The organism is Lacihabitans soyangensis, from assembly GCF_024343775.1.
GTDB classification, from domain to species: domain Bacteria; phylum Bacteroidota; class Bacteroidia; order Cytophagales; family Spirosomataceae; genus Leadbetterella; species Leadbetterella soyangensis.
The window spans coordinates 57,672-104,127 of the sequence record NZ_RJUF01000008.1; the positions used below are offsets into that span (position 1 = coordinate 57,672).

Annotated in this window: 37 protein-coding genes (1 of these 37 running past the window's edge); 22 read left to right on the forward strand and 15 right to left on the reverse strand. The window is 35.8% G+C overall.

Going from position 1 to position 46,456, the window contains the following annotated elements:
• From pglX to EGI31_RS04970, 12 genes are all read left to right on the forward strand, one after another.
• Positions 1–1,098, forward strand: partial view of a BREX-1 system adenine-specific DNA-methyltransferase PglX gene (pglX, locus tag EGI31_RS04915; protein ID WP_255036055.1) — the final stretch only. The gene continues 2,598 nt to the left of window position 1, outside the view; the window shows 1,098 of its 3,696 coding nt (coding positions 2,599–3,696); the start codon falls outside the window, past its left edge; the stop codon is at positions 1,096–1,098.
• Entirely contained in the window at positions 1,098–1,679 is a 582-nt protein-coding gene (locus EGI31_RS04920; protein WP_255036056.1) for a M48 family metalloprotease, read from the forward strand. The genes pglX and EGI31_RS04920 overlap by 1 nt, the downstream gene beginning before the upstream one ends.
• Complete coding sequence (locus EGI31_RS04925; RefSeq protein ID WP_255036057.1) at positions 1,676–3,916, forward strand: PglZ domain-containing protein; 2,241 nt, start codon at positions 1,676–1,678, stop codon at positions 3,914–3,916. Before EGI31_RS04920 ends, EGI31_RS04925 begins: the two co-directional genes overlap by 4 nt.
• A gap of 11 nt (positions 3,917–3,927) precedes the next feature.
• Entirely contained in the window at positions 3,928–5,976 is a 2,049-nt protein-coding gene (gene brxL / locus EGI31_RS04930) for a protease Lon-related BREX system protein BrxL (RefSeq protein WP_255036058.1), read from the forward strand.
• 15 nt (positions 5,977–5,991) lie between these two features.
• Complete coding sequence (locus tag EGI31_RS04935; RefSeq protein WP_255036059.1) at positions 5,992–6,897, forward strand: DUF5655 domain-containing protein; 906 nt, start codon at positions 5,992–5,994, stop codon at positions 6,895–6,897.
• Between the two features lie 709 nt (positions 6,898–7,606).
• Positions 7,607–8,242, forward strand: a complete 636-nt coding sequence (locus EGI31_RS04940) for an alpha-ketoglutarate-dependent dioxygenase AlkB family protein (RefSeq protein ID WP_255036060.1) — start codon at positions 7,607–7,609, stop codon at positions 8,240–8,242.
• On the forward strand, positions 8,239–9,258 hold the full coding sequence (locus EGI31_RS04945; RefSeq protein WP_255036061.1) for a DUF1848 domain-containing protein: 1,020 nt from the start codon (positions 8,239–8,241) through the stop codon (positions 9,256–9,258). Before EGI31_RS04940 ends, EGI31_RS04945 begins: the two co-directional genes overlap by 4 nt.
• Positions 9,259–9,260: 2 nt before the next feature.
• Entirely contained in the window at positions 9,261–10,295 is a 1,035-nt protein-coding gene (locus EGI31_RS04950; RefSeq protein WP_255036062.1) for a 3'-5' exonuclease, read from the forward strand.
• Positions 10,295–12,070: a THO complex subunit 7 family protein gene (locus EGI31_RS04955; RefSeq protein ID WP_255036064.1), complete on the forward strand. Its 1,776-nt coding sequence runs from the start codon at positions 10,295–10,297 to the stop codon at positions 12,068–12,070. Before EGI31_RS04950 ends, EGI31_RS04955 begins: the two co-directional genes overlap by 1 nt.
• Entirely contained in the window at positions 12,067–13,533 is a 1,467-nt protein-coding gene (locus EGI31_RS04960; RefSeq protein WP_255036065.1) for a hypothetical protein, read from the forward strand. The genes EGI31_RS04955 and EGI31_RS04960 overlap by 4 nt, the downstream gene beginning before the upstream one ends.
• A gap of 52 nt (positions 13,534–13,585) precedes the next feature.
• Positions 13,586–14,026, forward strand: a complete 441-nt coding sequence (locus EGI31_RS04965) for a hypothetical protein (RefSeq protein ID WP_255036066.1) — start codon at positions 13,586–13,588, stop codon at positions 14,024–14,026.
• 78 nt (positions 14,027–14,104) lie between these two features.
• Entirely contained in the window at positions 14,105–14,551 is a 447-nt protein-coding gene (locus EGI31_RS04970; protein WP_255036067.1) for a hypothetical protein, read from the forward strand.
• 399 nt (positions 14,552–14,950) lie between these two features.
• Here the strand turns inward: EGI31_RS04970 and EGI31_RS04975 are convergent, their stop codons facing one another.
• From EGI31_RS04975 to EGI31_RS04985, 3 genes are read right to left on the reverse strand one after another with little or no spacing between them, the layout of a single operon-like run.
• Positions 14,951–15,313 (reverse strand): hypothetical protein, encoded by a 363-nt coding sequence (locus EGI31_RS04975; RefSeq protein ID WP_255036068.1) that lies wholly within the window; start codon positions 15,311–15,313, stop codon positions 14,951–14,953.
• Positions 15,314–15,316: 3 nt separating this feature from the next.
• On the reverse strand, positions 15,317–16,513 hold the full coding sequence (locus tag EGI31_RS04980; RefSeq protein WP_255036069.1) for a DUF4407 domain-containing protein: 1,197 nt from the start codon (positions 16,511–16,513) through the stop codon (positions 15,317–15,319).
• Positions 16,514–16,562: 49 nt separating this feature from the next.
• Entirely contained in the window at positions 16,563–17,225 is a 663-nt protein-coding gene (locus tag EGI31_RS04985) for a hypothetical protein (protein WP_255036070.1), read from the reverse strand.
• Positions 17,226–17,949: 724 nt separating this feature from the next.
• Here EGI31_RS04985 and EGI31_RS04990 point away from each other — a divergent pair.
• The 4 genes from EGI31_RS04990 to EGI31_RS05005 are packed head-to-tail and all read left to right on the forward strand — an operon-like array spanning position 17,950 to position 21,523.
• Positions 17,950–19,020, forward strand: coding sequence for a hypothetical protein (locus tag EGI31_RS04990; RefSeq protein ID WP_255036072.1), 1,071 nt, complete (start codon positions 17,950–17,952; stop codon positions 19,018–19,020).
• Positions 19,007–19,792 (forward strand): ABC transporter ATP-binding protein, encoded by a 786-nt coding sequence (locus EGI31_RS04995; RefSeq protein WP_255036073.1) that lies wholly within the window; start codon positions 19,007–19,009, stop codon positions 19,790–19,792. Before EGI31_RS04990 ends, EGI31_RS04995 begins: the two co-directional genes overlap by 14 nt.
• The gene (locus EGI31_RS05000; RefSeq protein WP_255036074.1) at positions 19,779–20,531 is read left to right on the forward strand and encodes an ABC transporter permease; all 753 of its coding nucleotides are present in this window, start codon (positions 19,779–19,781) and stop codon (positions 20,529–20,531) included. Before EGI31_RS04995 ends, EGI31_RS05000 begins: the two co-directional genes overlap by 14 nt.
• On the forward strand, positions 20,528–21,523 hold the full coding sequence (locus tag EGI31_RS05005; RefSeq protein ID WP_255036075.1) for an ABC transporter substrate-binding protein: 996 nt from the start codon (positions 20,528–20,530) through the stop codon (positions 21,521–21,523). Before EGI31_RS05000 ends, EGI31_RS05005 begins: the two co-directional genes overlap by 4 nt.
• A gap of 218 nt (positions 21,524–21,741) precedes the next feature.
• Here the strand turns inward: EGI31_RS05005 and EGI31_RS05010 are convergent, their stop codons facing one another.
• Positions 21,742–22,455: an AAA family ATPase gene (locus tag EGI31_RS05010; RefSeq protein ID WP_255036076.1), complete on the reverse strand. Its 714-nt coding sequence runs from the start codon at positions 22,453–22,455 to the stop codon at positions 21,742–21,744.
• A 733-nt stretch (positions 22,456–23,188) separates the two neighbouring features.
• Between EGI31_RS05010 and EGI31_RS05015 the strand changes: the two genes are divergently transcribed.
• Complete coding sequence (locus EGI31_RS05015) at positions 23,189–24,172, forward strand: hypothetical protein (RefSeq protein WP_255036077.1); 984 nt, start codon at positions 23,189–23,191, stop codon at positions 24,170–24,172.
• A gap of 153 nt (positions 24,173–24,325) precedes the next feature.
• Here the strand turns inward: EGI31_RS05015 and EGI31_RS05020 are convergent, their stop codons facing one another.
• Both EGI31_RS05020 and EGI31_RS05025 read right to left on the reverse strand, forming a co-directional pair.
• Entirely contained in the window at positions 24,326–24,739 is a 414-nt protein-coding gene (locus tag EGI31_RS05020) for a hypothetical protein (protein ID WP_255036078.1), read from the reverse strand.
• Between the two features lie 477 nt (positions 24,740–25,216).
• Positions 25,217–26,749 carry a DUF1593 domain-containing protein gene (locus tag EGI31_RS05025; protein ID WP_255036079.1) on the reverse strand — a complete coding sequence of 511 codons (1,533 nt, stop codon included), beginning with the start codon at positions 26,747–26,749 and terminating at the stop codon, positions 25,217–25,219.
• 415 nt (positions 26,750–27,164) lie between these two features.
• On the opposite strand from EGI31_RS05025, the gene EGI31_RS05030 reads away from it, so the two are divergent.
• Positions 27,165–28,790 carry a sulfatase family protein gene (locus EGI31_RS05030; protein WP_255036080.1) on the forward strand — a complete coding sequence of 542 codons (1,626 nt, stop codon included), beginning with the start codon at positions 27,165–27,167 and terminating at the stop codon, positions 28,788–28,790.
• 52 nt (positions 28,791–28,842) lie between these two features.
• Here EGI31_RS05030 and EGI31_RS05035 read toward each other — a convergent pair whose 3' ends face one another.
• The 6 genes from EGI31_RS05035 to EGI31_RS05060 all read right to left on the reverse strand — a co-directional run bounded on the left by EGI31_RS05035 (position 28,843) and on the right by EGI31_RS05060 (position 35,851).
• Positions 28,843–30,207 carry a glycoside hydrolase family 140 protein gene (locus EGI31_RS05035; RefSeq protein WP_255036081.1) on the reverse strand — a complete coding sequence of 455 codons (1,365 nt, stop codon included), beginning with the start codon at positions 30,205–30,207 and terminating at the stop codon, positions 28,843–28,845.
• A gap of 35 nt (positions 30,208–30,242) precedes the next feature.
• Positions 30,243–30,683: a DUF4488 domain-containing protein gene (locus EGI31_RS05040; protein WP_255036082.1), complete on the reverse strand. Its 441-nt coding sequence runs from the start codon at positions 30,681–30,683 to the stop codon at positions 30,243–30,245.
• A gap of 186 nt (positions 30,684–30,869) precedes the next feature.
• Positions 30,870–31,430: a DUF2911 domain-containing protein gene (locus EGI31_RS05045; RefSeq protein WP_255036083.1), complete on the reverse strand. Its 561-nt coding sequence runs from the start codon at positions 31,428–31,430 to the stop codon at positions 30,870–30,872.
• Positions 31,431–31,448: 18 nt separating this feature from the next.
• Positions 31,449–32,180 carry a hypothetical protein gene (locus EGI31_RS05050; protein ID WP_255036084.1) on the reverse strand — a complete coding sequence of 244 codons (732 nt, stop codon included), beginning with the start codon at positions 32,178–32,180 and terminating at the stop codon, positions 31,449–31,451.
• Between the two features lie 140 nt (positions 32,181–32,320).
• The gene (locus tag EGI31_RS05055; RefSeq protein WP_255036085.1) at positions 32,321–33,772 is read right to left on the reverse strand and encodes a multicopper oxidase family protein; all 1,452 of its coding nucleotides are present in this window, start codon (positions 33,770–33,772) and stop codon (positions 32,321–32,323) included.
• 528 nt (positions 33,773–34,300) lie between these two features.
• Entirely contained in the window at positions 34,301–35,851 is a 1,551-nt protein-coding gene (locus tag EGI31_RS05060; protein WP_255036093.1) for a GH3 family acyl-acid amido synthetase, read from the reverse strand.
• 195 nt (positions 35,852–36,046) lie between these two features.
• Between EGI31_RS05060 and EGI31_RS05065 the strand changes: the two genes are divergently transcribed.
• On the forward strand, positions 36,047–36,856 hold the full coding sequence (locus EGI31_RS05065) for a UDP-2,3-diacylglucosamine diphosphatase (protein WP_255036086.1): 810 nt from the start codon (positions 36,047–36,049) through the stop codon (positions 36,854–36,856).
• 97 nt (positions 36,857–36,953) lie between these two features.
• Positions 36,954–38,030, forward strand: a complete 1,077-nt coding sequence (locus EGI31_RS05070) for a glycosyltransferase family protein (RefSeq protein ID WP_255036087.1) — start codon at positions 36,954–36,956, stop codon at positions 38,028–38,030.
• Positions 38,031–38,174: 144 nt separating this feature from the next.
• On the opposite strand, the gene EGI31_RS05075 is transcribed toward EGI31_RS05070, so the two are convergent.
• From EGI31_RS05075 to EGI31_RS05085, 3 genes are all read right to left on the reverse strand, one after another.
• Positions 38,175–38,753 carry an HD domain-containing protein gene (locus EGI31_RS05075; RefSeq protein ID WP_255036088.1) on the reverse strand — a complete coding sequence of 193 codons (579 nt, stop codon included), beginning with the start codon at positions 38,751–38,753 and terminating at the stop codon, positions 38,175–38,177.
• Positions 38,754–39,054: 301 nt separating this feature from the next.
• On the reverse strand, positions 39,055–40,650 hold the full coding sequence (locus EGI31_RS05080) for a SusD/RagB family nutrient-binding outer membrane lipoprotein (protein ID WP_255036089.1): 1,596 nt from the start codon (positions 40,648–40,650) through the stop codon (positions 39,055–39,057).
• 100 nt (positions 40,651–40,750) lie between these two features.
• Positions 40,751–43,969: a SusC/RagA family TonB-linked outer membrane protein gene (locus EGI31_RS05085; protein ID WP_255036090.1), complete on the reverse strand. Its 3,219-nt coding sequence runs from the start codon at positions 43,967–43,969 to the stop codon at positions 40,751–40,753.
• Between the two features lie 695 nt (positions 43,970–44,664).
• On the opposite strand from EGI31_RS05085, the gene EGI31_RS05090 reads away from it, so the two are divergent.
• Both EGI31_RS05090 and EGI31_RS05095 read left to right on the forward strand, forming a co-directional pair.
• Positions 44,665–45,333, forward strand: a complete 669-nt coding sequence (locus EGI31_RS05090; protein ID WP_255036091.1) for a hypothetical protein — start codon at positions 44,665–44,667, stop codon at positions 45,331–45,333.
• 143 nt (positions 45,334–45,476) lie between these two features.
• On the forward strand, positions 45,477–46,004 hold the full coding sequence (locus EGI31_RS05095) for a hypothetical protein (RefSeq protein ID WP_255036092.1): 528 nt from the start codon (positions 45,477–45,479) through the stop codon (positions 46,002–46,004).
• The last annotated feature ends 452 nt before the right edge of the window (positions 46,005–46,456 follow it).

The window sequence follows — 46,456 nt, forward strand, 5'->3', positions numbered from 1 at the left end:
GCTTTTCAAGGAGCATCTTTAAAAGAGCGAATATTGGCATATCTCACTTATGAGAATGCCCTGCACACGCAGGTGCTTATCAATGAAGCTATTATCAACGAAATTATTTTTGAAGTATATGAACTCAGCGATGCAGATCGTGGGCAGGTAGAAGCTAAAATGGGTCTTTCTATTGGTTCTTTAGCTGTGTTTAAAGAAGCAAAAGATGCATTTTTAGGACAATTGCAAAACCCAATGGCAGAAGTAACAAAGCATATCCAAAACTTACCCATTGCTACTTTTGATGAGCAACAAATTAGTGAAATAAGAGACGCTTTTGGTACACTTTATCAAAGTAACAATGACTTGGAAGAGTTTTGCATTCGCCATCAAGTTAACCCCATAAATGTGTGGTATTGGTTTAAAGAAAGCCGTGTGCTGCCCCAAGCCCGTGTGGCCGAAATAGCCCTCGAGTTTCTAGCAGATGCCTTCCGCACCATTTTGATGGAAGACGTAGACGGTATAGTGCCATTGGTAAGCCTACCCGGTGAACCAAGACTGTATGATAGATTTGAAAAATATTGCTACGACCAAGGCTTTACCGATGCCCAAATCATGCAGCTAGACGGTCTGCTGGGTCGCCCGCTTAATGACTATATTGAGCAGCATTTTTTCAAAAACCTGTCTGACCACCTCAACCTGTTCATGTATTTGCCCAAAACACCGTTTATCTGGCACCTCAGCAGCGGTGAGCAACAAGGTTTTGAGGCCTTCATTATCATCTACAAATGGACTTCTGACAGCCTCTACAAACTCAAAAGCACCTATCTAAGCCAACGCACCGAGCGGCTCAACAACCGCAAAGCCGAAATAGCAGATACAAACACCGGCCAAGCCCAAACAGAGCGTGAAACCATAGAAAAACAGCTAAGAGAAATAGAGATTTTCGAGCAAAAAATAGACGACCTCATAGCCAGTGGCTACAACCCCAAGCTAGACGACGGTGTAGGCAAAAACATTGCCCCACTCCAAGCCCGAGGCATGCTAAAAGCCGAAGTCCTAAAAACCACAGGAGGAGCAAAATCACAATTGAACAAATACCTAAATGCAGATTGGTGATGGAATTGAAAACTAAAGAAATAAAATTTAAGAGCTTATTTAGACAAAAGAGCTTTACTGATTATTATGACCTTAGTGGAATCTTAGGAAATTTATTAATTGATCTTTCCGAAGAAGAAATTGATTTCTTAGTGAATAAAAATGTAGTATTTATTAGAACTTGCAATCCTGCATCAACAATAAATATCAAGAATATCGAAATAAATGGAGAGTTAAATTTAATAAATTTTGATCATTATATGTTCAAAAAATTAATGCCAGAAGAATTTTTGGCTGTGCTCCTACATGAAATTGGTCATATAAAAAATCCCGAACTAAAAGGAATGGAAGCTGAATATGCCGCTGATAAACTCGCAGCCGAAAAAGGGTATAAAAAATGGATAATCAGTAGCTTAAAGAAGGGTATTCAGAATGAATGGATGGGATTTGAAAAAGATTCATGCAAGCTTAGAATTGAGAAGCTTAATGAAAGTGACTATCCAAAATATTCTGAGGCAAAATATAGAGATGATTATGATGACAAGGATGATGACGACGATGATGACGATACCAAAGATATTGTTCAAACGATTATAAAATGACAGAAAAGTGGTTTATAGAGGATATTAAAAAGTTGATGCAACATCGCCAAAAAGTGGTATTGTTGGATCCGCATGGACTGTGTGAGTTTTTGTTACCTATTCTGGAGAAAAACCACATAACAGTATTAAGAACTGATGCCTCCATTTCAAAAAAATGGGAACAAGAAAAAGAGGAACTCTTTTTGAGACATGAAGCCGAAACTACTTTCAAAGGGAAGGATTTGGTATTTTATATTACACGACCTCAGGAAAAACTGAGTTTTTTGTTTGATTATTGCTTTACCAATGGCTGTTTAGATTTAAGCCATCCTCAAGAATGGCTCAAGAAAAAAATATTTACTAATACTGGTCTGCAAGTTCAGCTAGACAACCCTATGCTACTCACAGCTGCCAAAATGGGCATTGGCAAGGATATCTCTTGGTGGAAAAAGATTGTCCAAGACCTAGAAGAGGTGATCAACCTAAATGAGGAATTATTACCTTTTGTACATCGTCCAGATGAATATTTAAAATCCAAAGATGAAACAATAAAAAGGCTCTTTGAGGAAAAGCTTCACGAATTATTAGAACAACCTTATCTCAAAAAGTCAGCTCAGACCTTAGCAGATGAAGTAGTGAAAAAGATGTTAGACGGCCTAGCTTATAACGAAATATCTGAAACACTATTGGAATTATACTACAAATGGACGGATAGTGCGACATATAAACCATCACTCGAAACCTACATTCGTAATTACAAAATTTCTAATGAGGTCAATCCTTGGAATGCTCATCCAGACCATTGTTTCGAAAAACTCGATCAAAAAGCAATAAGGCAAATTGCGGATTATATCAGAGACAAATCATTTGTGGCAGAAAGGCTCGAAAAGCTATATTCAAGGATATTTTCAACAAAAAATAAAAATAATGTCCCAGTCTGGTGGCATGACGTTTGGGCCTTATCTCATTTAGATACTAGGGCTATTTCAAAGCTAGGAAGTTTAAATGGGGTAATTGATTATTATACAGAAACATTCTCAAAAATCGATAGAGCCATTCGAAACCTCTATGAAGTATTTTTGAACGATGAAAACATCATAAGGCCACTTCAAGAGTATTATGAAGACCACAACCATTTAATGTTGCAGGCTTGGTTTGGCTTTTTTAATGACTATAAATCTGACCAGCAAGGCTATATACCTGAATTATTGTCAAAGGCCAATGCCAAAACTGCCATAATTGTAGGCGATGGACTTAGATATGAAATTGCTGATTTTGTAGCCACCGAATTACAGAAGTATTTTAAGGTGGATAAACAGGTAATGTTGGCCGATATGCCTTCTGAAACAGAGCACAATATGAGTGCATTGTATGTTGGAGGCAACCAGGTGTTAGCACTTCAAAAAGACAGAGAAGCAAGCCTTTCAAAAGTTTCTAGCAAAAATATTAGCTATTTACAACTAGAACAGCTCAATTATGGCACTGAAGCTGACTTTTTGGTATTAACCTACAAAGACATAGACAATGCAGGTGAAAAGCTGCAACAAGCAGCCATTAAGCTATTTTCAGAGTTTGAAAAGGTACTTATCGAAAACATTACGCTTTTAATCAACATGGGTTATCAAGAAGTATATCTTGTTACTGATCATGGTTTTGTTTTAACAGGCTTATTAGATGAAGCCGGCAAAATAGAACCTAGTGCTACGGGTAAAAAAGATGTCCATGAGCGGTTTATTAGAACTGTTGAAAAGCAATCCAATCCTGAATGGCTCTCATTTGAAAGACCATACGGAGAATTTAAATATGTTTATGCTGCCAAAAACCATCGCCCATTTAAATCCAAGGGGGTTTATGGATTTTCACATGGCGGTTATACCCCACAGGAAATTATCATACCTAAGTTTAAGTTTTCTAAAAAAAATGATGGAATTTCAGTGCTGGAAGTGTTAATTTCGAATAAGCCTGATTTGAAAGAGGTGCCTAGTGAACTATTTATTATTAAATTAGATGCACCAAAAGGAGCCGCCGAACTTTTTGGAACCTCAAGGAAAATTCAGATAAAGCTGTTTGCAGGTAAAACACAATATCAAAGCAGTGATATTTTCAATATTGAGTCAGACTCGGTGATAGACAAAGAATTTTCGTTTAACGGCAATAGTGAAGTGCAGGCCGTACTGTTAGATGCCGTTACACAAGAGCAACTCGACACAGCAATTATAAAAAAATCAAACCTTCGTGACCTTGGAGGTTTACTTTAACTTTTTTGAATATGATAATATTAGACGACTTAGATAAAAAAGCATTAGACCATTTCAGAGGTTTTGTTGTAAAAAAAGACCTTGTCGGTATTATCAAGGGTGGGGCTAATGTCCCAGCATTTGTGTTAGAATATTTATTGGCCAATACTTGTAGCACGGAAGACGAAGAAAAACTGAAAGAGGGCATGGAGAATGTAAAAAAGATTCTTCGTGACCACTATATCAATCCTGAAGAAAGTTCTCTTATTCAGTCAAAGTTAAGAGAAAAAGGTCGTTATAAAATTATAGACAAAATCTCGGTAGAGCTTGACCCACAAAAAGACCGTTATTGGGCTAATATAAGTAACTCCAATATCCGAAAAGCCAACATTAGCGATGAACTGGTTAAGAACCATGAGAAGCTGTTATTGGGCGGAATTTGGGCTATAATAGAGATGGAGTATGACCCAATGATCACAATAGGCAATACAGTTTTCCCATTTGTGGTAAGAGACATCAAACCTATCCAACTATCTAGCTTTGACAATACAAAGATTTCAGATAAAAGGGGGCTGTTCAGCAAACAAGAATGGAAAACCCTATTGCTAAGAAGTGCTGGATATGAACCATTAAGCGAGGGTTTAGACGACAGGAAACTCAACTTGCTCCTTTGTCGATTAGTTCCTCTCGTTGAAGCCAATTTTAACATGGTAGAACTTGGCCCAAGAGCATCAGGCAAGTCATATATTTATAAAGAAATTACCCCATATGCCATCCTGATTTCTGGTGGACAAGGTTCAGTAGCACAACTATTTGTCAACAACACCACAGGCAGAGTAGGTGCAGTAGGCCTTTGGGATGCCATCTGTTTTGACGAAAGTACCGATAAACTTTTTAAAGACAGAGACGCTATACCATTGATGAAAGACTACATGGAGTCTGGTTCATTTTCAAGAGCAAAAGGCGGAGAGATTTCAGGGTCTGCTTCGATAATATTAAATGGAAACATTAACCAACCTGTTGAGACCGTTTTACAAACCTCACATTTATTCAGCCCTTTGTCTGAAGAAGTCAATTATGATACAGCATTTTTAGATAGAATAAATTTGTTTTTGCCAGGTTGGGAAATAACAAAATTTAGCCCGCAAAACTTTACTAACCATTTTGGCTTTAGTACTGATTTTTTCTCTGAAATACTCAAATCACAGCGTAAAACAACGTTTTACGACGCAATTGACAAGTATTACACGCTTGGTGCCCACCTAAAACAAAGAGACTCAAAGTCTGTAAGACGTATCGTTTCGGGATTTATAAAGCTGCTTCATCCTGATGGTATTTATACCAAAGAGGACATCAAAGAATATATGGTGATAGCGATGGAAATGCGACGCCGTGTAAAAGAACAGTTGAAACGAATTGGTGGCATGGAGTTTTGGGACACCAATTTTTCGTACATTGACAAAGAAACGCAGGAGGAAATATTCGTTGGCTTGCCCGAAGAAAGAGGTTCTTCATTGATTGAAAGTAATCCTTTGGCACCAGGTGTTTGTTACACAGGCACAAGTGACGGAGATAATAATTCTTTGGTAAAAATTGAAGTAGTAGCCATTCGAGGTAATGGCAAACTTAACGTAACAGGAACCAATAACCAGGAAGTAAAAGAGAATATTAAAAATACCTATAATTACCTCCGAGCAAATGAAAAAAGCATTCTAAATGAGCAGCATTCATTGTCAGGATACGACCTTAACATACAAATCAGCAATCTGATGGGGTCGCAAATATTTGGTGGAATAGGCAGTGCTGTTTATGTGGCCATTCTTTCGGCCATTTATAAGAAAAACCTCAAGCCAGGCTTAGCAGTATTAGGAAATATCTCTATCGGGGGAGCCGTAGAAAAAGCTTCTAGTTTTGCAGAAAAAGTAACTTTACTATCAGATAATGGTGCTAAAACAGTATTGGTACCTATGGACAACCTAAACGAAATGACCACTTTACCCTTAAGTATTCTTGGTAAAACTGATACTCCTTTTTATGCTAATAGTCAGATGTTGTTGCAGAAAGCTGTTCTGGGGGAATAAATAAATTTAATAGATATGGCACTATACATAAACCAAACAGGCAAGCTAAAAGAGGTAAAGGAAAAGCCCTTCAAACTGGAAAAGGACATACAAAAAGTATTTGAGGCTAACTTGTATTCCGTTATGGGTTTGGACTTGGTTAAAAGTGAGTTTACCATCAAAAATAAGCGAATAGATACATTGGCTTATGATCCACAAGCATGTGCCTTTATTATTATAGAATACAAAAGAGATAAAAACATCAGCGTGGTTGACCAGGGCTTTACATATCTCAGCCTTATGTTAGAAAACAAAGCTGATTTTATAGTCGAGTACAATGAAAGCCTCCAACAAAATATGAAAAGAGAAGATGTGGATTGGAGCCAAACAAGGGTTGCATTTGTGTCACCCAGCTTTACCGAAAATCAGATACAAGCAACCAACTTTAAGGACATTGGCATAGAACTTTGGGAAGTAAAGCAGTTTGAGAATGATACCATTGCCATAAACCCAATTAAAAAGTCTGTTGCAGCCGAAAGTATAAAACCACTAACTCAACAAACCCAATCACTTAAAAATGTAACAGCCGAAATAAAAGTATATACAGAGAAAGACCATATTGAAAAAGGATCTGACTTGACAGCAGAGTTGTACGAAAAATTCAAGACTGCCATTCTTTATTTAACAGATGGTATTGAAATAAAGCCGCAGAAGTTCTACATCGCATTCAAGAAAGGCAAAAACATAACAGACATAGCTATTTTAAAGAAATCGCTGAAGCTTTTCATCAACATAAAAGCCGGACAGTTAGATGATCCTAAGAAATTAGCACAAGATGTTTCCATTATTGGTCATTGGGGCAATGGTGATTATCAAATACAAGTGGAAGATGACAAAGACTTAGAGTATATAATGAGTTTGGTAAAACAGGCAATTAAATAAACAGCAAAGTAGTAATAAAATTCTCATTCTATATCCCCTACAAAATTACGAACCAAGGGAAATGGAGATTTTGTGTTTATAATGATGAAATCAGAAAATAAAGTTCAATTATGCTGACAAAAGAAGAAGTAAAAAATTAAGTTACTCAGTTTCTGGAAAATTGATGTGTTGAAATTAATCACACGATTTCAAAGCCAAAAAAATGATAATGGAACATTCAAACAACTTCTATTTCGATATTTCAACAATTTTAGAATAGCTGAAAAAGATAGTTCAATTTCTTATCCACCAACCTATGTATTGGAATACAAGAGGCAATTAATATTTAATCCAAAGCATACTAAATGATTGTGACTTGCCATATTCTTATCCAGAGTATTCTCAATTATTGAAAGAACTATAATTCCACAACGGGAAATATTAGGATCAATGAGCATTGGCGGGGCAATTATTGGTCCAGATAATTTTGGGAATATCTTTAAGATTCGACAGAAATTAGTGTATAAAAAGTAATGATACTATTGATAGATATAGCACACATTGCTAAGATTCAAGCTGACTTAATTTCAAAATTCAGTTTAGTTGATTACTGAGATCCGGTTAATACTGCATTTAAAACAATAAGTTTGGGGTAAAAAAAAGCTACTTTAATTGCTAAGTTTATTAGATTTGTGTTGTATTAGAGTAATATTTAGACTAAATTTAATTCATGAGTCAACTAGATATTTTTGGCAACCCCATTCTGCAAAAATCTGGCAGCATTTTCAAGAAGGGAATAACAGTTATTGAAAACGGAGAGTATATTTTCTATCCGAACTTTTTCTCTAAAGAAGAGAGTGATTCGTTTCTAAAAACTCTTCGTAGTAACATCATTTGGAAGCAGGAATCAATGAATATGTATGGAAAGAAAATTGACTTCCCAAGATTGACAGCTTGGTATGGCAATAATGATAAACCTTATTCATTTTCTGGCATCACTTTGCAGCCTCTTCCTTGGTCAAGTGAAATTCTTTCTATTAAAAGTAAAATTGAACCTGTTGCAAATACAGCTTTTAACAGTGTGCTTTTAAATTTATACCGAGATGGGAATGATTCCATTTCATGGCATACGGATGCTGAGAAAGAATTAGGCATTAATCCGGTAATTGCTTCTGTGAATTTTGGAGCTACCCGTAAGTTTCAACTCAGGCATATTAAAACGAAGGAAAAATTAGAAATTGAATTGACACACGGAAGCCTTTTAATAATGCAGGGTGAGTTGCAGCATTTTTGGCAACATCAGGTTCCAAAGACCAGTAAAATAGTTCGTGAAAGAATTAATCTAACTTTTAGAGTAATAAAATGAGCTGGGATAAAGCAGAAATAGTAAGTGAACAAGGCGAAATAGTTTTTGCTCAAGCACCTGTGATTGTTTCTGCAAGCCGTTCAACGGATATACCCACATTTTATGCTGACTGGTTTGTTGAGAGGTGGAAGGCTGGTTATGTAAAATGGAAAAACCCTTTCAACGGTACACCACTTTATGTGTCGTTCAAAGAAACCCGGGTGGTGGTATTTTGGACTAAGAATCCGAAACCCATGTTTAAGCATCTTGATTTTCTTGATGAACACCTTAAGAATTATTACTTCCAATTTAGCCTGAATGATTACGACAGAGAAGGATACGAAGGCAAAGTGCCAAGAGTGGAAACCCGGATTAATACGTTCAAAGAATTATCCAACAAAATTGGGAAAGATAGAGTGGTTTGGAGGTTTGATCCACTGATGCTCACAAAGGACATTGACGTAAAAGAATTACTAAGTAGGCTCGAAAGAATCGGAGATCAACTACATACTTATACAAGCAAATTAGTGTTCAGCTTTGCTGATATATCAATTTATAAAAAGGTAGAAAGTAACCTTAGAAAAGAAAATATTGAGTACATCGAATTTGCCCCGGACACAATGATTGAATTTGCACAAGGGTTAAATAAGCTAAATCAAAAATGGAATTTGGAATTGGCAACCTGTGCTGAGAAATTCGATTTAAACAAGTACGGAATAATGCATAATAAATGTGTTGATGATGATTTAATGATAAAACTTTTTTACTATGATAAGGAGCTGATGAAATTCTTAGGAGTTGAGTTTATTGAGCCAACCCTTTTTGAGCCAATTGAAGGCATTGAGAAAAAAAAAAAAATGAAAGATAAAGGCCAGAGAGAAGCCTGCGGTTGCATAATGAGTAAGGACATTGGGGAATATAATACTTGCCCCCATGAGTGTGTGTATTGCTATGCAAATACTTCAAAAGAAATTGCAATTGAAAATTATAAATCACACACAGTAAACCCTACCTCAGAAACTATAACTGGTAAATAATTATGGCTTACTTTTTCAAACTACCTACTATAACAGAATTGACAATAGGGCAGCAAGCTGCACTTAATGAACCCAATGCCATAGCTATCTCCGGTGGTCCGGGTACAGGTAAGAGTGTTGTTTCTTTATGGCGACACATAAGGAACTATGGTACGGGTAGCAAAAGGAGTTTATTGCTGACTTATACAAAAACTTTGGAAACCTACTTAGCTGCATCTGCAAAGTCAGAAAATAGTAATGCAGGTAATGCTGTTGATAGAACATATTTGTGGACAACTCGCCATGTTACAAGATATGATGAGATAATCGTTGATGAAGCACAAGATGTTGAAGGCGACAGATACACGACAATTAAAAATTATTCAGGAGTTGTTTCTTACGGTGCAGACGACCAGCAAATCGTTTTCAGAAACAGGGCAACAACTCAACAGCAATTAGGTGCTATTTTTCCAAACAATCGTAGCTATGTACTTGATGAAAACTTTAGGAATTCTTATGAGATAATGTTATTTGTAAAGGCATTGTTTCCACAAAAATTAGTACCACAAACCACATTAAATAACTTGTTACAGGAAGGTAGAAGGGGAAATAAACCAATATTGTTGATATCAAACAATAATGCAGCAAAGCAGACAAAAGCAATCATAGATATTATCAATCAATTTAAGTCAACAACACATAATATCGCTGTATTAGTACCACTGCAAAATCATGTAACCATATTCGCCAATCTAATAAGAAATGCAGGTATCCAATGCTCCAGCTTTTCAACAGATGATGGAAGTCTTGGTGAAATAGATAATGTCCATGTAACGACCTTTAAATCTTCTAAAGGAACAGAGTTTGATACGGTAATCATCCCCGATTTTGAGAACATGATTAATAACATAGCTCAACTAAACGTTATAGACGAAAATGACTATTATGTTGCGATTACAAGGGCCAAACGAAATTTATTCTTGGTGAGCACTTCAACACCAAATTTCCTTGAACGTTCAGAACAACAAAAATTAACTTACAGTAAAGAAATTCTATAATGGAAAATTCATTCTTCATACCAATAAATTCAGGCAGTCTTGCTCACTATTTCAGCAAGGCCATTATTTTGCCTGCAAAATATTTTACAAACAAGCCGGACGACATTCAAAATAGGTTTTCTGATTCACTTCTGCTTTCAGAAAGCAAGTGGGTTAAAAATTCAGATTGTTCAATTGAAGTTGTGCTGACGGATACAGAGATTAACGACCTGTCTAAAGTAACTGAACATTTCTTCCTGTACAATACACCTATTCCAATTTCACGGGTGAAATCTGTTTGCTTCTTAGATGCAAAACAAAAGGAAACAACAATTTGGAATATTAATAACGGTGCAGCATTCATTCCTGAAAGCATTGTTTCGGTTGAGAAAGGCAGAGATATTGAAGTACTTTCTGATAGTGAAATTCAGGCAAGCGATGAAAATGTAACAACTTCCGAGTTGTCAGATAAAATCAAAAGATTTGATATTATTCTTGGTGGTTTTGCATTTATGAGATTAGGCGGCAAATCATTTATGAATTTTTCGGAAAATTATTTTTCCACGTTATCTCATTTCAATAAGTTGATTGAAGAACAAACACTCAATGCAGTAAAAGAAAAAGGCTTTAAGTTTAGCAATAAATACTATGGTCTTTTTTCAAAACATGAAAGCGAATGGTCCAAGTGGCAACAATACATTTATCAAACCTTAGATTCTAATGAAATCGAAGCATTGGCTGAGAAGGAAGGTGTTAAGGTTGAAAAAAAATTTGGTCTACTGAAAATTGATTCTATTAGCCCAAACTCACATTTGTATGCACTTGCAATTTTAGCAACTTACGGAGATAAAAAAAGTAAGAGTGTTGATAACTTAGTAACTGACCTGACAAATGGTACTATATACCCAGGTAAGGCCGAAGATGTTTCATTACTTTTTGGTTTGAATAATGGATATTCAAAACTGAGGAATAAATACAAAGGCCAGTTAAAAGATAATAATGTCAAGTTCACTCTTGAAAGCAAATTAGATTACTACATTATTGAAAGCATATATCAGTTCGTTTTTAATAACTCAAAGCAGCCAAGCTACTCATTTGATTATATCGATAAATGGTGTCCCTCAATTGGGTTGAAAGATAATGTGAAAGGTTATGAAACCTATAAAATATTAGACACAATAATAATTATAAAAAAAAAACAAAGCCCGTTGGAGCTTTTTTTGGAAAATTATTCGGCAGAAATTTCTTCAACAATCGTTAAGGCAATAAATCTATGGATACCACCATTTGCAAAGATTGATGAAAAAGAAGCTATCCTGTATTTTAATAAGCAGTTGCGGAATTCTTTAACAGTTTCCGTTGAATCTCTTCAAAAAAGAATAGAAAACGAATGTGAAGCAATTTATAATTCCCAGAAACAAGAAACTGTTGAATCATACCAAAAAGAGATTGATAAATTAAGGGCAGAAATTTCAAGCCTAAAAGAAGAAAATGAAAAGCTAAAAAAAGGATTTAAGTTAACTCCAGATACTGAACAACCAAATGAACAGTTACAAATAGAAGATAATAACATAAAGAATGTTCTTAAGGAAAATAAAGATCCTGTTAGTGCGGTTAAGGAACCTTCGGCAATCGAATTATCCGTTAATTACTCATCACTTTTAATTGCAGATTTAAAAAAGATAGCTAAACAAAGAGGAATTTCTGAAACTACTCTCAAGAGGTTTAAAAAGGAGAATAAGACTGAGCTTGTCGCTTTGATTATGAAAACCCCTGAACCACCTAAGTTTCTATGATGTTAGTTGAAGATTTACAAAACACATCAGGTGATGTCGCCTCATTGCAGAATTATCTTTCAGATAATTTTGATCAGGTATATGATTTTTTCACTCATCAAAAACATGCCGACTTAATAGCATCAAGAGATAAACTGAATAGATACATTCAGTTGAACCGCAATGTTATTTTACAGATTGACATTAACAATAAAACGAATCTTGCTTTTATTTCATTACTGTTAGATATAAGTGAAGAACTTGGTTTATTAGCTCCTTTTCGTTTTTTATATGACCACCTGAATGGTAAAGCGTTCAACATAGGTGAAAGACTTAAAGCCGCTTCACAATATCTCATTGGCGTAAAAACTGCTGATGATTACATAAATAAGTATGAAACGATTTGTAACCATCTGCAACTTTCATCAGAAACGGAGGAAGATAATACCGACAGGGTTTTAATGACAATGGTGAATTACTATGGACAGGTAATTCATGACTTTGGCGAGTTCAATATTGGGAAGGTATTGGAATTAAAGGCCAAAATCGAAAAGAGCCTTTCTGATTTTGAATTTTCATTTCTGCATAACAAGCTAATTGAAGATGTACTAAGCGTTGATTTTGCAAGTTTCAGTGATGCTTATTCAAGAATACATGGTCTGCTTGATTCATTTCTTGGTCGTGATATTGTTAAGCCAGTTTACAGAAAAGACTTTTTACTTGAAACGGGAACTGAGTATTGCGATTTATTATCTGGAGTGACAAATAGTTTTAAAGCTGTCAGACAGATTTCAGTGAACAAATACCAATTGGTAAAATCTGATTCCATTTTTAATTCTTTAGGCAGAGGTGTAACAGTTTTGACTGATGAGAATCAATTGTATGCATATATGAATAGCTTTGGCAATATGCACTATGAAAAACTGATTGAGGCATTTAAAACACTGCCAATGACACTCTTTGAAAAGGAAATAAATATTATTGATTGGGGCTGTGGTCAGGCAATGGCTTCAATGGCATATTTTGATTTCTTGAATCAAATTGGCATTGAGCAGGAAATAAAGAATCTTACACTGATAGAACCTTCGGAGATAGCATTGAAAAGAGCCTCATTGCATATTAGAAATTTTAGTCCGGCAACTGACATCCACACAATCAATAAGGATTTAGATGCCCTTGTCAATGAAGATTTTATTATAAACAAAACCAATACGCACATTCATTTATTCTCAAACATTCTTGACATTGACGATTTTTCACTAACTGCACTATTGCAATTGGTTGAAACAAATTTTCTGGGTGATAATTATTTTGTCTGTGTAAGTCCTTATATAAATGATACCCGTACCAGCCGCTTAGATGCTTTTGTTAAGTTCTTTTCCAAAAAGAAGGACTTCGCAAAAATTAATACTATTGACAATCGACCTGGTCAGTGGATAAGCAGTTGGACAAGAGTTGTTCGTGTGTTTAAGGCAGCATTGTAATGTTCTAATACAACCTAGCATAAATGATTTACAACCAACATGAAATATTCAAATGATAGCCGTCAAGAACACGGCGGTAATATTTGACACCAACTCATATCGCAATTTTGTAATAGGGAAGTCTACTAACACAGTATTGACAGATATTCAAGCACTCAGGGAAAAAGAGAGGGAAAAGAATATTATCGCCTTTGGTAGTCAAGTTGTGGGTATGGAAATGTTAGCAAATCTTGCCGAAGGTCCGACAGGATTTAATTATACAGATTGCTTAAACGGAGTAATTGCAATGGCACATCATTGTTTTGATTATTCTGATGTAGCTCCGAGAATAATTCCTCATCCTTATTTGCACATAACTCGGCCTTTCTTTGGTATTATACCTCCTGTTATTGAACAACGAAGCCAAAAACTTAAGTGGTGTAATTTCGGACTTCAAAGTGAATTATACAAAAGCAGAAACATATCATCAGTCCTCAAAAACTTTTCAGGATAAAAAAATTATATTGATAAAGAAAAAATAGACTTCTCTAGAAGTATTACCGACTAGATTGAAGGTGTAAGGCAGGAGATCTTGCAAAAACACCCAAAAATTGCCCCAAAGCAACTACGAGTAAAACTACTCGACTACATTTATAATGGACCTTATGAACCTTTTGTAGCAATGGCAATTGTTTATGCTGTAGCTCAAATATTAGAAATTCCGCTGCCAAAACTAGATGAAATCAAAATGGCATTTTCATTGAATGTAAACTTCCCGCTTTCTGTTGGTTTCAACACTTGGATTAGCCACAAAGTAGTAGTCAACAATATTGATATGCAATCGAAAAGTTCAAAGGAGAAGCGTTGGAATTGGCAATGGGATTATGAAGTATCATTCTTAATTTCTGATCATAACATTGATCATCGTGAGGTTATTCTCGTAACGGCAGATACTGAAATTATTACGATGTTACAGGATTTTGGATATATAAATAGAGCTATGACATTGCCTGAGTATCTTTCTTTCCTTGATAGTTGATAATTAACTATGATCCTTTCCTTACGAATCTTTTGAATCCCCCAATCAGCCCATGAGCATATCAAAAGCAGATTGGCAGAATTTGAATATGCTTAGGAATTTGTTGAGCAGCTGGATTTTCAAATAATTCGCCGAAACCGTGAACGAAATTTGTGATAATTATATAGGTCGGTAGATTAAAGAGATTGATTTGAGCTTTATGTTATTGTTTGTGATGGGTGGAGTTTTGCTCAAGCGTTACATAGGTCGTGAGAGCCACGACCCAGACCTCCGAATGATTGGAGGTCTGATGTTAATTGTAATGTTATTTACACATAGCTTTTTTAGAATTAGTAAACGTAAAGGTTTATGATATGAAATTAGTTAAATTACGGGTAGTAAATGCCATTTTTCCATTGCTTAAAGTTCTACAAACACATCAATACCATCATCATTTATGGTAATAATTGGCTGTTTAGAAACCTTTATAGTGATACTTTCGCCAATCTTATATTTATTTTTGCTTGCTACATACATTTTCTCATTATCATTTTTAGTATCTACCAATTCAATGACACCTTTTCCAAGAATGTAAAGGTTGCCACTTACTTTGCCTGAAATCAGAAAAGAATTATCATCAGTAAGTGGTAAAGACGTGGCTTTTTCTTTGTTGATTTCTTCAACTGAGTTCACGATAGGTAGGTCGGACATGTCAGTTTTTACGCCACCACTACATGATAGGATAATCACTGAACTTAGCATAATTAGGTAGTTGTTTTTCATGATTTAAAGTATTGATTCTGGTGAAACAGTTTTAGAATGGTCGAAGATATTATCACTTGCTTTGTCAAAAATCTCACTCATTTGGTCAGCAAGTTTATCAAATCGTTCAGGCGTGATTTTCATTTTAGAAAGGTCTTCATAGTTTTTACGTTCTTGCTTCCAAAGTTTGGCAAGTTCCGCACTATATGCTTTAGCCATTTCTGTTTCAGCAGAAATTTTGTCTTGAACTATTTTTACTTTTGCTGCATTTATTTTTTGTTCATTTGGTACTGTTTCAGCCATAGTTTCAGCTTGAATTTTTAATTGATTTATATTCTCAGTAGCAACCAGTCGAGCGTTAGCATCAGATTTTACAATACTGTTGTAAAGTCCACCTTTGCTCATTATTTTAACGAGCAAAGGCACTAATTCCAAAATTGTGAAGAAAAACCATAGAAGCCATGATACAATATTAACAAATGGCTCTTTTTCAGCCACTCGACCAAGAGCTTTATACTTACCAATTAAGCCATTAGCTTGGGATTGCTTTAAATTTTCAAGTTCATTATTTTTCTGATTTGTTAAGTCAGACTTATTTTTATCGAATGCTTCTTTTTCGGTTAAATACGATTTATTTGCTTCATTAAATGCTTCCTCTTTTCTTTTTGAAATGGTACTATAACCACGTACTTCGGTTCCACCACTCCCATCCATTTCGTCTTTAAATTCTTGGTATAGCTTGTTTTTATTGGCTTCTTGTTTATTTGCTTCTGCCTGAGCGTCTTGGATTCTTTTCTGGTAACGATTTTCAATCTGAACCCTTAATGCATTAATTTCTGCAAATTGTTGTTCATTGATTACGTCTTCAAAAATTTTCACTTTAACAGGAAAGGATATAACTAAACCAATTACAATCGCCATGATTATTCTGATTGCAAAAACCCAGAAACCACCGTCAGTAATTGAAATAATTGCTCTATCTATTAAATAAATAACCAATGCCCAAACAATTCCGAAAGTCCAAGCATAAGGTGCTGGGCTAATAAAAGTTGCAGCATAACCCCCTGAAATTCCACCCATAATAACTGGTATGAATAGAACCAAGCCAAGATTGACAATTCTTGATTTTTCGGCAGGAGTAGTTTTTTCTACAGTTTCGGGATTGTGTCCTGCAATTCTAATGAAGAATTTATCCCATTTGCTTAAAATTAGTTTTTCCATTATTTTGTATTGTTTAAGCTCCAGTGCTTTAAGCACTGGAGCGTTTAAATTAATTGAACGATGGGCGGCTTAAATTTTCGTCCAAAATAGCCTCGAAGTGAGACATCAATTTTTCGATAACGTTTAGGTATTTGTCTTCTCGACTACCAATTCGAGCAATGTACTTACTTTTGATACTTGGCTCGTTGATTGTAGCGGCGTTTTTATACATCTCCTCCAGCTCTCTAATTCCTGCTATTTCTTCTGTTTTAACAACCCTGTAAAGTTCGTTTACCTTGCCAATCATAAACTTTGTTAACTGAAGGCGATTTTCGCCCTTATACGCTTTTAAATAAGTGTCGTATCTGTCACGCATTGCTTCGAGTCTGAACTCGTTGCCGAGCTTTAAAAGACCTAAACGAAAATCAAGAGCCGACCCCACCATTAACCGCTCCTTCTGGGCTACCAGCTTTTGCATCTTTGAGGGAAAAATTTTTCTAACGGCCCCCTCGTTTTGTTCGAGATAGATTTTTAGGCGGTCGTCCATGTCTTTAGACGCTTTTACTACGGCATCAAATTCTTCTTTGCTATCGTTAAACTGTTTGTTTTCTGACGGCACAGAACTACGGTATTGTTGAACATTGAACGATTCGTAATTAGTATCAATTGGCTGTTCTAAGATTTTTGAGCTTTGTTTGTTTTGCTCATGAGGGAATTCGAAAAAAGTATCCATTTTTTTAGGTGATTTTATTTTTGAAATATTGATTAAGAATTATTGCCATAATTCTAGGGTGGTCTTGGTCGTATATTAATATTCATTGTTTACGATATTTGGCTATAACTGGATAAGCGTAACTCTACGAGATTAGAATCTAAGGGAAGAACCCAGTAATTTATCTCGTATGTTGTGCTGTTGACAAGAAGTATGGTTGTTAGTTGAGAAAAGCCCTTACGTATTTCACTAAGCACCTTGAAGTTGTTTGTGCCTTGGAGCATTGCAAACTTTGTGTAGGCAATCTTTGCTGGAAGAGTTTCATCTTCATGCTTGATTTTTTCGGTAGTAATCGTTGCTTTCATAAGAAATTTGGTTTTCGTTTTTTGCAAAGTTGATACTCCTTTTCTCAAGTACAAAGCATTTAAAAAAGTATGAAAAAACTATTTTTATTCATCAATACTATAGGTGTAACTAATTTATAGATAGTGTTTTAATGAATTTTAATCGAAAAATTATCGCAGTAATAAAAAAAAAGAAAAAAAACATAAAAAGTGCAAAATAAATGAAGAAGATGTGAATGGGTTTACAAACAATGAAATTTCATCGCTTTTCATTGTTTGTTATTCTAAATTAGAAAAACAACATTTATTTCAATGAAAATAAATAGTTCACTCATAGTTCTTTAAGTCTATTGTGGTAAACTTTACTTGCAATACATTTGTGAAACTTAAACACATACGATATGAATTTTTATTACTCAGATAAAGAAAGACACGTAATGTTTGCCTATATGGCTTTAAGGGCTTATGGATTTGGCTATCTTAAAAAATGGAGCGGAACTGAATTTACGCTTTTTTTCGACCATTGTATTAGTGAGAAAAACTCACCCTACGGTAAGTCATTGAAATCAACTGAGAATAAATTTAATGGTTCAATACAGAATTATCACTTACCAGTAAAACATAAGCTTTTAGAAGTAAGTGGTCAAAAAGCTTTTAATTTTAAACAAACATTTGAGTCCTTTGGGAAAAAATATAGTGAAATAAAAATCACTCAAGACAGGGTTGAAATAACTGAACAAAATTTTGAAAAGATTTTAGACGAGCAGTTAGAACGATTTGGACACTTTAAATATGACCCGACAAACAATTTTGGGGAAGGTACAAATGAATTTCCCATAGTTATAATCAATTATATTTTAAAGAACTCCAATATAAATTATCAATTAGATGAAGCTACTCAAAGTTCTGATCAAACACTGAATTACTTAAATACAAAGGAATACGATATTACTCACTCCACCGGTAGCCATCTTCTTTCAAAGAAATTGTGTGAAATCTTAGAGTTTAAGTCGAACCATATTCAAGTTAAAGTAGTGACTTCTGATTTATTATGGGCCAAATATTTTATTGAACAAATAATTGAAGCAACCTTTAATGATAATACCTTTTTGTATTTGTTAATGGGAGAAGAAACGAAACCTATGAGGGATTTTTTAGGAAAGATAGGTGAACGTAATCAGATGGATAAAATTCAAGTCTGTTTTGCCAATAATGATTTTCCCAACCCACATGATTACGTGATTTATGATAACATAAGTGATTCTTTATCAGCCGAGTTGGAAATTGAGCATTTAGTCGGCTCACATGGAAAAGGACAGAATAATTTTTTAGGTATTCAAGGAATCTCTCATTTTAAACATGAGACGAAGGGTATAGAAACTGATGTAGTTCTAATATCTCCAGAAAAAACAGAATTACTTTTACACTGGTTTGATAGAACATTTAAGGAAAAAAATCATGAACAAAAATAGAATAGTTGTAGAAAATCTAAATCTCTGGTTTGGGAAAAATTACATATTGGAGCCCATCAATTTAGAAGTAAATAAAAATGAAATCGTAGCTATTTTTGGCGAGTCAGGATGTGGAAAGTCTTCTTTATTAAGAAGTATTGCAGATTTGCATACAGTAAAAGAAGTAGAATATACAACGGGAGGTAATGTTTTGATAAATGGGTTATCCCCATCTCAAGCAAAAAAAGAAAAAATGATTGGTATGGCATTTCAAGAACATACTTTAAAAGAAGGTACAGTTCGTGATAATATATTATTGCCTTTGAATATAGGGAGAAAATCAATAGTAGATACCGAGTATTATGAAAAGTTGCTTTCCTTAGTTGGTCTCGCTGAATATGCAGACTATACCATTGATACACTTTCGGGTGGTATGAAACAGCGTGTCTCTTTTGCACGAGCGTTAATTACAAAACCAGAGGTTTTACTCTTGGACGAGCCTTTTAGTGCACTTGACTTGGTTTTAAAAACAAGACTTATGGAAGAGTTATCAGCTATTTTAAATAAAGTACAAACACCAACAATTATTGTTACACATACTATCGAAGAAGCTGTTTTTTTGGCAGACAGAATAATAATATTATCATCTAAACCTGCAAAAATTAATACTGAAATTAAAGTAAATTTCCCAAAACCTCGATTGGCATCCATCATGAATTCATTGGACTTTATGAATACAGTAAATACATGCAGAAATCTTATCTTAAATAATAGTAAATATGAAAATCTTTAATAACCGTGTATTATATCCCATATTAACAGCTTTTATCTTGGTGTTACTTTGGCAGTTCGTTCCATCTATATTTGATATCCCAAACTATGTTTTTCCAAGGTTTTCGGAGGTATTTACAGCAATTTTCTTACAAAATACAGATTGGCTTAACTATCTATTAATTACAAGTAAGGAAGCAATTTTAGGCTTTATGCTTGGCTCTTTGTTTGGATTTTTAGTAGGTGTTGTAATGGCAGAGTTTAAGACAATATCACTAATCGCTTTGCCATACGTAATCGCATCCAATGCAATTCCAGTTATAGCTATTGCTCCAATTATAATTTTATGGTTTGGAAATGGTATTCTATCTAAAATTGTGGTTTCAGCTTTCTTATGCTTTTTCCCACTATCAATTAATACATACAGAGGCTTAACCACGTATCCGAAAGCGTATGCAGAGTTATTCAACGTATACGGAGGAACTAAATGGGACTTTCTGACAAAATTTAAACTTTTTAATGCCCGTCCGTTCATATTTTCAGGTTTGAAGTTAAGTGCTACCTTTTCTGTCATTGGTAGTATTGTCGGGGAAATTATCGCTTCTGATTCTGGCTTAGGTTATGGTATGTTGCAAAGTGTTTACAGTTTGAATATGCCTCGTTTATGGGGGTACGTTCTTCTTTCTTGTTTTCTCGGAATATTAGCTTACGTATTAATAATAGTTATTGAAAAATATTCATTTAAACTCTCAAAATCATGAAAAAAGTAGCAATTCTTATTATCTCTGTATTTTATTTACTCTCTTGTTCTGAAAAAGAAAGTAACAAAATTAATCTAAGGTTAAAATGGGTGAAGCAAGCTCAATTCGCTGGTTATTTAGTGGCAGAAAGTAAAGGTTTTTACAAAGATGCTGGTCTTGATGTTACAATTCTTCCTGCCGGACCAGATATTAAAAGTTTTATGACCGTAGCTAATGGGTCTGACCAAATTGGTATTGCAATGCCCAATCAAATTATTTCGGCAAGAAGTAATGGTGTGCCACTCACTATTATCGGACAGATTATGCAAGATTCACCTTATCGGTATGTAATAAAATCTGAGAATAATATAAAAAACTTGACCGACTTAAAGGGAAAATCTGTTGGTTTGTGGTTAAAAAATGATGAAGCTGAGTTTATAGCAATGCTTAAGTCAGCAGGGATGTCTCTAAATGATGTAAAGATTGTGCCACAAGAATTTACAATAGTTCCTTTTTTAGAGAACAAATATGAGGTTTCACAGGTAACTGTATTTAATGAATTAAATCAGATTAGAGATAAAGGGTACACTGAGGATAAATTACAAATTTTATCACCAAAAGATTATAATAGTGCTTTTATTGGTGATATGATTTTCGCTAATCAAGATTTTATTGATAAAAACCCTGAATTAATTAAAAAATTCTTGAGTGCATCATTAAAGGGGTGGAAGTATGCTTTAGCACATAAGGAAGAAACCATCAAAATCTTGCTCAAAGCCAATAAAGATTTAGATAAGATACAGCAAATGGACCAGCTTCTTGCAGTTGAAGGTCTTATTAATAGCGGAAAAAATCTTTCAGAAGGTTTTGGTTATATGGATGAAGCAACGTATTCAAATATTCAAAAAATACTAAAAGAAACAGGACAAATTCAAAATGAAGTAGATATTAAGAAGATATATACTGATAGATTTTGGAAAGAACTTAATTCTGAAGAAAAACAGTTGAAATAGTTGTCAGAAGCATGGTTTTCCTTAACAGTCAAGTAATTTTGCTTGACTGTTTTTGTTTACTTCAAATAAGCATCAATTGCTATATTTATAATCTCTTTTACGCTACAATCTTCATTTGCAGCTTTCACTTTCAGAGCCTTCAATGTTTCGTTTGGAAACCAAACATTAAAAGGTTTTGTGTTTTTTTCTATCGCGTGTTTCTCTTTTCTTTGAAGCTGTTACTGGAACAACCTTTTGCATAGGTATTTCTGCTTTTTCAGTTTTAACCTTATCTGCAAACCCTTTAAATTTATTGGTGTAATATTGTGTTTTTGCAATTGTCTTTCTTGTGCGTTAAGTTCGTCCAAAATTTCGTTTGTTCGTGCAATTATTTCATGGTGAGCTTTTACATCCTCAGTCGAAAATACACCATTGGTAATAGATGAACGAGTATAAGAAACCCTTTCTAAAATGACAGTCTTTAAAACGTAAGCTTCATAGCTTTCAAGTATATATCGAATATCATCTGTAATACTTGTACAACTTTTTAGCATATTTAGCACCACACCATATTTTAAATCTGGTCTGCTTTTTTGTGCTTCTCTGATAATTGCAAGTGTAGCTCGTATTGCCATGACATCAAAGAACCCAACTTTCGATGGAATCAAAACATAGTCTGAAATGGCAAACAAATCATTGAGCGAGTTAATGAGATACGGAGGTGTATCAATGATTAAAACATCATACGGCAGCGTTCCAATATTTGAAAGCTCGTCAGGTTGAATAAACGCAATATCTTCCAGTTCGTCGCTGATACCAGCCAAACTACCTTGCAAGTCAATATCAAGTAAAGCCACTTTCAAACCTCCGTTTTTTAGACTTGCAGCAAGATTTAATGTTAATGTAGTTTTGACAACACCTCCCATTTGGTGAGCTACAGTAATGATTTTCATTGTATAATTGTGAAATTGAACAAATGAATAATTACACAAATGAATTAACCATTTCGTTTTTTGCAAATGAAAAAAACCAATTTTGAAATCTTTGAAAAATGCAAAGGCAGAAAGTGCAATAAATTGCACTTTTCCATTGTTCGTTTTATAAGGGGTATTGTGTTAATGAATCTTTTTAGGAAATTAGAAAATAATATGAAAGTATTTTCTTAGAATCTTACTAAATTGTTTCGCTTATTTTTATACAAAAATCCCAACAGAATATCCATTGGGATTTTAAAAAAAAACTTTTAGCTGTGTTCATTAGAACGGTCAAATATAGTGAATGTATAATTGAGAAAAATATACGTTTGACTTAAAATAATAATTCGATATGAAATTCCTTTAAATAAATATTTTTATTTAATAAAAATTAATTGTGTACATTGCTGTCTTTTGAAAAGATACTGTAAGGTTAAGTTAAAATTCATTGATTCTCATCTGAGAGAATGATTATTCATAACTACTAACTTATCAAATTAAAGAAAACTGAAATCTAAAAAAAACTATTAAAATGAAATCTAAAAGCATTTTACTCATTTGTACAACATTAATAATCAGCTTGCAGACTTTTTCACAAAATTGCGACAAACTTTTACAAGGTGGGCTATATTCATTTACAAATATGACCAATACTGACTAATTTAGTAGTGATTTGCGAACTTATTATTTGTCAGAACAATTCAAATCGGATATGAAAAGTGGGAAATGGGGCAGTTCATTAACGTTACCATTTGAAGGTCTACCTATATCATTAGGGGCAAATTTTAGTGAAGACCAATTTTCAGAATTTAGAAATAGATTACTAAAAACAACGCAATTTAACGTAAAATCAGACTTTTACAAAACGAGTTTTAGTACAATTCCTAATACTAATCTTTATCAGGCCTATGTTGATTGTCAAAAAATAGATTATGACGTAAGTAAGACTGGATTTATTCAAGGAACAAATATTGAAACAGAAAATACAGTTGTATTTGCAATATATTATAGACCGCAATCACCAAATGACCCAATGCCAATTGTTAAAAGTTTTAACGTAGAACCAACAGGTAGTGTAATAAGTGGAAATTTAGTAACGGGACAAGAGTTAAATTCCTTTTCGTTACTTGTAACTTGTAAAAGAGACCAAGAAAAAGATTTAGTACTTTCACTCAATACCGACCGAGGCTTATTAGTTAGTAAATCTGTTGCAGAAGGAGCTTTCACTTCTGCTTCAAATATTCCAATCGGCACAATAATTACATCCTATTTAAATTTTGAACAGTTTAATGCAGCTACGAAAAATAATGAAAAAAGTCTTGATGGCATTTGGACTTCTAGCAAAAGTAAATGGTCTCCATGCGATGGAAGACCTGTCCCAAATTCAAAATTTCAAACCCTCACTTCACAAAATATTTTACCTGACCTTAGAGGTATGTTTATAAGGGGTCTAAATATATTTGACCCTTATCAACCTGTTCTCCCAATAAGTGAAGATAAGGTAGACCCTGATAGTAGAGTTGTTGGTAGTTTTCAAAATGATTTGGTTGGGTCACATAGCCATGGTTGGACTGGTAAATCTGGAAATGGTAATCCCAATGGTTCACTGGACTACATTCCAAGTAATCCAACAGATAGAGTAGATGCCTATGTTAGGCAGCCAAATAAGGACTATTCTGAATCTGGTGTAGGTTAAGAAACAAGACCAAATAATGTAGCTGTATTCTATTACATTAAAATTAATTGAGAACTAAACGGCTTACAACAGTGAATACAAGGAATCGGCGGTTCTGTGGTTAAATTTAAACTTTGTGCTTCTAAATCGTCATCTTCGGGTAGCGGCAAAACGTTAATTCTTCCAAACCATAAAATTCCCACTGACTCGAATTTCATCTTCTTTCAAAGCCTTTTTTAAACCTTCCAGACGCTTTAAATCGTCTTGTAAGTTTAAAGAGGGCTTTCTGTTTAACTCACGCTCCAAAGACTTAATTTGGCTTTCTAAAGTCTTACTTTCTTGAATCCAACGCCCTTTTTGGTAATCGCTCATACGAGCGTAGTTTTGCTGGCCAGTGTACAGCTCGTCTTCAAGCGTTTGAAGCTCTCTCGATATTCGCCCGATTTCGTTATTATATTCCGACCGTTCGGCAGCTATTTGTATTTCTAAAACTTCAACTTCTTGCTTTTGGCTTGAATTATCTTTCTTTTCTACAAAGAAATGAAAGCCTTGAATAAATTCTTTTTCAATGCTTTTGCCAGTTTTCATAACCACACCTTCAAAATTACATATTCCGGTGAAAGTGGGCCACCTATTCCGGTTCAAAGTGGGCCACTTATGTGGAGCTATTTGGTGTTGATTTGATTTTGGTTCAAAGGTATTTATTTGTTTTGATTTTTGATGTTTTTTCTCATTGATTCTCCCTTTAGTTCAATCCAGTGAGCTTGATTGTATAATCGCATCAAAGTGTAGCAATGATTAGAATGAAAGTGTACCACCAAATCATATAAATGTGGGCAGTTATATATTATGAGTCAAATTGAAAAACAATACAAAATCATGATTTAAAATGGAAAGCCAAAGATTTCATGAAACAATATGTTGCTGGTTATGTTACTGGCAATAACAAAAACACGTAAATATCTATTAATCAATACTTTGGGCAATCCCGTCCAGACCGCAAAATAAAAGCCTCATAATCAGCAGATTATGGGGCTTTATTTTTTAAAATTATAACTTTCAAAATTACCTCACCGTCAAAACCACCCGCTGATATCTGGTCAAACTAGGAGTTCCGTTGTCTTTACCCTCAACAATGATGTGTATGTTTTCACCACTTTTGAGATTATTTGGTATTTCTATTACTGATTTACTTCCTTTGGTTTCTATTTTGATTGCTTCCTGAGCTGTGTCAACCTCTTGATATTGCCAAACTTTTATGGCTACTTTATTGCCATCTGGGTCAGTAGTTATTGCGTTCAAAGTAATTTTTTCACCAGCTTTTACTTTGAGTTTATTTCCTTCCTTAACCGAAATCTTTGGAGCGTGATTGGCATTTTTAAAGTCTTTTATGCACCAATCTGCACGGGCGGCAAAATCTTCTTGAATGGCCGGTATCCATTTGGTTTGAGCGTAGGCATCGTCCATTTTTTGGGTAAAGGGGTTGTAATCCGCTGCTGCTTTGCCATCTTCCCATCGGCTTGGTGTTACGGTTGATTGCACCAGACGGCCACCCCAACCACCATCTTGAGGGTTTTCTAAATTATTTAAACCTACATCTACCAAATGCAAAAATGCTGGAGAGTCTCCTTCCGAAATAAAATCGTATTGGCCAAAACTACCCCACTGGTTTTTCTTTGCTTTTTCCATACTGCTGTAAATGTCTTCTATTTCACCAAGCGGTGGATTACCGTCGCCATAACTATAGTACATTTTTAAAAGTGGCCCATGATTGTTAATGATATCACCCATAAATTTCCCTTCCAAATACGGATGAAGTTGTTCAGGAACAGCCCTTTTCCAGAAATAAGCAAAACTCCAAAACTGGTTGGCATTATAGTACACTTTGATATCCTTCCAGTTGGGTTCTATATATTTTTTGTAGGTCGCATCTTGGTCAAGAATGGCATAAATAATGGCTTTCTGACAAACTTTTTTGTATATTTTGTCCCATTCTGGGGTGTTTTTGTACTGAATTTCAATCGATTTCAAAGCACGAGCAATGGTGTTGGTACCACCCCAAACTTGTAAATAAAGCGGAGAGGTATCATCGTCAAGCAGTTTGGCTTTTATAAAATCTGAACCCTCAGTATCTTTTTCCATTTCACCCTCAAAGTCAATATTTCCGATACGTATTCTGTCCCTGAGATATTGATGAGTGGGAAAATCCTTTGAATGCTTTACCAAATTGGGATAAACCTTGCCGTATGCATCTACCAAGTCATAAATCCATTGCTCTCCTGGCCAACGGAGTTCGGTACGTTCTCCATAGAGCTTTTTGGTCATTTCCATTTCGGAGGTAAACTTTGTGCCTTTTCCATCACCTTTATAATGCCATTGCGAGCTACTCACAATGAGGCCTTCTACTTTATACTCATTTGTGTAAAGCAACATTCTGATGAATGAATCTACATCGTCCAGTTCACCGTCGGTGGTTACGATGGTTCGAGGTTTTGGGCTCGCTAAGGAGGATTCCTTTTGACCAAATGTCGATTCTCCGAAAGCAGAGATTAAAAGAAAAAATGCAAAATACAGAATAAATTGAAGCCTTTTGTTCATTTTTAAATTTTCGTTTTCTTAATCCTTAGATAACCCAAAATATAATAGTCCAATAAAAATTTGCAATGCAATATTTAAATCTACGAAAAACGTTAATCTGGGCCTAATATAAATCTATTTCTCAAAAAATATATCTTTTCATCCTGTACCTAATTCATCTTTCAGAATCCTGATGGAAAAAAGTATCTTTCACAATATACTCAGAAACTACTGTGTTATTCAAAGAAATAATTTAACTAATTTTTGAACACGAAAGTAAAAATAATCAAATGACTAGTAAGCGTTTTCGTTTATTTTCTTTTTAAGTTTACATGGTTAAACCTCATAAGTTTCAAAACACATTCGAGTTTGAGTCAAAATTTTCAAACTAGAAGAGAAAATGTATTGGTATCATCAATATTCAACCAAAAAAAATATGAAAAAAATTCTATTGTCCCTCCTTCTCATCTCAGTAGTATCTGTGGGCTTTTTTGCTTTCAAACCCAAAAAACAAAAACGACCGAACATTGTATTTATCATGTCTGATGACCACGCTTATCAGGCAATATCTGCCTATGATAAAAGACTCACCCAAACACCAAACATAGATAGGATTGCAAATGACGGAATGCTGTTTTCGAATGCCTGCGTAACCAACTCTATTTGTGCTCCATCGAGAGCTGTGATTTTAACAGGAAAACACAGTCATTTAAACGGAAAAATCGACAATTATTTCCCATTTGACACCACCAATATTACCTTTCCACAAATATTACAACAGAATGGTTATCAGACTGCTATGTTTGGAAAGTTACATTTTGGAAATAACCCAAAAGGGTTTGATGAATTTCAGATTTTGCCTGACCAAGGGGATTATTATAACCCCGATTTTATAACTAAAAAAGAAGGCAAAAAGAAGATGACGGGTTATGTAACGGATTTGATTACCAACTTGACACTTAATTGGCTCAAAAACGAAAGAGACGAAAAAAAACCTTTCTTCTTGGCCTATTTGCACAAAGCTCCGCATCGCGAATGGTTGCCAGCGGAGCGTCATTTTAAGGAGTTTTTAAAGAAAAAATTTCCAGAACCCTCAACTCTTTTTGATAATTATGAGGGTCGTGGCAGAGCTTCGAAGGAACAAGAAATGAATCTTTTAACCCACATGAATTGGGCGGGAGATTCAAAAATAACTCCAGAAAACATGGATAAATTGGGCATTAAAGAATCGCACGCTTATGACAAAAGAAACTACAATGCCACAGTAGGAAGAATGAATCCTTTGCAAAGAAAAGCTTGGGACGATGCCTATGGAAAAATGAATGAGGAGTTCATAAAGAAATTCCCGACCATGACCGAAAAGGAGAAAATGCAATGGCGTTATCAGCGATACATGCAAGATTATTTAGGAAGTATAGCCTCTGTGGATGAGGGTGTGGGAGAGGTTTTGGATTTCCTGAAAAAGAACAATCTGGAAGAAAACACCATTGTGGTTTACACCTCCGACCAAGGTTTTTATTTGGGCGAACACGGCTGGTTCGACAAGCGATTTATTTTTGATGAGTCATTCAAAACCCCGCTCTTGGTTAAATGGCCCGGCGTGATAAAAGCTGGTTCTAAAAACACTCAGATGGTTCAAAATCTAGATTTTGCTCAAACTTTTCTAGAGGCGGCTGGCATAAAATCACCTTCTGATATGCAAGGAGAGAGTTTAATTCCAATTTTTAAAGGTCAAGGCAAAAACTTCCGAGATGCCGCATACTATCACTATTATGAATATCCGAGTGTTCACATGGTAAAAAGGCATTACGGAATCGTAACTGAAAAATATAAACTTGTGCATTTTTATTATGACATTGACGAATGGGAATTGTATGACAGAGTAAACGACAAAAGCGAGATGAAGAACGTTTACAATGATCCAAAATATGCCAAAGTGAAAGCCGAATTACATAAAAAACTAGCCGCACTTCGTGTAAAATACAAAGACTCCGAGACCTTGGATAAAATGTACATAGCCAAATACGATGAGTTAATAAAAAAAGGGAAGATATTCAGATAGTCTTGAAATGCTAACCAATAAGATGAATTTGATTTAGAGTGGTTTCTCTAAATCAAATTCTTGGATATTTCTTTTGTACATCATCAACTACGAGCACCCAATCTTGGCCGTAACCTGAACTAGGTGGAGTAAAAACTTTGCTGCCTTTGTTTTCAAATTTCCCAGCATCTTTTACTTCGCCATTTCGAGGACTAAACCAATAAGCCGAACATTGCTCTCCCGAAATTTTACCCAATTGCATTGTAAAAGACTTACCCATAGCACTATAAACGAAAACATAATCAATTCCTCGTGTGGCTTGGATTCTTTCATATGCCGCCAAATTATTCTCCAAAATCAAACTTTGGTCGGGTATTCTATCTAAAATCGGTCTTGCTTCTATGAGTTTTTTCAAAAACTTCACTTGTTTGGCCGCCGGTAAATCCAAAGCAAAGTGCCAGTAAGTTTTGGGTCCATTCACGCCTTCTGTTTTCGGAGAATACATTTGCCAGATGTCATGACAGCCATAAGTAAAACCAAACGCTCCAGCAAAGACATCTAAGTAAATGGCTTTTCTAACATCGTAAGCGTTTGTAGTTCCGTTTTCGTTGGCGTTAAAGCAAACTGGGTGATCTTCATAAATGGGTTCTCCATCAATGACAGGTTTGATTGGAGTTCTGTCATAAGAACCTTGAATCCTATCAAAAACTGCTGCATCTCTGCAATGCCCCGTCTGAAACATATTAAAATCAAACCAAGATTCATTATGAAACCATTCGCTGGCACCCTCCTTATTGGGTTGAGGGTGAAAAGTGAGCAGCCCTTTGTCATTTCCACCCAAGCCTTCCACTACTCCCACTGCCATGGCATTCCAAATTGCTACATCCGTAGTTCCAAGCCTCGGATTTCTATCACCACCCATTACCCATACGATGTTTGTTCTATTTTTATAGCGGTTGGCTATCCATTTACCAAAGATTTTGGCATTGTTTTCATTGAAAATCTCGGGTCCGGCACCCCATCTGTCTTTAAAAACTTTATCGCCCCAAGTAGGTAATAAGGCGATATTTAAACCAAGTTCATTGGCTTTATCAACGATGAAATCTACATGCTTAAAGTAGGCCTCATTGGGCTTGGTAGGGTCATTATCGACGAGTGGCTTTTCTCCATAGGCATTAGGTTTGTTGATACCGTCCATTTCGGCCAAAGCCACGGCTTGAATAATCGTAAATCCCTGAACAGCACGTTTTCCAAGATAAAAAGCGGCTTCTTCCCTATCCAATCGATGGAACAATTCCCAGGCCGTATCTCCTACCCAGACAAATGGTTTTCCATCTTTCATTAAATACCGTTTGTTGGCACTTACGCTGAATGATTGAGCTTTAGAAAATTGAGTAAATGCAGAAAGAAAAACTACAGTCAAAAGTATTTTTTTCATCTCTAATTGGTTTAAAACTTCCAAATCTATTCTGATCACTTAACACGCACATATTTCTCCACAATTATGCGGTCAATGCCCAATTTTTCTAGTTTCTCTACACCTTTTTGAACCAAAGTGTCGTTTTGAATTTTTACCACAAATTCGAACTTATGGTTTTCCCATTGAGGGTCAATGAAATATTCTAAGTTTTCGGTATAAATACTGTCTTTCAACGTGTAAGTTCCCGCACCAGCTGTGTAAGCAGCTCTGGTGGAATCTTTAGATCCGGTGATATCATGACTTAAAAAAGCAAAATGACTACCATTGATAATTTTTATCATTTTCACCTTTAAGTTGAAAGTTGAAAACGTGGAGTCCTTTTCGGTCGAAGTAGCAGAAATTAGCTCCCAGGTACCTTCTAAAGATGGGGCAGATTGTTTTTCACAAGCACAAAATGTAAATAGCAAAGCAATGATTCCGAAGAAATATTTCATATAATGTTAAGGTTGAATTGTTTAATAATTACGAAAATAGATAAATAAAGACCAAATCCAATTATCATAATGCAGGCAATCTATATATTCCCTCTCGATGATTTGATATAAAAATATCTAAGGACTTAAAACGCCATCTAGAATTGGCATGAACAACCTTGAAATATTTGCAATTGAATACCATGGTCACATATTTTCAAAATCAAATGAAACGGTTAAATATTCCCAAGTCATCTTGATTTTTCCTTTTTTACCATTCGTGCTTATGACATCATAAGTTAATGCTTCAGTTATTTTTTTGTTTTTGATAGGCTTTACCGTTAACCTTAAAATGTCGTTCTCCTCCTTATAGTCATCTGCAAGGTGCATATCCCAAGTTTTACTAAGAATAATCGTCCATGTTTTTTTGTTGGGAATTGTAAAAAAACCATATTTCCCTTTTGGAATATGTTTGCCTTGAATCATTACATCTTGCGAGAAATCTATCCAAGTAGCGTGGTGTGCTCCCGTTGCCCAAACTTGGTTGTAGGCCACCAAACCGTTCCAAATTGACCTCCCTCTTACACTTGGAGAGCCATATTCAATGTGTACATGATTGTTGCCTACCATTGCCATGGCTGTCATTTTGGGGCTTTTGGGCTTTGAGGCTGTTTTGGCAGTATCGGCTTTAGGTTGATGGTTTTCGTGCTGAGCAAACACGCAGTTAGATATTATTACGCTCAATATGATTAGGATGTTTTTTTTCATTTCTTTGATATTTAAATATTATTTTCTTTTACGACTTACAAAAAACAGAATGAATCCAGAAAGGATAGAAAATAGACCAAACAAAGAAAACGCTCGTAGCAACCAATTAGAAATATTGTCTCTGCTTTGATAGTCCATGGTGTGCATCATCCATAAAAAATCAAAAACCCTCCATTTATTATTTCTGAATTTTTGGACAGTTCCTAACTCAGCCGCCACAAAAACTGTGGTATTTGATGGATGATTAAAAGTTACTGCATAAGCTGGCAAAGGCTGTTCGCGGTATTCATGGTGGCCATTTGTCGTCGTTAAATATTCCACTTGTTTTACTTTGGCATCATCTGCAAAGTTGGTTTTGGCCATATTTACTGCCTCTTCTTTCGTTAATGGAGCACGCAAAACACCTGTTTGGGCATTGGCCAATTGTATTTTTTTGTCTCGGTCATGTACCTTAGAATAGGTAATTTGATAAACAGGCTCATCAAAAATCTGAATTAACTTTAAATCAAAAACAAAATTAACACTATCCTTTTCTTTAATTTTCTCAATAATAATCTGCGGATTTACCAAATTTAAATCCACTCCCAAGGGATGAATATGGGCCTTTTGATGATCTCCATGGATTTCGTCCATGTCAGACCAACTGAAATACAAACCGCCTATCGTCCAGAACAGAAACTGAATACCTAAAGCAACACCCAAAAAGCGGTGTGCTTTCCTGATTTTTCTTTGAAACTCTCCTTTTCTCATATTATTAGATTAGCACACTAATCTTAAGAAAACATTAAACATTTGGAGCTCTATTGAACTAGAAATACTTTAGCTCTTTTTTAAGCTTTTACAAAAAAGTTTGATACCCAAATACCAATAGGTTCTTTCTTAATTACAAATTACTTAACCTCAAAATTTAACATCATCCCATCGTCCTCATGTTCGAGGTTATGGCAGTGAAGCACAAACTTACCCTTTATTTCAAATTTGATCATTACCCGTACTTTTTCTCCTGGACCAACCAAAACTGTATCCTTCCAAGCTTTTTCATGAGGAAAAATAGCATTGCGACCACCCATCCTAGACACCAACTGAAAATTTGCACCGTGAATATGCATAGGGTGGGCTTCATCTCCAATAGAATTATCAAAATCCCAAGTCTCTACAGAACCCAAAACTACCGTTTCATCAATTCGGTTTGATTTATAGATCTTGTTATTAATTTTATGCATACCTTCTTTTGCCATATGGTCCATGGTTAAAGTAAAAGATCGGATATTGGTTGAAGCAGACAACTTGGAAAAATTCAATAAAGAATTGGGTAATTTAAATGTATCGGTAGCTTGGCTTTTGACATGGAAAGCCATAATATCAAATGGTTGATTACCTTGGGCATTTCCCATTGTAAAAAATGGCTCACTTTTGAGAAAAACAACTTCCCCTACTTTTGCTAAAGAAAAATCTACTAAAATATCAACTCTTTCACCCGTACTAATCAAAACATTTCTTACTGGCTCTGGCTGAAACAATAAGCCCCCATCTGAGCCTATTAAATAAAACTCGGCCTTGTTGCTTAATGCCAAATTATAAATCCTTGCAGAGGAAGCATTGAGTATCCTAAGTCTATAAAAACGGGTGGAAACGTCTAAAAATGGTTTACTAGTACCATTTACCAAGATGTTTTCACCCAAATAACCGGTCATAATTTCCTTCATCGTCGGCTGATAGTTGATTGAACCATCGGCTTTTATTCTTTTATCTTGAATTATAAGGGGAATTTCTTGGGAATCCTTTGGCAATCCCAAAGCCTTTTCTTCATCTGATTCAACTATAAATAAACCTGCAAGCCCAAGTGTAACTTGCTCAGCAGTAGATTCGTGCAAATGTGGATGATACCAATTTGTGCCGGCCTGTTGGTTAACCTTAAATTTATAATTAAAGGTCTCGTTGGGCATCACCATTTGGTCTGGGTGGCCGTCCATATCAGCAGGAATTTTTAGACCATGCCAGTGAATATTGGTATGATCAGAAAGTTTATTTACCAAATTTATATTGACATTTTCACCGTTTTTCACTCGGATGGTTGGTCCCAAAATACCTTCTCCATAACCCAATACGCTTACTTTTGACGAAGACATTAGGGCTTCAGTTGTATTTTGAGCTACTAAAGATGTATTTCCAGAAACAGTTTTCGGAATTTTTAGAGGATTTATAAACAATCCACTATTCACCTGAGGAACAACAGTATCTCCATGGTGCATGCCACTCATGCACGAGGACAAAATGCTCTCTGTACTCAAAATAGTAGCTGTACTAAAACTCAATTTTTTCAAAAACTCTTTCCTTTTCATAATCTAAATAATAATCTGATTCTGGTAATTTCTAGAAAATTGAATTTTTATCTATATGATCGAAAAATACTGGTCTTGACACCTTTTCTAAACCATAAATATACAGATTAATACGTTTGTTCTTCTATATCCCCCATTTCAAAATAACATTTTTGCAATTGCAATACTAAGAAAAAATAATTTAAACACTGACAAACAACTACTTAATAAAAAAAGGTTAATATTAAAAAACTTCAATTATGATTGTTGCCTGAAGTGTCATTTCAAAAAACATTGAGAAAGTACTATGTAAATTTTACGTATAAACAACGAAGCAGATTAAGTACCAAAATCTTTAACTCTTTGAATCAGAATTAAAGAAATTCATAAATCGAATTTTCAACTACCTATTCGGGCAGAAATCAGAAACAGACTTTATATACGTTAAATGAAGACCATCAGAAATTGATATTTATTATCCTAAAATTGAAACCATAAAATCAATTTCTTTGAACCAGGTATAAAAAACTAGTCTTGCCTAAAATATTACTAGATCTTTTTAATGAACTCCTCCCAATCCTCAGCCATTTTTCCTTTTAAAACCCTCGGGAATTTATGCTGTCCGCCCTCTTTACCGTGGCTTTTCATCCAATCAATGAAAACGCTGGTAGGAAGCACTTTACAAAATACGTTTTTCAATGCATGGGTTCTTTCTGTTGCGTAATCGTCGTTTAGGAGTTTGATTTTTTCATCAATTCTTCGGGCAAGTTCAGTCTCGTCCTGACAATTGTCGCAACCTATATACCATTGATGAGCAAACAAGGGCGGATGCTTTTTGCCAATTACCGTAAACTCTTTGATAAATAGCTGCATTTCTTCCGCTACCTCCATAACTGCCCTGTTCATGTTTTCTACCGAAAGATGTTCACCACAAAGGCTTAAGAAATGCTTGGTGCGGCCTGTTATGACAATTTCTGCCGTTTTTTTGTTTACAAACTTTATGGTGTCGCCTATCAAATATCGCCATGCTCCAGCACAAGTACTCATCAAAAGTGCGTATTCCGTATGTTCCTTCACCTCGTTAATCATCAAGGTTTCTGGTTTATTTTTCAAGTTTCCTTCCTCATCGAAATTGGCTTCTGTAAAAGGGATAAACTCATAAAAAATGCCATTGTTTAGTACCATTTGTAAGTGACCGTTTGGCCTAGCCTGATAAGCCACAAAACCCTCTGAAGCCAAGTAGGTTTCTAAATAATAAAAAGGTTTGGAGCCATCTAGCAATTTACTAAAACCTTCTCTGTAGGGATCTATAGAAACACCACCCCAACCAAAAGCCACCAAGTTTGGCCATATTTGATGGATGTTTTCTACCTTATGAAAAGCAATAATTCGCTCAAAAAGTATCTGAATCCAAGCGGGTACGCCCGCCACAAAGGCCACATCCCAGTTTGGTGCGTTGAGGGTTATTTCTTGTAATTTTTTCTCCCAACTTTTTTCTTGGCTAATGGCTTTGCCTGGCTTGAAAAACTTCTCAAACCAAAATGGCATTTTGCCGACTGTAATTCCGCTCAAATCGCCTTCAAAATGGTCGTCGATTTGATTGAGCCTCGTGCCGCCACCCAAGAGCAAATAGCCTTTCTCGAAAGTTTCTTTTGGCAAATCTCGAAAGTGACCGAGGGTAACTATCTGGGCAATACTTGCCTTATGGATGGCCTTAATCATGGCTTTGGTTACCGGAATGGCCTTAGAAGCGGCTTCTGAGGTACCCGAACTCAAGGCAAAATATTTGACCTTACCCGGCCAAGTGATATTTTTTTCTCCGTTGCGGGCTTTTACCCACCACAAGTTATACATTTTATTGTAGTCATGAATGGGTACGGTCTCTTTAAAATCTTTGTAGATGGCCTGCTCTTTTTTCAAAGTTCGAATACCTGCAATTTTCTCAAAATTATACGAGCGTCCAAACTCCGTCTTTCTTGCTTTTTTGAGCAATTTAAAAAGTACTCTTCGCTGATGCTTAGCTGGTTTTACAATCCTGAGTTTTTTTATATTCGCGGTTAAGGCAATACTTTTTTTAATGATACTTCCCAACAAGGCCATATTTTTTCGATGCACATTTTAGCGACACAAAATTAAAATGTAGCAGAGGTTTATTTGGAGTATTCAATGTAAAGAAATTGTTTTATTTTCATTAACAAACAACACAACATACTGATTCATAACCATTTCCTAACATTTTAAATACTTTCTGATAACAATTCCAGAGTAGTTTTGAGTATTTAAATATTACGTGTTTTGGAGGAATTAAAAAAATATAAAACCGTCGTAATTTCTGACGTACATCTTGGTTCCAACGGCTCAAAAGCTGAAGATGCTACCACTTTTTTGAAACAACTCTCTTGCGAAAAACTGATTTTGAACGGAGACATTATTGACGGTTGGCAGCTGAAAAAATATGGAACCTGGCGAAAAAAACATACAGGTTTTCTGAGGGTTGTCCTCCGCATGATGGAAAAAGACAATACCAGGGTGATCTATATTAGAGGTAACCACGATGATTTTTTGGACCAGGTGATGCCTTTGGTAGTTGGTAAAAACTTCCAGATCCGACGCGATTATGTCTTAAAATCAGGAAAAAAGAAATTTTTCGTCACACATGGAGACGTCTTCGATTCCATCACCTCACACATGAAGTGGCTGGCCTATTTGGGAGATATTGGTTACACGTTCCTACTTTGGATCAACAAGTTCTATAACCAATACCGCAGTTTCAGAGGCTTGCCATATTTCTCACTGTCGCAGTCTATTAAGCAAAAAGTAAAGATGGCGGTCAATTTCATATCTGATTTTGAGGAAAAACTAGCAGAATTGGCAAAAGCCAGAAACTGCGACGGAATTATCTGTGGACATATTCACAAACCTGACATTAAGACTTTTGATGGCATTACCTATATGAATTCCGGCGATTGGGTGGAGTCTCTTTCGGCATTGGTAGAAAACCACAACCACGAGTGGAGCTTGGTCTATTTTTACACCGTTCCTAAAATAGAGATTCCGCTCAAGAACGAAAAAATCACAATAGAAGAATGGCCAAAGGCAGTTTAAAACTCCTATTTTATAAACCAACACCCCTAATAATTAAAAAGCATTGTAAAGAATAAACAGTGCATCTTAGTGCCTTAGCGGTTAAACCAAAGCATTTATGAAATTTGCATTTATTATTCAGGGCGAAGGCAGAGGGCACCAAACCCAGGCCATTTCATTGGCAGAGATGCTCATGAGCAACGGTCACGAGGTGGCAGTGGCCCTAGTTGGCACCATCAATCCGAAGAAATTACCAGTACTATTAGCAGAAAAAGGTAATTTTAAAATGGAAACTTTTCAAAGTCCGAGCTTGGTATATGACCCAAAAACAAAAGCCCTCAGTTTGCCAAAAACTGTAAAAAATGCATTACCAAATCTGAGAAAATACATTTTGAGTATAAAGAAAATCAGAAATACCATAGATCTACACCAGCCAGATATCATTGTAAATTTTTATGATTTCTTGGGTGGCTTGTATTCCGCCTTTTGTAATCCCAAAGCCCGAGTGATATGCGTAGGCCATCAATATTTGTTACTGAATAGAAACTTTAATCATCCTAAAAACCACTGGTTTGACAGACAGATTGTAAATTTCAACACCAGAATAACTGCATTGGGGGCTGATAAACTTCTAGCCTTGTCATATAGTGAATTTCCTGACGACAAGGGCATTGTAACCGTTCCGCCACTTCTCAGAAATGAATTGGTTTTTTATTCGACAGAAAACCATGGGTACATTTTGGTGTACCTTACCCAGGCTGAATTGGTGAGTGAAATATTTGATTACGCCAAAGAAAATCCTCAGGTGAAGTTTGAAGTATTTATTGATAAGACTGTAAAAGAAGTTCCGAATAACATAAATATCAATCCTATCTCGTCTTCGGTATTTATTCAAAAAATGGCCAAATGTAGCGGAATTATCAGTACTGCTGGGTTTGAGTCTGTCTGTGAAGCCATGTATTTGGGCAAACCTGCACTTATGGTGCCTATCAAAAAGCACTATGAGCAACTCTGCAATGCCCACGATGCAGAACGTGCGGGCGGTGGCGTGTATTCTCCTATAATCGATGTGAGTTTATTTTTGAATTATCTAAAACAACACAATAATCACAATCACCAAGCCTGGATCAATCAATCAGAAAGCATTTTTATGCGGGAGTTGGAGTTGGAGGTTGAAGAAGATATTGTAGTTTAGATTTAACCGCAAAGATTTTTTTTAACCGCAAAGAACGCAAAGGTTTACGCAAAGAACGCTGAGAAACTTATTCACTTTGAGAGCTTTGCGTGCATTTACTTTGCGTTCTTTGCGTTTAATTTGAGGTCCAAATTCAGCACCTTTTCAAATCTCCACTCTCCTCCTTTCCAAATATTTGGTTACAATCTCCAGGCAATCTTCTAAACTTGGAAGCTCTATGTTGGTCACTTTTGCTTTATCGTCCCATTCTCGCAGTTTGAGACTTTCTTCAAAATAGGTTTGGTTTTCAAATTCTTGAGCTTCTTCTGCAGCCATTACACCGCCTTGAAACTTCATGGTTTTCTTACTGGCAGCAGACAAAGCCGCATAATACTCAGGCCTTTTCAAGCATAGATACCTTTTGGCTGGTACATGATTTTGCACTACAGCTTGTATTTTCAGAGAAAAACCTCTTTCCGCCAACCAAACTTTTGCAGCCTCCTCATGGTCTTTTCTACCATAAACTTCCATGGTATTGTCATCGTCAGTATCTATTAGGTGGCCGATGTCGTGAAGAAAGGCTGCCACTTGCATTTCAAGAGACTCTTCCTCGCTGATGGCCAACATCATGGCTTGGGCGGCATGCTCAAACTGGCTCACTTTTTCTCCAAAATATTCGTCATTTCCGCTTTTGAAGAATAGGTACTTTATTTCTGAAATGATTGCTTTATTTGATTTTTTCATTTGTTCTAAGTAGTTTTTTTTAACGCAAAGACGCGAAGGTTTTCGCAAAGTTCGCAAAGGACTTATAAATCAAGGAAAGACATTTTGCTATGTTTTTTTAACGCAAAGCCGCAAAGAATTTCGCAAAGTTCGCTAAGATTTTCTAAGCTATTAGTTATTCTATTTGCGTGCATTTCTTTTTGTGACCTTTGCGTTTAATTAGTATGAAAACAGTCCATTCATAAGAAAAACGGAGCAATTGCCCCGTTTTCTCAGAATCATTCATTTTTAACTTTTTAAACCTAAATCTATGACGACGAAATTATTTTACAATCCAGAGCATGTCGTTGATATCATCCTTTCCACCAAACTGACTCGCAATGGCGGCCTTATAATTGGCTTCATTGGTAGCACGCTCCGAAAGTGGGTACTGCCATCTAACAGCTATGCGGTTAGAGTTGCCATTTCCTACACCAGCATAAAATTTCGGGAAGCCAGTGCGTCTCCAATTGAAATACGCTTCCATACCTGAGTTCATAAAGAAAGCCAGGTATTTATGGGTAACTATTTGCTCCTGACCTTTACTTGTTTTTCCGGCATATTTTACCATATCTTGGGCATAATACTTTTCGAAATCAAAGTCGATGTTGAAGGTCGCCAAATCGGCTGCATCACGACCACCTGTTTTTGAATATGTCATGGTATTTGTACCATTTTTCACGCCATAGAAATCCATTGACCCCTGAATACCTTTTTTGTACCAGGCCTCGGCATCGCCAGTACCCCAACCTAAGTGATAAGCCTCGGCAATGTTAAAACACATCTCTGGATAACCCACAATAAAGGTAGTTTCAGCAGTGTAGTTGCGGTAATATCTAAAACGATTTTGGAACGAATACACACCAGGAGCAAAACCAGAGCCATTGCTACGGCCGGCCTTTTCAGACATATCTGTAAGGTCTTCAGCAGACGAAGCACCTACATAAGCACTGAAATCAGATGGTTTTTTACCCGCTTTAAGTTCCGAACCCGCTGGCTCGCTTGTAACCATCACTCGTGGGTCATTCATCAACGACAAAGGCTCAACATAGGCCTTTGACATATTCTGGCGAGTAGCATCAAAACCAAAATTATCAGGATTTGAAGGATATTTATTGAAGTTATTGTAAGTGTATTGCATACTTTCTGAAACCGAAGTCATCAAAGGGAATTTTGCAGGGTTAGCCATCATTTCAGCAAATTTGGCCTTCACTCCTAAGTCTGCATCTGTATCCTTTTTAGACAATGACACCAACATTCTTAATTTATAGGCATTGACCACTTTTTGCCATTTACGTATATCACCACCAAAGTAGAAATCACCTGCCACAGAGGTCTCGCCTTTTGTAATCAAAGCAGCCATATCCGTGTTCGACTCCTCTAACCATTTTAAAATCTGAACAAATACAGCTTTTTGAGAATCATACTTCGGCTTGCTATTCTCTAATCCCTTAAGAGCCTCGCTCAATGGCAAATCTCCCATGCGGGTGGTCATTTCATAATACAAAAATGCACGAAAAAACTTACCCAAGGCACTGTATCCGTTTACGTCCGCCAGACCAGCTCTCTTAGCTTCCTCCTCCATTTTAATAACGTTTTTAAGGGTATTGTAATGGTTTACACCCGAAGTCCACGTGTATTCGTTGGTAGCATAATAATTATAGTTAGAACAATAGAACTGATTCCAACGCATTTCGGCACCAAACGGGCGGCCGTTGTTGTTGAACAAATCAGACTCAACACCCTGTATTACTAAAGACGCAGGAGCATTAACGGCACTGTTAGGGTTTTTTTCGAGATCTTCGAAAGTTCTTTCGCAACTACCCATTGTAAAAGCAGCAATGGCGAAAATCAAAGTGAATATTTTATTTATTTTCATTTTTTATCGAGTTTTAAACTTCATTTACATTGGCCTTGTAGAGACATAAACACAAAGCACAATGCAGTTCTGAAGATTTTCTGGAATTAATTAGTTTAACTTAGAATGTAAAGTTTAGGTTGATACCATATCGTCTAGTTGAAGGCGACTGTAAACCCGATCCACCATCACCAATGTATTGGTTTAGATCTATGTCTTTTTTCTCAGCAAAATAGAACAAGTTTCTTCCAACAAATGAAACCGAAGCATTGCTTATTTTCTTTCCAAACCATCTATCAGGAAGCGTATATCCTACAACCGCCTCACGTAACATTCCGAACGAACGGCTCATAAGGTTACCTTCGTCAGAGTTGTAATAACGACTTACGTAGTCCTGAACAAACTGCTTAGTGGTATTTGGCGTATATTGTAGCTCGCTGTAGTTGGTAATGTTACCATCAATATCAAACTTCAAAGCCACGTTGTTAGAAACCACCACACCTGGGCCCACATATGCTTTTACACCTTTGTAGTCTTGCAAACGAGCCTCAGCAAACTCACCCGTTGTAGTACCTATGTGACGACCACCACGGTAAGTCTGACGCTGAATGTAGTTTGAAATAACACCGCCGATTCTTCCATCAAACTGGAAACTGAAATTGATGTTTTTGTAGTTAAACTTGTTGTTTATACCAAAAACGAAGTCAGGATTGATATTTCCTAAATACTGATTGATAGGATTATAGATAGGACGACCCGAGGCATCGTTGATTATCTGTCCGTCTGGAGTTTTAGCAAAAGCACGTCCATAGAATTTATCCAATCTATCGCCTACTTTAAAGAATACGTTCAAATTATCAACACCAGGGTATATCTCTGTAAGAACCTCTTTGAAAGTAGAATAATTAGCCACAATATCCCAGCCGAAGTTATTGGTTTTTACTGGCGAACCAGTAACCGCCAACTCCCATCCTGTTTTTTGTGTTTTGATACCATTTACCAATGCCGTGGCGTATCCTGTGGCGGTAGATATTGGTAAAGAGAAAATCCTTGGGCCTTCATCAGAGATAAAATAGGTAAGGTCAAATCCTAAACGATTTTTTAATACTCTCAAGTCAAGACCTATCTCTGACTGCGAAGTAGAACTTGGCTGTAAGTCAGGATTGTTCAAGGCTGTACTAAAGTAGGCCGCAGGTTGGTTGTTGTAAGCAAAAGGCGTAGAATACACTGCTGAATTCAAATAACTTGGACCATCGTAAGGAGAAAAATATTGGTCTCCATAACCTATTGGGTTACCGTTGCCCGTCAAACCTGGTGTAGTACCTATGGTAGAACGCGTTAAACCATCTTTCACATTGGCGTAGGATGCTCTTAACTTTAAGAATGAAATCACCTCAGGCATGCTAACGTAGTCAGAAACTACTGTTGAAAGTGACACAGATGGGTAAAAGAAGGTATTGTTGCCCGCTGGTAATGTAGAAAGCTTGTCTACACGACCAGTAGTAGAGAGTGTCAATAAGTTTTTGTAAGTAAAATCAGCTGAATAATAGGCAGAATTCACACGCATATCAGACACAAAATTGGCTGTACGAACTGGATTAGATGAATTATTGAAATTGTAAAGTCCTGGTACGTTCAAATAGTCTGTAGAACCATACTGAGAATTGTATTCAAAGGTTCGGATATTACCACCGGCCCAAATTTTGGCATTAAAACCTGAAAACAAATCTTTGTCGAATTTCACCAAAATATCGGTGTTGTTTTCGAACAAATTACGACGGTCTTCTCTGTAATCTCCACGACGCTCGTCACGGCCATAAGAACCCGCAGAATACGGCATTTTTTCGCTTCTGAATAAACTCCAAGTGGTCACTTGCGAACGCACCATGGCCTCTAAGAAATCATTGATTTTGTATGTCATACCCACTTGACCAATGATATCAGATTTTTGGTGACCTCTCAACCACTCATAAGACATAAAATAAGGGTTGTTGTAACGTTGGTACTCAGCATATATTTGTTGAATACCCTCCTTGCCTGGCTGCCAGTAGTTTTTCATATCGTCCACGTCCCAGTCTGCTCCTGCCCACAGGGTCATGTTATAGATGATAGAGTTTGGACCGTAGTTGATATCCGGAATATTAGGCGTGTACTGACGGTTATACTGTAAGTTCGAATTAAAAGAAAGCTTATTAGAAAACTTATAATCAGAGGCCAAATTGAAGTTCGTAATGTTTAGCTTCGTATTTGGCACAATTCCCTTCTGAGAAGTTTGAGAAGTAGAAAAACGCAAATTATACTTTTCGCCAGATGCCGAAACAGCCACATTGTTGGTTGACAATACACCTGTTTGTAAGAAACGCTCTAAGTTATCTTTACCTCTTGCCACCCATGGCGTAGAAGTTCTTTTGCCCGTAAGAGGATCTATCGGGCTGTCATATTGAGGAATAAGCTGTCCTTCAAATCTCGGTCCCCAGCCACCATCATAATCTCCGTCGTTTAGACCGCCACCTTTTCCATCACCAAAGGCATAACGACCGTGGTCACCAGGACCGTACTCGTCCTGTACTTTTGGAATAGCATAAAAACCATTATCAAACATAGTAGATGAGTTCACATCCACCGAAAAACCCCTCTTATCTTTGGTTCCACGCTTGGTGGTTATCAAGATTGCACCGTTTTTGCCACGAAATCCATAAAGTGCCGATGCCGAAGCACCTTTCAAAACCGAATACGACTCTATGTCATCTGGGCTGATATTCCAAGTGTCTGAGTTGATAGGCACACCATCTACCACATAAAGAATCTCCGTGTTTCCTCTTAACGAAATATTAGGTTTGCGAAGCATTTCCTGTTGGATACCCACCGTCAGACCTGCCACCTTACCAGCCAAAGCATTAATGGCGTTTGGCTCACGTGCCTTTATAACCGAAGCACCGTCAACCGACTGAATAGCCACACCAATTCTACGAACATCTTTTTTGATACCAAGGGCCGTCACCACCACTTCGCTCAAAGACTTCGTGTCTTCAACCAACTGAATATCGAATAGCGTTTTGTTATCCACCACAATCTCTTGGCTTTCAAAGCCAATCGAAGACAATACCAACACACTGCTTTTGTTTGGAACCGTGATTTTGAATGCACCGCTTGCATCTGTAGTAGTACCGTTTCCAGAACCTTTGATAAGAAGACTCACTCCTGGTATGGCCTCGTTTTTTTGGTCTTTCACGCTACCCGAAACGGCAATTTGAGCGAAAGATGCCAACGAACAAAGCATCAAGGCCAGTGACAATTTTAAAGTTTGGAAATTGAAAAAGTGTAAAAGTCTTTTTTTCATAAATGAAGACATTTTGGGGTTAAGTAAAAAATTCACGCCGCAAAAGTCTGCATCTAATATTAACTCAATGTTGCGGATGATTTTGTTTACACAATCGTAACCTGGAGCCTCATTTACTAACCATTTATTAATCGAAACATGAAGATTTCGTCACAAACTTCTTTGTCATTTGTCTTTAAATTACCACATTCCACAGCAGGAAATTACCCATAAACGACTCAAAACCAATACTTAAACCAACACCAATAGCAGAAATAAAATCAGGGCGGCTTTCGGTAAAACCGAAACCGGGCTATCCGCTCCCGCTTCCCTCCTAAGGTCGGGAGAGCTCCGCTACTATCCCTGCCGCAAATCGGAACGCATAGTTGGAAAAATTGGGTTCCGGCTCATAAGATTACCATAACCTAAATCTTTTTAAATACCATAAATAACCAAATTGTGTGTCTTGGAAAATATATCTCAAAACTCAAATAAATACTTGGAAAGCAGAACTTCGAACAATATATTTGATATGAAAACATAAAATCAAAATACATACATTCAGATGAAAATATTACCGAAACTCCCTAACTTTCACAACAACCTCACTATTAGCAAATTAACAAAAATAATAACGAAAATTCAATAAAGATATTTACGAAACTCCGAAAATGGGTTTCGTAAACATACTCGTTGTCTGAAATAAAATTGAACATATGAGAGAGAATCCTTTAACAACCGAAATTCTAAAATTGGAATTAAATAAGAACTTAGGGAAAAACCTTAAGGATTTTGGTTTAATCAATTATGATGGCAATTATCTTTGGTTTAGTGATTTTGATAAAAACGGCATAAGAAAGGTTTTCAAATATGATAGATTAAAAGGAGAGTCAGGAACATTTAATTGGGGATATTGCTTTCATTTTATTCCAACTATTTCAAATGCAAAAACTATAAAACATCATAGAACAGTTAAAAGTATCTATTTACACTTATTTGATGAACCTCTAAATCTTATTACATATTCTGGAACACCATACACTAAATTTAGGGATAAAGGTATGGTTTCGCAATGGGGTTTAACAGAGTTCAATCAAACATTCAATGATCTATGGAATGATTGTACACATTCTATTAATAATTGGTTTTTAAAAGATATAGAATTCCAAGATTTACTTGATAAAATACACTTTCAACAAGATTTTGGGAGAAGATATAAATGGGGACATAGTAATCAAAATTACATTAAGTCTTTTATATTAAAGAAAATCGGTAAGAAGGAAGATGCAATAAACTTAATGAGTTTAATAAAAGAAGAATACGTAAGTTATGATATAAAATGGGAAAATCCGTATAATAAAATAATTGAAATGTTAAGAAATTAAAATACTTCGGACAACAATGTACTGAACGGATATGCTTCCTATCGTCAGCACATCGTCAGTACTTGACATTAGCAGCAAGTTTGAAAAATGACAACAAAACACTGTTTATAAATATAATTTTTAACAATTAAATAAATGTAGCAATGAAAAAAAGAAATCTAATTTACGCAATGACCTTGGTTTTAATGACCACAATGACATTTGCTCAAACTGCTTTTAAAGAGCATAAAGCAGGACATGTTTTTTATGTGAGTTTGCCTGACTATATGAGTAAAACGACAGGACTAAACGATGCCGCTGTTATTCAATTTAAAAATTCAGTTAAGGACATTGCTGGTTTTGTAATTGAGGATAATAAAGAAGAATTAGCACTTGCAGAAATGATATTTTCATCAATAAAGGATTTTTATGACAATTTTATAGGTGGCTTCTTAGTAGGAGAAAAAAAACGTACAATTTCAGAAGCTAAATCTCAAACAATAGGAAATGTTAAGTTTATGGAGTGTGACGCTTCATATTATGATAAGGATTCAAAAATAGAAATTTATTATTTTATTGGTATTGCAGAGACAAAAGATGCATTTTACAAGGTTCTCTGTTATGGTTCTATTGAAGCTAAAACTAAGTACAAAGCTGACTTCCAAAAAATTCTATATAGCCTAAAAGACTAGACTAGATAACCATAAAACCGCTATACCTTTACTTTAGCAGATGAAAAAAGAATTGAAAAATACGAGTAATTAGGATAAATTTATCTCGGTAAATTTTCCTAAGTGGGAAGCAGGTGAACCTACCCGCTCTGCAAGCCGAAACTATCCTTCGATAAAGGCCCTGCCTCCCTCACTCAATCTAAACCAATTTAGCTATTTAGAACCAGTTCGTGCTGATAATCTTATAAAGGCTTTTGTCGATTTGAGTTTACTTAGGTCAATTTTTCTTTTCACTTTAAAATTAAGTTTTTATGAAACAAAATGAAAATTTAGAGATTGATTTTTTTGTTGGCATTGACATGTCTAAAGACAAATTTGATGTTGGAGTTATCAATAAGTCTGGTCACAGAAAAATTAAGTTTTTATGAAACAAAATGAAAATTTAGAGATTGATTTTTTTGTTGGCATTGACA

Bases quoted from the DNA above. Each gene is read 5' to 3' on its own strand.
- EGI31_RS04920 (WP_255036056.1), top strand. From the start codon at position 1,098: ATGGAATTGAAAACTAAAGAAATAAAATTTAAGAGCTTATTTAGACAA.
- EGI31_RS04925 (WP_255036057.1), top strand. From the start codon at position 1,676: ATGACAGAAAAGTGGTTTATAGAGGATATTAAAAAGTTGATGCAACAT.
- brxL (WP_255036058.1), top strand. From the start codon at position 3,928: ATGATAATATTAGACGACTTAGATAAAAAAGCATTAGACCATTTCAGA.
- EGI31_RS04935 (WP_255036059.1), top strand. From the start codon at position 5,992: ATGGCACTATACATAAACCAAACAGGCAAGCTAAAAGAGGTAAAGGAA.
- EGI31_RS04940 (WP_255036060.1), top strand. From the start codon at position 7,607: ATGAGTCAACTAGATATTTTTGGCAACCCCATTCTGCAAAAATCTGGC.
- EGI31_RS04945 (WP_255036061.1), top strand. From the start codon at position 8,239: ATGAGCTGGGATAAAGCAGAAATAGTAAGTGAACAAGGCGAAATAGTT.
- EGI31_RS04950 (WP_255036062.1), top strand. From the start codon at position 9,261: ATGGCTTACTTTTTCAAACTACCTACTATAACAGAATTGACAATAGGG.
- EGI31_RS04955 (WP_255036064.1), top strand. From the start codon at position 10,295: ATGGAAAATTCATTCTTCATACCAATAAATTCAGGCAGTCTTGCTCAC.
- EGI31_RS04960 (WP_255036065.1), top strand. From the start codon at position 12,067: ATGATGTTAGTTGAAGATTTACAAAACACATCAGGTGATGTCGCCTCA.
- EGI31_RS04965 (WP_255036066.1), top strand. From the start codon at position 13,586: ATGATAGCCGTCAAGAACACGGCGGTAATATTTGACACCAACTCATAT.
- EGI31_RS04975 (WP_255036068.1), bottom strand. From the start codon at position 15,313: ATGAAAAACAACTACCTAATTATGCTAAGTTCAGTGATTATCCTATCA.
- EGI31_RS04980 (WP_255036069.1), bottom strand. From the start codon at position 16,513: ATGGAAAAACTAATTTTAAGCAAATGGGATAAATTCTTCATTAGAATT.
- EGI31_RS04985 (WP_255036070.1), bottom strand. From the start codon at position 17,225: ATGGATACTTTTTTCGAATTCCCTCATGAGCAAAACAAACAAAGCTCA.
- EGI31_RS04990 (WP_255036072.1), top strand. From the start codon at position 17,950: ATGAATTTTTATTACTCAGATAAAGAAAGACACGTAATGTTTGCCTAT.
- EGI31_RS04995 (WP_255036073.1), top strand. From the start codon at position 19,007: ATGAACAAAAATAGAATAGTTGTAGAAAATCTAAATCTCTGGTTTGGG.
- EGI31_RS05000 (WP_255036074.1), top strand. From the start codon at position 19,779: ATGAAAATCTTTAATAACCGTGTATTATATCCCATATTAACAGCTTTT.
- EGI31_RS05005 (WP_255036075.1), top strand. From the start codon at position 20,528: ATGAAAAAAGTAGCAATTCTTATTATCTCTGTATTTTATTTACTCTCT.
- EGI31_RS05010 (WP_255036076.1), bottom strand. From the start codon at position 22,455: ATGAAAATCATTACTGTAGCTCACCAAATGGGAGGTGTTGTCAAAACT.
- EGI31_RS05015 (WP_255036077.1), top strand. From the start codon at position 23,189: ATGAAAAGTGGGAAATGGGGCAGTTCATTAACGTTACCATTTGAAGGT.
- EGI31_RS05020 (WP_255036078.1), bottom strand. From the start codon at position 24,739: ATGAAAACTGGCAAAAGCATTGAAAAAGAATTTATTCAAGGCTTTCAT.
- EGI31_RS05025 (WP_255036079.1), bottom strand. From the start codon at position 26,749: ATGAACAAAAGGCTTCAATTTATTCTGTATTTTGCATTTTTTCTTTTA.
- EGI31_RS05030 (WP_255036080.1), top strand. From the start codon at position 27,165: ATGAAAAAAATTCTATTGTCCCTCCTTCTCATCTCAGTAGTATCTGTG.
- EGI31_RS05035 (WP_255036081.1), bottom strand. From the start codon at position 30,207: ATGAAAAAAATACTTTTGACTGTAGTTTTTCTTTCTGCATTTACTCAA.
- EGI31_RS05040 (WP_255036082.1), bottom strand. From the start codon at position 30,683: ATGAAATATTTCTTCGGAATCATTGCTTTGCTATTTACATTTTGTGCT.
- EGI31_RS05045 (WP_255036083.1), bottom strand. From the start codon at position 31,430: ATGAAAAAAAACATCCTAATCATATTGAGCGTAATAATATCTAACTGC.
- EGI31_RS05050 (WP_255036084.1), bottom strand. From the start codon at position 32,180: ATGAGAAAAGGAGAGTTTCAAAGAAAAATCAGGAAAGCACACCGCTTT.
- EGI31_RS05055 (WP_255036085.1), bottom strand. From the start codon at position 33,772: ATGAAAAGGAAAGAGTTTTTGAAAAAATTGAGTTTTAGTACAGCTACT.
- EGI31_RS05060 (WP_255036093.1), bottom strand. From the start codon at position 35,851: ATGGCCTTGTTGGGAAGTATCATTAAAAAAAGTATTGCCTTAACCGCG.
- EGI31_RS05070 (WP_255036087.1), top strand. From the start codon at position 36,954: ATGAAATTTGCATTTATTATTCAGGGCGAAGGCAGAGGGCACCAAACC.
- EGI31_RS05075 (WP_255036088.1), bottom strand. From the start codon at position 38,753: ATGAAAAAATCAAATAAAGCAATCATTTCAGAAATAAAGTACCTATTC.
- EGI31_RS05080 (WP_255036089.1), bottom strand. From the start codon at position 40,650: ATGAAAATAAATAAAATATTCACTTTGATTTTCGCCATTGCTGCTTTT.
- EGI31_RS05085 (WP_255036090.1), bottom strand. From the start codon at position 43,969: ATGAAAAAAAGACTTTTACACTTTTTCAATTTCCAAACTTTAAAATTG.
- EGI31_RS05090 (WP_255036091.1), top strand. From the start codon at position 44,665: ATGAGAGAGAATCCTTTAACAACCGAAATTCTAAAATTGGAATTAAAT.
- EGI31_RS05095 (WP_255036092.1), top strand. From the start codon at position 45,477: ATGAAAAAAAGAAATCTAATTTACGCAATGACCTTGGTTTTAATGACC.